Here is a 56,185-nt window from a genome sequence, read left to right on the forward strand (position 1 = left end):
CGCTCGTCTCGCACGACGGTGTGACCGATGTCGTAGGCTTCGCTTTCGCCCAAATCAGCGTCGGGCAGGTCGTTGGCGAGGTTTTGGGCTCGTGAGAGGTCAAAGCCGCCCGTGTGGAGCAAATCGGTGTCCGCCTTGCCATAGCTCGCGGTGAGCACACGAGCGCCAGGATGCAGGATTTCGAGTGTTTTGCGAACGATGGCCAGATCGGCGGCCGGGACACGCTCAGCCTTGGTGAGCACGATGAGGCTGGCGAACTGCAATTGCTCGACGAGCAGGTTTTCCGCGCTGCGAAGGCCCTGCGCCTCGTTTTGCACGAGTTTGCGCAGCAGCTCCGCGCCGCCGCCGTGATCAGCGACGAGCGAACGGGCATCGAGCAGCGTAATTAAGCTGTGAAGCTCCAGCGAGGCATGCTGGCACACATCTTCGATCAAAGGCCACGGGTGCGTGCTGCCGGAGGTCTCGATGAGCAGGTGGTCGAGGTCGTCCCGCGAGGCCAGCCGGGCCAGCGCCTCGCGAAAAGCCTCGCGGCGAGTGCCGCTGATGCTGCCAGCATAGAGGCTGACGAGCGTGCCCTCCGCCTCGGAGAGCCGCTCAGCCTCGCGAACGAGATCGCCATCCACCTCGAGGTCGCTCACATCATTGACGAGCACACCGAGACGCAGATGCGCCGGTGCCTCCCGCAGCAGCCGACGCAGGAGCGTGGTCTTGCCGGAGCCGAGGAAGCCGCAGAGGATGGTGACGCGCATGACCGAGTCTTGGCTTGCGTTTTTGACTTGTGCAATTTATTTGCACTTAATGAACCCTCACTCCGTAGTGCTCACCGGCCTCGAATCCGCCGGCAAAACCGCCCTGTTCCGCGGTCTCACCGGCCACGCCACGGGTGATGAGGCGAATTTTCGCGGCTCCACCGTGGTCTGCCGCAAATGCCGCCTCGCGGACTGCGGGTGCGAGGTGGTGGACACGCCGGGCATCCGCGTGAATGCGGACGCGCAGACCACGCGTGATGCGCTGGCGGCGATGCAGCATGCGGATGTGGTGCTGATGGTGGCTCGCGGCACGCATGCGGTGAGCGAGGTGGAGACGCTGCTGCGTGAGCTGGACCTCCAGCAAAAGAAGACCGCGCTCGCCATCACCTTTCAGGACAAGGCTCCGCAGCAGATCGAAAGCCTCGCGCAGATCTATCGCGAGCGTCTCGGCATCCCGGTGGTCATCGTGAATGCGCGTGAGTTGGATGCGGAGGGGCGCACGCGGGTGCTCGGAGCCATCCAAAGCGCCGCGCAGGTGAATGTGTTGAGCGAGCAGACGGGTGGACTGCACCACACGACCGTGCAGCCAGAGACCACCCTGTTTGAAAACAAACGCATCGGCCCCTGGTTCTCGCTGCTGAGCATGGCGGCGATGTTTGCCCTGCCGGTGTATGCGGCCTATGCCTTCGCGAGCTGGGCGCAGCCGATCGTGGATGAGCTGGCGATCACGCCGCTGAAGACTGCGGCGCAAAGCTGGCCGCAAATCGCGCAGGTGATGCTCACGGGCAGTTACGGGGCGATCACACTGGGCTGGTATTCCTTCCTGTGGGCCTTTCCGGTGGTGCTGCTCATCAGTGCGAGCGTGGCACTGGCAGAAGAGACGGGATTAAAAGACCGCATCACCGCCGCACTCGATCCGTGGCTGCGCCACATCGGTCTCAGCGGTCGCGATTTGATCCCGGTGCTCAGCGGTTTCGGCTGCAATGTGGTGGCGGTGTTTCAATCACGCTCCTGCTCGAAGTGCAGCCGCGGTGCCTGTGTGTCGATGATCGGTTTTGGCAGTGCATGCAGTTATCAAATCGGCGCTTCATTGAGCCTTTTCGCAGCCGCTGGGCAACCGGGGTTGTTCTTCCCTTATCTCGCGGCTCTCTTCGTCGTCGGTGCGCTGCACACCCGTCTTTGGCATGGGGCACTGGCAAAGGAGGCCGCCTCGCCGCTGCATGAGCGCTCCTTTTTGCAAAAGCCCTCGCTGCGTGCCGTGTGGTGGCGCGTGAAGGCGGCGCTGGGGCAGTTTTTGAAGCAGGCGATGCCCATCTTCATCGTCATCTGCCTCGTCGCGGCCTTGCTGGAGCATTTCGGAGTCATCGCCTGGTTCACGGCGGGCGTGGCTCCGATGCTGGGGCTGTTTCACCTGCCCGGTGAAGCCGCTCCAGGCATCCTTTTTTCCATCCTTCGCAAAGACGGCCTGCTCACACTGAATAGCGGCGATGGTGCGCTCATCACCGCGATGAGTGCCGGACAGATTTTCGTGCTCGTGTGGCTCGCCTCCACTTTCACCGCCTGCCTCGTCACGCTGTGGACCGTGCGCCGCGAGCTGGGTTGGAAGCCCGCCGCGCTCCTCGCTGGCAGGCAGGCGGTGACCTCGCTGGTGAGCGCATGGCTGATCGGCACCGCCTTTCATCTGGCAGAATGATGGATGGCAAAATGATTTCAGAACCCCGGCCCAACTCAAAAAATGATTCTGCCATCCATTGTTTTGCCAACCCTCCGAATGATTCATTCATGAAGCCAACCCACGAAGTTCTCATCATCGGTGCCGGGCCTGCGGGGCTTGGTTGTGCGCTGGCTTTGCAGGCGGCGGGCGTGGAGGACGTGCTCGTCCTCGATCAAAAAAGCATCGGGGCCAGCTTTGAGTCCTGGCCGGAGCAGATGCGACTGCTGACGCCCTCCTTTCACAGCAATGCCTTCGGCTTTGCCGATCTGAACGCCATCTCGCCGGAGACCTCGCCCGCTGATTTTCTCAACACACAGCATCCTTCCGGCAAAGACTACGCACTGTATCTCCGCGCCATCGTGAAGCACTACGAAGTCGCCGTGGAGACCGGCGTGCGTGTCACCGGCCTGCGGCGTGTGCGGGATCATTTCGAGCTGGAGACCGCCCAAGGCCCGAAAGCCGCGAAATTCGTCATTTGGGCCATCGGCGAGTTTTCGCGCCCGGATGACAGCGGCATCGACGGAGCCGATTTTTGCCTTCACAACGGCCGCGTGCGCGATTGGGAGCAAATCGCCGCTGGCGGGCAGCAATTCACCCTCATCGGCGGCTACGAGAGTGGCATCGATGCGGCGATCAATCTCATGCAACTTGGCAAAGACGTGCATCTGCTCTCCCGCGGTCATCCTTGGGACAGCGACGATCCCGATCCCAGCCGAGCCCTCAGTCCTCACACGCGTGACCGGCTGAAAGCAGCCCTGCTCGAAGCTCCCGGCCAGATCCGCTTTTATAAAAATGCCGAGGTGCAGAGCGTGCGTCCGGTCAAAGGCGGCTACGAACTCGCAGTGAAAGACGGCCAGCCCTTCCACAGCCCCTCCGTGCCCATTTTATGCACCGGCTTCCGCAGCGCCCTGGAGCCCATCCGCGACCTCTGGGAGTGGAAAAACGGCAGCGCCATCTTCAGCGAGGAAGCAGATGAATCCACGCTCACGCCCGGCCTCTTTTACAGCGGACCATCCTTGCAGCATCGCGGCATGCTGTTCTGCTTCATCTACAAATACCGTGCTCGTTTTGGCGTCATCGCCCGTGAGATCGCAGGCCGGCTCGGCATCGACATCGGCGATGGACTCGACCTCTGGAAGCAACGCGGCTTTCTCCTCGACGACCTGAAATGCTGCACCGACTGCCAATGCGCCGTCGAAGCCACCGAAGATCAACAACTCAAGCAAGCGGAGGTCATCGAGTATGCTGTGGCAGCGTAAATCCATCCCGGTCGTGTCCCGCAGCGCACCCGCACCACTCACCCGCGGCCACCTGAACGACCTCACCACTGGTCTCGGCCAGCAAATGTTCTTTTGGGGCCGCGATGTGCTCACCGAGGGCAATTTGCTCCTGAAGCACGGCTTTGAAAAACACCGCAGCGAAGGCCTGCAAGGCACCAGTTGCTACTGCAAGCCTTGGGAAGACGGCGTCATCGAGCTGCATGGTGCCTGCGCCGGATGGTATCCGTGCGAGAGCGGCAAATGCGGCTTCCTTTTCATCCGCAATGCCAAGCGCTGCTACGTCCACCACCGCACCGCGCCCGTCATTCCCGGCGAATACGACTTCAAAGAGTTCGACAACAGCAACATCGCCGACCTGACCCGCACCAGCCGCATCTTCACCGCCTGGCTGGCCGAGTATGAAGCCTGGATCGCCAAACAAATGGGCCGCGCCTACCGCGAAGAATGCCACGCGATGTTTTGCAAGCTGCCCACCTCCAAACCCTGGCTGCCACCCGAATCCGCGCGTCACTGGATCAGCACCTTCGCCACCGGATCGGCCGCGCTGCCACGCTCTCGGGCTTTCATCGAGCCCAAGCGGTGAGGCAAGCTCACTTGCGCCGATGGAGGTTCATCCACCGCTTCGCACATTCGCTCTGCTCGCGGGTTTCAAGACAGCACTTCCGCCGGGCACGGATCCACTGCACGGGATCGGCATTCGCCGGGATGAAGCCCGCCTTGGCACACCAAGCCACGATGAACTGCCCCGTCCGGCCGCAACCGGCCACACAGTGCACCACCACGGGCTCGCGAGCGGCGTGATGGGCATCCATCAGCGTCATAAACTGCTCGATTTGCGCATCCGTCGGCACGCCATAGTCCGGCACGTTGATGTGATGATACACAAACTGTTCTGGCACATCGCGACGGTTGTCGAACTCACAGCAGTTCACCACCGCGCGGATGCCATGATCGTCGTAAAGATCGAACACATAAGGATCAGGCCACCACGAGGCCGCGATCACATCCTCCACGATCCACGTGAAGGGCTCGGTGCGTTCAGGCTGGCCTCTCGCAGGCCAATACCAAGGGCGGATCGGTGACGACATGCCGTTTTCTGCACTCACCGCGAGATGATTTCAAGGCTCGCAACGCCTTTGTCAAAGCGGTCTTGGACTCAGGTTCCACAGAACGTCTGATACGACTCCAAGCCAGAAGGTTCGCTGAACTCCGGCCAATCCTGCGAGTGATCAAAGGGTGCCGACAGCGCGGTCATAAGACGCTGGAGGGGATTGAGATCGCCATGCTCTGAGGCGGCGGCGAGCGCTTCCTCGACCTTGTGATTGCGGGGAATGAAGGCCGGATTGCTGCGGCGCATCAGTTCGCGGACTTCGCTGGCGGATTGCGGCTGCCGTTTCAGCCGCTCGGACCAGCGCGCCTGCCATTCCAACGGCTCCAGATGGCCTTGAGTGAGGTCACGAAAGGTGTTGGTGAAATCCGCCTTCGTTTCCTGCATCCATTCGAGCAAGGATTGGATCAACGTCTTGTCCTCACTCTCCTGCGTGAACAAGCCCAGCTTCGCGCGCATGCCGGTGAGCCAGTGGTGCTGAAAACGCTCCTCGAAACCGGAGATCATGCCGTTCGCGATCTCGATGGCTTGCTTTTCATCATCGTGAAACAGCGGCAGCATCGCCTCGGCCAGACGCGCGAGGTTCCACTGAGCGATGCGTGGCTGATTACCATAGGCGTAGCGGCCGTTGCGATCAATCGAGCTGAAGACCGTGGCCGGATCATACGCGTCCATGAATGCACACGGCCCATAGTCGATCGTCTCGCCGCTGAGCGCCATGTTGTCCGTGTTCATCACGCCATGGATGAAGCCGACGTGCATCCACTTCGCGATCAGCGCCGCCTGCCGCTCCATCACAGCCTCAAACAGCGCAGCGTAGCCGCCTTCGACCTCCGGGTAATGCCGCTGCCGCGTGTAGTCTGCGAGCGCTTGCAGGTCCGCCTTCTCTCCGCGTGCCGCCGCATATTCGAACGTGCCCACGCGGATGTGACTGGCCGCCACGCGTGTCAGCACCGCGCCAGGCAGTCCGCCGTCCTGCCGCCAGACTTTTTCACCCGTCGTCACCACCGCCAGGCTGCGCGTCGTCGGAATGCCCAGCGCCTGCATCGCCTCACTGATGAGGTATTCACGCAGCATCGGCCCCAGCGCCGCTCGACCATCCCCACGACGCGAAAACGGCGTCGGCCCCGGTCCTTTGAGCTGGATGTCAAACCGGTCGCCACTCGGCGTGATTTGTTCGCCGAGCAAAATCGCCCGACCATCTCCCAGCATCGCGAAATGCGCGTATTGATGCCCCGCGTAGGCTTGGGCCAGCGGCTCCGCTCCTGGCGGCAGCGCATTGCCCGCAAAGATCGCCGCATCATTCAGTTCGTCCGCGTTAAGGCCCAAAGCCTCTGCTAGCGAGCGATTCAGCACCACCATCTTCGGCTCAGGCACCGGTGTCGGGTCGATCCGCGCATGAAATGCCTTCGGCAGCCGCGCATAGGAGTGATCAAGCCGCCAACCGGCTGGCGAAGAGGGAGGTTCAGGAGAGTCAGGCATGCAGGGAGTGATCACTTACCAGACACATGCGCTACTGCCATCCTGACGGTTGCCAATTTTCATCGCAAACGGCCTGCCTCTGCTTGGCCAGACGACCATTTGATGCAACATGGCGCCGAATGGCCGCAAAACGCCCCCAAAAAGCCACGCGCACCGAGCTTGAATTGAAATCCCTCAACCCAGAGGAAGCCCCCGCCGACCTGCGGCAGATCCAGGCCGTCCTCGGCAAAGTGCAGATCGCCATCGCCGACTACCTCAAGTCCGGCGCACCGCTCAAGATCACGCTCAATCCCGTCGAAATCCTCTCCGCCGTCGAAGCCGCCATCCGCGAGGCCGAAGGCCACCCCAGCCCGTGGCCGGACGGTGCCGACGCCCGCACCTTCTTCATCCACGGCCTCTACGACGACCTCATCCAGCAGCCCAGCAACATCTTCGAGACCAAACGCTTCCCCGACGGCACCGAGCGCTACCTCCCCATCAGCCCCGCCACCTGGAAAGCCTGCCTTGAAAAACTGCGCACCCAGATCGTCGAGGCCGGAATCAAGATCGCAAAGCGAGAGGCGACCAAGCGCAAAGGCTAATTCGCAATCAAGTTGCAGCAACGGGTCGTGGCAGCTATTCATTCCTGTCCCCAGCCACCGCCATGAAAACCATCCTCACAGCTTTTGCGCTGTCTCTCGCCATCGGTCAGGCCGCTCCGCTCAAAGTCGCCTCGCTGCACCCCATCGTGGCCGATCTGGCCCGGCAGGTTGGCGGTGCGAATGTCGAGGTCATCGAAATCCTCAAGCCCGGCGGTGACGTTCATCATTTCGAACCTGCCCCCAAGGACATCGCCGCGATGCGTGGCTCCAAATTGCTGCTCGCCTCGGGCAAGGAACTCGAAACCTACCTCGACAAGCTGCGCGACAGCCTCGGCGCGAGCATCAAGCTCGTCGAAGTCGGTGAAAAAGTCCCCTCCATCCCCTATGCCTGCAATCACGACCATGGCGAGGAAGGCCACAACCATGGGGAATTCGATCCGCACTGGTGGCACAGCGCGGAAAACATGAAACGCGCCGCCCGCATCGTGGCCGACGAATTCGCCGCCGCCGATCCTGCGAACGCCGCCGCCTACGAAGCCGGTGCCAAGGCCGCCTCCAAGCGTTTCGGCGAACTCAAGGTCTGGGCGCAGAAGGAAATCGCCAAGATCTCCCGCAAAGACCGCAAACTCGTCACCGCGCATGCCGCCTTCGGCTACTTCTGCAAGGAGTTCGGCTTTGAACCCATCTCGCTGCTCGGCATCGGACGCAACGATGATGCCGACTCGAAGCACGTCGCTGAAACCATTGCTGAAATCCGCGAGCATGGCATCAAGGCCGTCTTCCCCGAAGATCAGGCCAATCCCAAGGTCCTCGCCGAGATCGCCCGCAGCACTGGCGTGAAGATTGGCGATCCGCTCATCGCCGACGGCACCGCCAAGACAGCCCACACCTTTGAAACGATGCTCGCGCACAACGTCCGCGCCCTCGTGGCCGCTTTGAGCGAAACGAAATAGGCCATGCGTGGATTCCCGCCCATCCAGATCTTCCTGCTCTGCCTCGCGTTCATCGTGCTGGCGGTGCCGCTGAGCCATCTGACCGGGAACACCAGCAACGCCAAGGTCGTCAAAGTCGCCGTCAAAGAAGTGAAAAGCGTGAAGGCCCTGCTGCGCCTGCGTTTCGCACACAAACCAACCACGCTCAGCCTCAAACTGGCCGACAAGGAGCTGATCACGACCGCCAATGCCTCACCGCTCGAACTCGATGCCGTGCTGCCTTCCACTAAAGACGGCGTGGATGTCTTCCTCAGTGCTACCTGGCCGGAGAATACACCTGACACCGCCCTCACGCTCGAAATCGAACCCGACGGACTCGAAGCACGCAGCGAGACACGCTGGTCCGCCGCTGGCAGCCTCGATGAAGTCATCACCTTCTCCTGGAAATGAGCGCCGCAGCCACGCATGACAAAACCAAGGAGCACGTCTGTTGGGGCGGCGGCTGTGAGCACACGCAGCATCACCGGCTCGAAGTCGTCGATCTCAGCATTCAGTATCAGGAGGTGCGTGCGCTCGAAAAAATCAACTTCGCCACCGAATGCGGCCGCAGCATGGCCCTCATCGGCCCCAACGGTGCCGGCAAGAGCACGCTGCTCAAATCGCTCGCCGGACTCATCCCTGGCGACACCGGCAAGATCCTCTGGCGCGGTAAATCGCTCACCCGCAGCAGCCACGAAATCGCCTACCTGCCGCAGCGCGGCGACATCGACTGGAACTTCCCCATCACAGTGCGCGGCCTCGTCGAAATGGGCCGCTACCCGAATCTCGGCTGGTGGCGGCAGTATTCACGTCACGATGCCGACATCGTCGAGCGCGCCCTGACCAGCATGGAACTCCGCGACCTCCAGGATCGCCAGATCAGCGCCCTCTCCGGCGGCCAGCAGCAGCGGGCCTTCATCGCCCGTGCGCTCGCTCAAGAAGCGCATGTCTTGCTGCTCGACGAACCCTTCACCGGCCTCGACAAGCCTGCGCAGGAGAATTTGAGCCGACTCTTCAAAGAACTTACCGCCGAAGGCCGCCTCCTCATCGCCAGCCATCACGACCTGCAAACCGTCACCGGCAATTTCGACGACGTCCTCCTCATCCGCCGCCACCAGATCGCCTTCGGTCCCGTCGCCGACGCCTTCACGCCTGCGAACGTGTCCCGCGCTTACGACCACCAGGATCAAGCATCCAGCAACTAGCTACTAGCATCCAGATGCCCACGATCACCGATTTCTTAGCCGAACCCATCGCCAAACGAGCCTTGCTGGCCTGTTTGCTGATTGGCTTCTCGAACGGCTTCGTCAGCGCCTTCGTCGTGCTGCGGAAATCCGCGCTCAAGATCGGCACCATCTCGCATTCCTTGCTGCCAGGCCTCGCTGTGGCTGTTTTGATCGCCGGACTCTCGCAGTGGAGCGCTCTCTTCGGGGCGATCTTCGCCGCGCTCATCGTCGGCCTCGGCTCCATCTTCCTCTCCCGCACGTCCCGACTCGATCAAGACACCGCCATGGGCGTGCTTTACACCACCGCCTTCGCCGCTGGGCTGCTGATCCTCAAAAACCTCGATGTGCGACAGAAGCTCGATGAATGGCTCTTCGGCAGCATCATCGGCATGGCCGACTCTGACCTGTGGATCGCCTTTGGCATCAGCGCCATCGCCGTCATCACCCTTACCGCCTTGCAGCGCCCGCTGCTCATCTATTTGTTTGAGCCGAACATCGCTGCCAGCCTCGGCGTCCCGGTGCGACTGCTGAACTACGCCACCTTTGCCGTCACCATCCTCGTGCTCGTGTCCTCGCTGCAAGCCGTCGGCTGCATCCTCAGCGTCGGTTTGATGGTCGCTCCCGCCGCCACGATCTACCTGCTCACCAACAACGCCCGCACGCTGTTCTGGGGTGGCGGCCTCCTCGGCGCCCTCGGCTCCGTGATCGCCTTCTTCCTCTCCTATCCGCTCGGCTGGAGTGTCAGCGCCACCATCATCGTCGTCCTCGGAGCCTTCTTTGTGCTCGCTTACATTTTTAGTCCAAAATACGGCCTGTTCAGCAGGCGGAGAGGCGTGGCCTGAGTGATGCGGCGTTGAAGTCTGAAGCCATTCAGCTCTTGTGATGGCCGATAGACCCACATGGCTGCGCCCGTGATACAAAGCCACGTTTTGATCTCCAGGGCCTCCATCTTTTTATATCTCACTCTTGCACTGCCTTTCGCCACGCATGCCGTGGAGGATAAAGAACTCGACGCACTCCAATCCGCCGCGAAAAAGGCCTTCAAGCAAGACGTCGAGAAGTTCGCCGCCAAGTATTGTTTCGAATGCCATGGCAACCGGCGCTCGAAGGCCGGGCTCAATTTCGAGATCGCCATTCGCAAGCCGGGTGATCCAGGCCTTTCTCGCAAGTGGATGGATGCCATCGCGAATGTGCAGGCACACGACATGCCGCCCGAAGACGCGGATCAGCCCTCCGACGATGAGCGGCAGCGCTTTCTCAATGCGCTGGCACAGGTCAAATACCTCAGCGCACGCGATCCGGGACCGTTTGTCATCCGCCGCCTCACCAAGGTCGAGTATGGCAACACGCTCCGCGATTTCCTTGGTGTCGATGCATCCATCGCGAAGGAATTGCCGGATGAAGTGCCCGGCGAGGGCTATCTCAACTCGCTCTCGCCGATGCAGACCGAGCAGTATCTCGGCATCGCGAATACCGCGCTGCAACAAATGCCCGCCGAGGCTCAGAAGCGGCTGTTTGGAGCGAAAGAGGCGGATGTTCGCGATGTCGCGCGAAAAATTGCCCGCACCGCTTATCGCCGACCGCCGACCGAGGACGAACTCAACGTGCTCGTGAAGGTTTTCGAGCTCGGAACGGCCAACAAGCTCGACCGCTCTGCCGCGCTGCGCTTCATGCTGAAGGCCGTGCTTGTCTCGCCGCAGTTCCTGTTCATCACGCCGTCCAAAGACGCGCCCACGGGCGAAAAAATCGTGCCGCTGGATGATTGCCAGCTCGCCAGCCGCCTTTCGTATCTGCTTTGGGCCACCATGCCCGATGCGGAGCTGTCAAAGCTCGCCGACGAAGGCAAGCTGCATGAGCCCGAGGTGCTCAAAGCGCAAACGAAGCGCCTTTTGGCCGACAAACGCTCACGAGCGCTGTTTGATGGCTTCGGTGCTCAGTGGCTCGGAGCGGCCGAATTGAAGGACAAGACCTTCGATGCGGCCAAGTTCCCCGAAATGACGCCTGAACTCCGCTCCGCGATGTATGACGAGGCGCGGCTCTTCTTTGAAAGCATCGTGCGGGAGAACCGCAGCGTGGTCAGCTTCGTGAACAGCGACTACACCTTCCTCAACGGCACGCTCGCCAAGATTTACGGCCTCGAAAAGAAGATCACCGGCCCCGACATGCAAAAAGTGAAGCTCACCGACGCGAATCGTGGCGGCATCCTCGCCATGCCCGGCGTGCTCGCCACCACATCCTTCGCCACGCGCACCAGCGCCGTGAAGCGTGGCGTGTGGGTGCTGGAGCAGGTGCTCGGCCAGCGCGTGCCGCCCGCACCGCCGAATGTGCCGGCTTTGGAAAAGCAGGATCAAAAGAAAGTCGCCAATCTCACGCTGCGCCAGCGCACCGAACTGCACCGCACCAACGCCGTCTGCGCCAACTGCCACAAGCTCCTCGACCCCATCGGCTTCGGTTTGGAGAACTTCGATGCCATCGGTCGCTGGCGTGACAAAGACGAGTCCGGCGGCCCCATCGACGCCGTCGGCGAACTCCCCGGCGGCAAACGCTTCTCCTCGCCGAAGGAACTCAAAGCCCTCATCGCCGCCCGCGAGACCGATTTGACCCGCAACCTCACCGAAAAACTCCTCGCCTACACCCTCTGTCGCCAACTCGAAGGCTACGACCATATCATTGTGGACCAAATGCTCAAGAACATCGCGAATGACGGCCACAAGATGCAAACGCTCATCACCGAGATCGTGACAAGCTACCCGTTTTTGAACCGTAGAGTCAAAGAGTAACCCATTCGTTCCATGTCCTCCCAACTTCTCAACCGCCGCGCCTGCCTCAGAGGCCTCGGAGCCTCGCTGGGGCTGCCTTTGCTCGAAACCATGGGCTGGGCGGAGGCGGTCAAAGGCAAGTCGGGCTACAAGCCGCCGGTGCGGCTCGGGTTCATGTATATGCCGCATGGGGTGATCATGGATCAGTTCTGGCCGAAGACGCCGGAGAGCTTCCGCACGTCGCCGCCGCCCGCGCTGGAGGCGCTGCGGCCGATTTTGGATCAGTGCATGCTGGTGAAGGGTATCTCCGGCGTGCCCATCACGCCGTTTGGCAGTGCTCCGCATGCTTTGGAGCTTTCGACGTGGCTCACGGCCTCGCTGCCGAATGCGGCGAAGCGAAACCAGATCAACATCGCCATCTCGGCGGACCAAATCTTTGCCAACTACTTCGGCGGCCTCACCTCGCTCCCTTCGTTGGAACTGGCGACGATGCCGCAGACGCACAAGGAGAACCAGGAAGGGCTCAACGAAGGCTACTACTCGCATTGCAGCTTCCGCTCGCCCACGCAGGCGATGCCGGCGGAGATCAATCCGCGCAGCGTTTTGAATCGTCTCTTTGGCAAAACGGGCCAGGAAGGCCAAACGACGGCCGCAGACCCGCTCGACCGCCAGATGCTCGATCTCGTCATCGGCGGCGCGAGGGACTTGCGGCGCAAATTGCCGCACGGCGACCAGCAGAAGCTCGATGAATACCTCGACAGCGTGCGCTCCGTCGAGCGCCGTATCGCCGCCATCGAGTATCGGCAGAAAGAAGCCGCGCTCGAAAAAGCCGGAGTCGCTTCCAGCAAGCGCAAGGCCAGTGATTCGCCGCCCATCGAGGTGAAAATCCCCGAGGGAGACAAGCGCAGCGAATACATGCAAGTGATGTGTGACCTCACCGTGCTCGCCTTCCAGACGGACACGACGCGCGTGAGCACCTACATCGGCTCCACGCCGAATGGTGTCTCGTATCCTGAACTCGGCTTCAGCGACACGCATCACGGCCCCACGCATCACAACAACGAGGCCGAGAAGGTCCGCAAAGTCGCCGCCATCACGAAGTTCAACATCGACCAGTATGCCTACATGGTGAAAAAGATGGCCAGCCTCCGCGAAGGCGACGGCACGCTGCTCGACAACTGCATCATGATGTGGGGCAGCGGCCTGGAGGACGGCAACAAGCACACCCGCGAGAATCTCCCCTTCATCCTCGCCGGCAAAGGCGGCGGCTCGCTTAACACCGGTCGCTTCATCGACACCGTCAAAGGCAACCAAGGTGATCTGCTCACGACCTTGCTCACCTGCGCCGGCGTGCCGCTGGATCGGCCCATCGGTATCGCGACGAAGCAGATCACGGAGATGATGAGGGTCTAAGTAGCAAAAACAGCTCTCAAGCGCACAAGATCGGCAGCAGCAGAGACGGTGTCGGCTTCGTTGCCACGGTATGAAACTTCTCCCTCTGCTCGCTGGTGTATTGGCGCTGCATTCATCTGTACTGGTGGGCGGGGAAAGAGCACCCGCTTACGAGCCTGCGCAGTTCTTCCGCACACAGATCCAGCCCATCCTCGAAAAACGCTGCTACAAGTGCCACTCGCATGAGCACGAGCCCGAAGGCGAGCTGTTCTTGGATTCAAAGATCGGTTGGCAAACAGGCGGTGAAAATGGTCCCGCAGTGAAGCCTGGAGATTTGAAGAACAGCCCGCTCATCCAGGCCATTCGCCATCTCGACTCGGACAGCGCCATGCCGCCGAAGAAAAAGCTCCCGCCCGTCGAGATCGCCCTCCTGGAGACTTGGGTGCTGCTCGGAGCACCTGATCCGCGTGAAGCGCCGGCCATGTCCAAGTAGGCGGCATTTTGGCCTGGGTGTTCTGGTATGAATCTTCCACGACACCTTGGACGGCGGAAGGAGGCCGGAAGTTCCAGCTTCGTCAGAGCGTCTTGCTTTTGCATCTCTCAATACACCATTTGCACCGCCATGCTTCGTCTCCTCCTGCTACTGATTGCCACCACCTGCCAGAGCTTCGCACAAACCGTCGTCGACGTCTGGCCTGAGGGTAAAATGCCCGGCCAGGGAGCCAAGGAACCCGAGAGCGAAGTGAAGCGTAAAGACGGCTTCCAGCGCATCACGAACGTCAGCAAGCCCACGCTGACCTTGTTTCAGGCAAAACGTGCCGATGGCTCTGCCTCTCCAGCCATCATCGTCTGCCCCGGGGGCGGCTACAGCTACTGCGTCGTGGACAAGGAAGGCTCCGAGATCGCCGAATGGCTGAATCAGCACGGCATCAGCGCGCTGGTCCTAAAGTATCGCACACCGAACAACCGCGAAGGTGCCTTCCAGGACGTGCAGCGCGCCCTCAGCCTCACTCGCGCCAATGCCGCTGAGTGGAAGATCGATCCGAAGCGCCTCGGCGTCATCGGATTCTCCGCCGGTGGCAACTTGGCGGCCAAAGCCAGCGCTGCGGTGCAATCACCCAGCTACCCCGAGCTCGACGCCATCGACCAGCAAAGCTGTCGCCCCGACTTCGCCATTCTTGTTTATCCAGCTTACCTCGATGACAAAGCGGGCCACGTCGCAAGCGATTTGAACCTCAAAGCCAGCATCCCGCCGACACTCATCGTGCACAGCGAAGACGACAAAACGCATGTCATAGGCAGCAAGGTTTACCACGACGCTTTGAACGCCTCGAAGATCGCCCACGAGTTCAAGCTCTACCCCACCGGCGGCCATGGCTATGGCCTGCGTTGCGAGCGTGATGCAAAAGTTTGGCCTGAAGATGCCTTGCGCTGGTTGCAAGGCATCGATGTGCGCTGAGTGCTTACTTTGCCGGCAGCACCTGCACCGCGTCGAGATGCACGTTCCCCTTCGCGCCTTCGGTGCGGAAGATGACGGCAGATTCCTCACCGGCGTTGAAGCTGAAGACGCCGAGGCTGTGGGCACCTTTGTCGAGCTTGGGCTTCTGGGTTTGATCGACGGAGACGGTCTTTTCACCGTTAGCACCGAGCACGGTCACCGGCACACTCTTGCCGCGATTGGCGTGGGGTTGGAAGAAGATGCGGACTTCGTATTTGCCGGTCTCTTTGACGCTGAAGGCAAAGCGGGCGCTGGCGTTCTTTTCGCTGCCGTAGCTGTAGTAGTCGCCGACGTAGGGCTTCAAACCTTCACCGTGCGCCCATTTGCCGTTCAACTCAGCGTCTTTGTCGTCGATGACGATGCCGTCGAGCTTTTTGGGGTCGATGCTGTCGGAGGAGAGGGCGGTGTCGGGGAGTTTTTTGGCGTTTTTGGGCATGTAGAGGCTGCCTTCGATGGTATCGCGGCGCATCGCGCCGGGCTGGCTCATGAGTTCCTTCAGGATGTCGAGATACTGCTCATACACGCCGCGTGGGCTGGTGTGGTGGCGGACGCAGATCCAGGCGGCTTTGCCGACGACTTCGCCCATCATGCCGCAGGTGCGCATGACGCGGGTGGAGCCAAGCGCGTGGCGCTCGACGCTGATGGTGCGGCCGGCCATGAAGAGGTTGCCGATGTCCTTGCTGTAGAAGCAACGGTAGGGCACGGGGTAACCGTTTTTGCGGTCGGTGTGCTTGCCGAACTCGGCGCGGCTGATGAAGGGATTGTCAGGGAACTTCTTCATGTACTGCTCCTTCGGATAATGCAGGTCCTGGTCCCACGTGGTTGGCACGCAGCCATCAGGATGGATGATGCCTTTCACCATGTCCTCGCCGTTGAGGACTAGGTCGCCGACGATGCGGCGGCTTTCACGCGGTCCGCCGATGTAGGCGAGCCAGGTGAGGTCGTAACTGCCGTATTTCTCGGCCTTCAACGTCTTGAGCGCGGAAACAGCGCCATAGACGGCGCGGAAGTTGTGGTCGCGGATGAGTTCGAGATCGTTGATGGGGTGCTTGTCGAAGCCGCTCTCCCAGAACCACTCGCCGTGGACGTATAGCTCGGGATTCGGCACGGGTGTGTAACCAAGATCGTAACCGGCTTGGTTGGCGGCGTTCTTTTTGCCGACGGGAGCCATTTCCTTCGGTTCGGGAAAGTCTTCCAAGCCCAATGGCAGCGCCCAGGGCGTGGAGGGCCAGGTGACGGGCTTTTTGAGGTTCTTCATGACCCACATGTTGCTCATGCCCATGCGGCCTTTTTCCTCCATCATGAACTCCGCGCCCGCGAGGGCACCCACGCTGCCGTGGCCGGTGCAATCGACGAAGAATTTGCCGACGAAGCGGGTCTCTTTGCCGCTCTTTGTGTCGAGACCGGTGACGCTGCGAATGTTTTTGCCGTCCTTGCCCATTTCCACGCCATAGACATGCGTGTTGAGGAAGAGATCGATGGTCTTCTCAGCCTTCACGACATCTTCCTTGAGCTTGTCATTGAACTCCTGCGGATCGGCGGCGGGGCTGTTGCTGGCGCGGTCGGCCATTTCCTCAATGATCTCGCCGAGGTGCGGATACAGGCCGCGGCGTGTGCCGCCCATGGCCCAGACCTGGATTTCGCTGGAGCCATTGCCACCGAGCACGGGGCGGTTCTGAATGAAGGCCACCTTTAGACCCTGGCGGGCACCGGAAACGGCCGCGCCCATGCCGCTGTAGCCCCCGCCGACGACGACGAGGTCGTATTCGCTGGTCTCAGGAGCCTTCTCCGGCAAACCGAGCATCTTTTTCCGCATGCTGACATCCGGCGTGAAGCTGGTGTCATCGCTCAGCACGATGGCGTCCACGCGACCGTCGAAGCCGGTGAGGTCTTTGAGCGTGATTTTGGCTTTGCCGCTGATTTTGACCGGCCCGGCTTTTTCCCACTGCCAGTCCTTGCCTGTGGCTCCGAACTCATGCTTCAGCATCTCGCCATTCACCGCGATCTGAAAACGCCCCGGTGCTCCCGGAGCATCCCAGGGGCCGACCCAGTTCTTTGTGCGAGCCCAGAGCGTGTATTCGCCGGCTGGCAGTTCGATTTCGGTCTCGGCGTCTTTGACGACTTTGCCCATGCCGTGCGCCATGAGGTAAGGCGAGCCCATGATGTCGATGAACTGCGTGTCGAGGACCCAGCCGCCAGGATTGGCAAAGGATTCGGCTTCGATCCATTTCGGCGCGGCATGCGCGGTAGCAGTGATCGTGAGGAGTGAGGCAAGGAGGGCGGATTTCATGGTTACGGGCCTTTTTAAACGAGAAGATGGCCGGAAAGCAATCACGGGTTATCTGTTACAGTAACAGCCATGCCCGGCCCCACCTTGAACGACATCGCCCGCAAACTGGGCGTCTCGAAGATGACCGTCTCCCGCGCTCTGCGCGACGGGCGGCATGTGGAGAGCGGTTTGAGGCAGAAAATCGTTCAGTTGGCCCGGACGCTTGGTTACAAGCCTGACCCGGAGTTCACAAAGCTGATGACTCAGATCCGTCGTGGACGGCAGATCACGTCCCCTCGCACCCTGGCCTTTGTTTGGGCGGAACGTGACGCGGAGGAGATCGCGAAGTCATCGTGGTCGCAGCAACTCGTGCTGGGGGCGTATCGGCAGGCGCGGAAGCTGGGCTTTGAACTGGAGGAGTTTCACATGGCGGCACGCGGGATGACGGGACGGCGGCTTTCCGGCATTTTGGAGGCGAGAGGCATTCCGGGCTTCATTTTGTCGCCGCTGATTTCCCGCAGCCGCGGGCATGTGACGATGGCATGGGAGAAGTTTTCGAGCGTGGTGATCGGCCTCGGCTATGCGCGTCCGGCGCTGCATCGCGTGCATCACCATCACTATCTCGGCATGATGACGGCGCTGCGCATGCTGCGAAAGCAAGGTCTCAAGCGCGTCGGCTTTTACTGCGGCAGCACGATCAACGAGCGCATGTTCCGCGCATGGTCGGCCAGTTTTCTGGCACATCATCCGATGGCTGAGCCCGGGGACCTGCTGGCGCTGCGCAAAACGCCTTCCAAGGCCGATTTCCATGCCTGGCTGCGCAAAGCGAAGCCGGAAGTCGTGATCGATGGCGGGCATGTCGTCAAAGACTGGCTGGGTGCGCTGCCGAAGGCGCAAAGGCCGCTGCATGTGACGCTGGGCTGGCGTGCGGACAAGCCGGATGTCGCCGGGATCGACCAGCAGGCGGATGTTTTGGGCGAGGCGGCGGTGGACCTGCTCGTGGCGCAGTATCAGCAGAACGAACGCGGCATTCCTGCGAATCCGAAGATCGTGATGACCGAGGGCGTGTGGCGTTCCGCGCAGGATTGAGCTTGTTTTGTGGGGTGTCGCGGCTTTGATCGCGGCCCTGCCATGAAAAAACATCTTCTCTTTGTTGCTCTCGCCCTTGTTGTTTCGATTCCCGCCTTCGCCGAAGACTGGGTTTCGCTGTTTGACGGCAAAACGATGACCGGGTGGACGAATCCGTATGAATGGGGGAAGATCGAAGTCGTGAATGGTGAAATTCACCTCACGGGCGACAAGAAGTTCTTTGTGGTGACCGAGAAGACTTACGGCGACTTCATTTTCGAGGGCGACATCCTGCTGCCGGAAGGCCAGGCGAACAGCGGCTTCATGTTCCGCGCCCACGTGGAGAAGAACAAAGTCTTCGGCTACCAGGCGGAGGTGGACGGCGACGCGAACCGCAAGTGGAGCGGCGGACTCTATGACGAAGGCCGCCGCATGTGGTTCATCAGTCCGATCAAAGGCAACAAGGAAAGCGAGGCCGCCTTCCGCGCACGCGCTGGCGACGCCTTCAAACGCAACGACTGGAACAACTACCGCATCGAATGCCGCGGCAAGAGCCTTAAAATTTTCGTCAACGGCGTGCTCACGACCGATGTGGAGGACGACAAGGACGCCAGCGGTGTGATCGCCATCCAGCATCACGGCGAGAAGGGCCAGACCTACAAGTTCCGCAATCTGCGCATCCAGGAGCTGAAGTAGGCTTTTTGCAAAACCTTCGCTCCGAATTCAGTCGTTCCATGCAGGCTCAGGAGGTCAATCTCCTCCCGCCCCCTTTTTCAAACCTTTCTGTGCTTGGAGCTTGTGACTGGCTGCCCGGCTTTGATAGCTTTGCACCATGCGAGTTCTTCTTCCGACAGTCAGCCTCCTCGCGCTCATTCTTTCGACCTGGAATGCCGCCTCAGGCCAGAACGCAACGCGGCCTGTGATCCTGAACAAAAACCTGCCGCCGCGCAGCGGCACCGTGATCCGGGAGAGACGCGAGATCCGCGTCGATAACGGCCGCTCGAAACAGGTGAACGCAAAGGAGTCCACGGAGGTCACGACGCGCTATGTGCAGCGTCTGAACCTCGTGCGTCGAGTCGCAGGGGCAGGAACGGAGGAGGTCCGCGTGGCCGAGTTCCTCACTGAGTTCGCTCATTTCATGGGGCCCGTGCCGCCGCCGAACGAGCCGTCCTCTTCGCTCACATCCAAAACACTGCGCGTCCGCAAAAGCGGATCGCGCTGGGACTACGATCTCGCGCAGGGCAAGCCCTCGCCGGATGAGCGCCAGACGCTCGATCACCTCGCCTTTACGGCGGGGATGCTGGATGTTTTGTCACTCAGCCTCGGCAATGACGCGCGCATGCCGGGAGACACATGGAAGACGAACATTCCGGCGCCGCGTGGCAAGGCAGCCGGCTTCATCGTGCCGAAGGACATCACCTGTTTCTTCGCCAGCCTTGATGAAAAGCCGGACGGTCCACATGCAGTCATCAACATCACCGGCGGACTGAGCCTTGAGCGTCCCATGGGCTACAACTCGCACATCGAGATCACCTTCGAAGCCATCGTTGACCGCCGCCTCACAGACATGCTCGACGTGGACACGAAGATCAAAGGCTCCTATGTCCTCAAGGGCGAGGCGAACATCGCCGGTGTCGGCAAAACCGCGCTGGACTTCAATTATCCCTTCACCCTCGCCCGCACGCTGAAGATCGAGGACAAGTGACCGCCGCGCCCGCAAAAATTCATCATTCGCCATTCGACATTCGCCATTCTTTCTCCTTCTTCCCCGCCTTAATTCAACCTCACACACACCTCATGCCACGTCCCGTCACCCTCTTCACCGGCCAGTGGGCCGATCTTTCCTGCGACACCATGATCCAGAAGGCCAAGTCCTTCGGTTACGACGGCGTCGAACTCGCCTGCTGGGGCGACCACTTTGAAGTGGACAAGGCCGACCAGGCCTACTGCGATGCCAAGCGCGCCAAATTGAAGGCCGCCGGCATGCAGTGCCACGCCATCTCGACCCACCTCGTCGGCCAGGCCGTGTGCGACTTGATCGACGAACGCCACAAGCAGATCCTCCCGCCCTACATTTACGGCGATGGCAATCCCGAGGGTGTCCGCCAGCGCGCCGCCGAGGAACTCATCAAGACCGCGCATGCCGCGAAGCGTTTCGGCGTCAGCGTCGTCAACGGCTTCACCGGCAGCAGCATCTGGCACCTCGTCTATTCCTTCCCGCCGAACCTCCCCGGCCAGATCGAGAACGGCTACAAGGACTTCGCCAAACGCTTCAAGCCCATTCTAGACGAATTCCAGAAACTCGGCATCCGCTACGCGCTGGAAGTGCATCCCACCGAAATCGCCTTTGACATCGCCAGCGCCGAACGCGCCCTGCAGGCTCTCGACTATCATCCCGCCTTCGGCTTCAACTACGACCCCAGCCACTTCGGCTACCAGGGCGTCGATTACGTGCGGTTCATCTACAAGTTCAGCGACCGCATCTTCCACGTTCACATGAAGGACGTCTCCTGGGGCATCGGCGACGGCACCGTCGGCGTCTTCGGCGGGCACGTCGATTTCCACAAGCCGAGCCGTTATTGGGACTTCAAGTCCGTCGGTCGCGGCAAGATCAATTTCGAACTCATCATCCGCGCCCTCAATGACATCGAGTACGGCGGCCCGCTGAGCGTCGAATGGGAAGACGGTGCGATGGACCGCGAATTCGGTGCCACCGAATCCGCCGCCTACGTCAAGAAGATCGACTTCCCGCCCTCGAAGATCATCTTCGACGCCCAGTTCGCCGAGGCGAGCAAGTAAAGCGATGGGAGCGCGGACACTCCTGTCCGCTTCAGTTTAAGCTTCAACACCCCAGCGGCCCGGAATCACCTTCCGGGCCGTTTTGTTTTCACTCCACCGTCTTCCGAAGCTCCATCACCGTGTTGATGATGTGCTCCTCGGTTTTGTCGCTCCACCTTGTCGGGTGCGTGCCGTAGATCATCGCTCCGCCGCCTTCGTAGCCGCCTTCCTGCCAGATGCGCAGGCTGGGAATGTAGGCCATCACATCGTTGGTGTAACCGCTGACCCAGACGATCGGGTCCTTGATGTCCTTTTTCAGGCGCAGGGAGTAATCCACGACGACTTCGCCGCCGAGTGTGACCCAGGTGAGGTCGTTGCCGAGGCGCAGCACCTGCACTGGATACGGATACGTCGTTGGCAGCGGGCCTTCATCGGCAATGCGCTGCAACACCCGTGTGGCATGCGTAGCTTTCCATTTGTCGGAGGACTTCTGCTCTTCCAGAAGTTGTTCCTTGGTCGGAAGCTTGTCATAGGCCAGCGGGATTTCTCGATACGCGGCGCGGATCGGGCCGGTGAGGCGCTTCATGTTCGTGGTGAGCGCGGCTTCGACGGACGTGGCGAGTGATTTGCCGTGCGTCTGCGCGAGTTCCATCGTGCGGCGTGGATACGGGTTCTGATCGCCGCTGCAGCCATTGGCGAACATTGCCACCGCATCAGGATGTGTTCTCTCAATCTCCTGCTGCGCGTAACCTGCATAGTCGCCGCTGAACTTCTGATGGCCGAGCGTGGTGCAATGACAAGCGTAGCCGAACACGATCGCGATCTCCTTGCCCGCTGCGCTCGTCGCCTTCAAGACAGGCACCGTTTGATCCACCGGCCCGTTAGGATTCGGGAAATTGCTCCAGCCACCCTTGCCATCCGGGGTGCGGCGGTTCATCGAGACCCCGCAGCGGGCGGTGCTGTAGTCGAGATGCGCGGGCACGGACTTCTGAATCGCCTCACCGACAAGCCGCACCAGCGTGTCCTCCAGCTTCGTCGTGTATTCCGCCGCTTCTTTTTCACGCAATGCCACGTCATCCGCCCCATGAATGCGGCTCGTGCGCAACTCCGGGCCGCTGTGGGTGTGCGAGGCGTTGATCGCGAGATTTGCCGGCGCGATGCCAAACTCCTTTTTCACGCGTTCCGCAACCTCGAGCCGCAGATTTCGCGGCACGCCGATCAAATCCATCGTGATGAGTGCAAACTTCGCCCCTGCTTTGTCTTCGATCACCAGCGCTTTCGCGAAAAGATCCAATTCGACTCCTTCCGATGGTTTCGTGCGGGCCGCATAGCCCGCCATCCACATCGGTTTTTCCGGTGTGATCTTCGCCGAGGCTGCTCCTGCCTTCCATGCGGGAGGTTCGGCCACCGGAGCGGCGGCGATGACAAACACAGCGAGGAGAAGCGGCAGCCAGAGTTTCATGACGACTACCAAAGCTGCCAGGCGATCAGTTCTTTATCGCTGCGTGCAAAAACTCGGTTTCCCGCAAAGGCTGGATGCGCCCAGGTCTTGCCGATGATCTGCCAACGTGACTGTTCCTCGCGCTTTTCAGGCGTGAGCGTCACATAGACGAGTTCACCGCTCGCATTCAGCAGCGCGGCGAGGTTATTCGACTCGTCCATCCACACGAGGCTCATCTGCGGATTGCGATCCTTCGGCGTGAGCGTGTTGTCGTCGCTCCAGAGGATCTTGCCGGTTTTGAGCTCAAAGGCCTGCAAACCGCGATTCTTGTCGAGCATGTAAACAACGCCGTCTTTGAAGAGCGGCGATGACATCAGACCGCAGATCTCCGTTTCGTTCTCCCACAGAAGTTCGGCACCTGTTCCCAGCCGGAACGCCTTTGCACCGTGCCAGTAGCCGGAAACCAGCAGGATGCCGTCTTGAAACAGCGGCTGCGCGATGCTGACGCCGTAAGTGATCTTGTAAGGATAGATCCAGTTCACGCTGCCAGTGTCAGGGCTCAGGCTCTGCACATGCTCCGGTCCCCAGGCGATGAGCTGCCGTGCTCCGGCATGGGAAATGATCTCCGGCGTGCAATAACCCGCGCGATCAGGCCCGCCGCGCCACACTTCCTTGCCGCTGCTTTTGTTCAAGGCGATCACGGATCCCTCTTTGGCGCCGACGTGCAGCAAAACGCGATCTCCATCAATCACCGGAGATGCCGCAAAGCCCCATGTGGGAACTTTGGCGCCGCAAGTTTCGACAGTATTGACCTCCCACATCACTTTGCCGGTCGTCGCATCAAGACAAACAACAACACCGGTGGCTCCCAGTGCATAAGCACGCCCTTCGGTGATGTTCACCGAGGTGCGCGGACCGGTGGCATAATCCATGCCGCCGTAGCTCACCTCCCATGCGTGTTTCCAGAGCTCCTGGCCGCTTTCCGCATCGAAACAAAGCACACGCTCGACTTCCGTCGGAGCCTTGAGCCGGTCCATCACATAGACGCGGCCATTGCTCATCGTCACGCCGCCAAACCCCGCTCCGATCTCCGCTTTCCAAAGCTGCAGCGGCTCCTTCTTCGCAAAAACAGCGGGAATGTTCGGCGGATTCCATCGTCCATCGCTGCCTGGACCGCGCCATCGCGGCCAGTCTTGGGCGTGAAGTGTCGAGATGAATGCAAGCAGGCAAAAAACTTTTTTCATGCGTGCTCAATACGCGCAAAGGCATGTCAAGCATCACGCCGGACAAAAGTTTTTCACACGTTGTGTTCCCCTCTTGCCGTGCCTGGAGCACTCGCTAACTCCACGCTTCCCAACCCTCATTCACGATTTTCCAACCATGTCTTCCGCCGCAGAACTGAACATCAACGTCGCCCATGTCGAACGCATCGCCGGAGAGCTGAAGCTCAAGCCGATCCAGGTTGGCGCGACGGCGAAGCTGCTCGCGGATGGCGCGACGGTGCCGTTCATCTCGCGTTACCGCAAAGAGGCGACCGGATCGCTTGATGAAGTGCAGATCCAAAACATTCAGGAGCGTCTCGGCCAGCTCGTGGCGCTGGATGATCGGCGCACAGCCATCGTGAAGTCACTCGAAGAGCGCAAGCTCATGACCGATGTGCTGCGTGCTAAGATCGAGAAGGCGGACACGATGAACGCGCTGGAGGACATCTTTGCCCCATTCCGCCCGAAACGCCGCACGAAGGCCACGATCGCGAAAGAGAAGGGCCTCGAGCCGCTGGCGGACTTCATTGAGCAGAATGTGCTGACCGCCGGAGTCGATCTCGAAGCCGAGGCGGCCAAGTTTGTGAAGCTGGAGGCCGAAACGGACGAGTTGAAGGTCAAAGACGCTGCCGAGGCGCTGGCTGGAGCACGCGACATCATCGCTGAGCGTATCAGTGACACGGCGGAAGTGCGTGCGTCGCTGCGCAAGCTCTTCGCGGAGAGCGGCACGGTGACCTCCAAAGTCATGTTTGGCAAAGAAGAGGATCCAGAAGCGCAGAAGTTCCGCGATTACTTCGACTGGACGGAGCCGCTCAAGTCCATTCCGTCCCATCGCATGCTTGCGATCCGTCGAGGTGAAAAAGAGGGCTTCCTGCTCATGCGCATCCAGCCTTTGGAGGCCGATGCTGTTTCATTGGTCGAGCGTCTGGCGGTGAAGGGCAACAATGCCTGCTCCGCTCAGGTGAAGCAGGCCGCGCAGGATGCCTACAAGCGTTTGCTCAGCTCCAGCATGGAGACGGAGGCCCGGCTTGAATCGAAGAAGAAGGCGGATGCGGAGGCCGTGAAAGTGTTCGCTGACAATCTTCGCGAACTGCTGATGGCCGCGCCGCTCGGACAGAAGCGTACTCTGGGCATCGATCCAGGTTTCCGCACAGGGTGCAAGGTCGTCGTGCTCGACGCCCAGGGCCAGCTTCTCTACAACGATGTCATTTACCTGCTCGGCGACGGCAACAGCCTCGTTCATGCGAAGAATCTGCTGCTCAATCTGATCGAACGTCACAAGATCGAGGCCATCGCCATCGGCAACGGCACCGCGAGCCGCGAGACGGAGATGTTTGTGAAGAAGATCGGTGTTCCCGCCTCGATTCCGGTCATCATGGTGAATGAAAGCGGCGCGTCGATTTACAGCGCCAGCGAGGTGGCCCGCGAGGAGTTCCCGAATCACGATGTCACCGTGCGTGGATCCGTTTCCATCGCCCGCCGCCTCATGGACCCGCTGGCGGAGCTTGTGAAGCTCGATCCCAAATCCATCGGCGTGGGTCAGTATCAGCACGATGTCGATCAGACGATGCTGCAAGGCAGCCTCGACAACGTGGTCATCAGCACGGTGAACGCGGTGGGCGTGGAGCTGAACACAGCGTCGAAGCAGCTTCTCAGCTACGTTTCCGGCCTCAACAGCGCGCACGCGGCGAACATCGTGGCCTTCCGCAACGAGAACGGGGCGTTCAAGAGCCGCAAAGATCTGCTGAAAGTGCCGCGGCTCGGTGAAAAGGCCTTCGAGCAGGCCGCGGGCTTCCTGCGCATCCGTGGCGCGGCGCATCCGCTCGATTCCAGCGCTGTGCACCCTGAGCGGTATCCGCTTGTGGAGAAAATGGCGGCCGATCTAGGCTGCGGCGTGGTCGATTTGATGCAGAAGCCCGAACTGCGCGCGAAAATCGACCTCAAGAAGTATGTCAGCGCTGATGTGGGCCTGCCGACGCTGCAGGACATCATGAACGAGCTTGCGAAGCCGGGGCGTGATCCGCGCAAGCAGTTCGAGGTCTTCAATTTCGCCGAAGGCGTGAATGAGATGAAGGACCTCACTGTCGGCATGAAGCTGCCGGGCATCGTGACGAACGTGACGGCGTTCGGAGCCTTTGTGGACATCGGCGTGCATCAGGATGGCCTCGTGCACGTGAGCCAGCTTGCCGATCATTTCGTGCGTGACGCCGCGGAAGTCGTCAAAGTGGCCCAGCGTGTGACCGTGACGGTCACGGAGGTCGATATTCCGCGCAAACGCATCGCGCTGAGCATGAAGTCGAAGCCTGACTTCGAGAAAAAGCAGGGCGGCGGCGGTCCGCGTCCGGCTGGTGGCGGTCAAGGCGGTGGCCAGCGCAGTTTCGCAGGCGGTGGCAATCGCAGCTCCGGAGGTGGAATGGGTAATCCCTTCGGCGGAGGTGGCGGCGGCGTGGACTGGTTCACCGCGGCGGCGCAGAAGGGGAAGAAGTGACACGCTCAGACGCCATCAGGAGCATCATCAGCCAGGCGAAAATACCGCCAACCGAATGAATTGGCTGAACATGAGGCATGACGAACGCGTCGGAGATTGCGCCCTTGCCACATGGCATGCGCCTTTTACGATCAAGTCTCCATTTTTATGAAATCCGCTCTTCTCGCCACGCTGGCCGCGCCTCTCTTGCTCACGCAATGTGTTGACCCGTATTTCTACGGCACGAACGGCAGGCCTGACCCGTATGCGAATCCGTATCGCCAGGGAATGAGGGAAGAGGGAAACCAGATGAACCAGGCGGCGTATGAGCGAGGCTGGCAGGACGGACAGGCCGATGCGCAGAACCGTCAGAGCCAGAACTACAATCGCTATCGCTCACGCTTCGGCCCGAACACTGAGATGGCCTATCGCGATGGTTACAACCAAGGCCACAGCCAGGCGCGCAGCAGCCTCGGCGGCGGTTATTTGAATCAAGGAGGAGGTTACGGTAATCCTCCGCCACAACAGCCCGCGAATGATCCGACCTACAACCAGGGCTACGATTACGGTCTGCGCGATTTGACTGGCGGACGGCAGCCTGACCCGGCGGCGCATGTGGGGCGTTACGATCCGCGTTATCGTTCCGGTTTTGAGCGCGGTTATTACGACGGCTACAACTCGCGTTCGAGCCAGGGGGCGTCTCCTGGCGGCGGCGGTTTCTGGTTCCGCTGAGCGATTCTTCCGGGTATAGCAAAACGCCACCGGCGGAGAACCGGTGGCGTCTTGATTTCAGAGAGTGGATGAGCCTGAGATTACTCCTGGGCGGCAGCTTCTGGAGCGGCCTCAGCCTTGGGCTTGGCAGGAGCTTTCTTGGCAGCGGGCTTTTTGGCCGGAGCTTTTTTCACGCTCTTGGCATCCGCCTTGGCGCTGCGTGCCTTGCGGGAGATGCCCGCCTTGGCGAGGGCTTTTTTGCGTTCGAGGTACTTTTTACGGCGGCGGCGTTTGATGACTTTGTTGAGTTGCTGACCCATGATGGATTGATCGGTTGTCGTTTTCGGTTTTGAGGGCGGCAAGAGTTCCACCGATCAAGTTTGAATCAAGACCAAATACGGCCTGCGGCCGGTTTCCCGTCCCGAACTGATTCTTTGTGCGTCAGAAGCCGGCATCAGGGCTTTTTCCCCGGGCTTGGGTTCGGAACCAGGATTCTAAGGATCGATTTTCGATTCCTGGCGAGGCTCGGCCTTGTTCTCGGCCTGCTGGGCGGACGGCACCTTGAAGAGCTTTCCGGTGTAGGGGCATTTCACGGTCTGCCCGGGTCCCATGCCGGAGACATCGACGAGCTGGGTTTGGCCGGCGTAGGGGCTGTTGACCATGTTTGCACGGCCGGGAACTGGCGTGCCGAATGGGAGATCGGCGGCGGTTTTAGCGGGTGACGAAGCCGGGCCGCTCGTTTTCGGAGCACTGTCCGGCTGCGGGGCGGTAGTATTGCCAATCTGCGGGGGGCCGGAGGGTTCCTCCAACGGTATGGTCGTGCGTGGTGATGGATGGCTCGATGGTGGACGAGACGGACGCGGATTGTAACTGCCGCTTGAGTGCGTAGATGACGGCGTCTGGTTATAGTAACGATTCTGCGAGTAATAATACGGCGTGCGATCATAGCCCCAGAACGAGGACCAGCTGCTGGAAGGCAGGTGGCTGTAGCGCGGTACGGCGAGACTGTTGCGGGAAGTCGTCGCGTAGCGTGGCATGTGGCGTGAGACGCCGGTGCGGAAGGGAGGGGAAGCGTGCTGCGACTCGTATTGCCAGTAGGTCAGCAGTCCGTGAGTCTGGATGTACTGCCAGGCCTGCCGGGAAGGCATGGAACATTGGGTGAGGAGCAGGCAGGCTGTCAGCAGCATGAACATGCCCATGGTCCGGGGAGAAAGGCAACGTGAAGCGTTCATGATGAGAGCAAATGAAGGTTGTGACGTTGGCGCGGAACACAGGTGCCGCGCGGAGCGCAAAATGCTGACAGGATTGCCCGCAGTGAGCAAGATTTCCGATGAGCAAAATCTCTGCTCAGACCTTTATTTACTGAATTTTCATACCAGCCAGACTGAGTGGGCGGTCACGCGGCCAAGATCGAGCTGCGCTCCTCATCATTCAGGTAGCACGAAGGGTCAGGCGCCCACAAATCACCGGTCATCTGTAGCGCACGCACGCGGAAGCCGCCGCCGCAGACATTGAGGAAGCTGCAGCTCGCACACTTGCCGGTGAGATGCTCCTTGCGGTTGCGCAGCGCGTTGAGCGTGGCGTTGTCGCGGTTGCTCCAGATGTCGCTAAACTTGCGGTCCTTCACATTGCCGAGCGTGAGCTCGTGCCAGAACTGGTCTGGATGCACATTGCCCTGCGTGTCGATGTTGCTGATGCCGGTGCCGCTGCTGTTCGCACCACCGCCGTTCCAATTGAGCAACTCCATGGCACGCTCGGCGCGCTCGGGATTCTCGCGCTTCAGGCGCATGTAGAGATACGGCCCGTCCACTGGTTGATCCACGGTCAAAACCTCGCGCGGCTTGCCGCTGGCGGCCCATTTGGCCGTGCGGTCGAGGATTTTGTCGATGGCTCCACGTGTTTCCTCGTGCGGCACTTCCATCAGTTCAGCACCGCGTCCGCTGTAAACAAGATGGTAAAAACACACGCGCTCGATGTCCTCGCGCTCGATGAAGTCGAGGATGCCTTCGATGTCGGCGATGTTGTGACGCGACAGGGTGAGACGCAGGCCGACCTTCTGGCCGACGGCCTTGCAGTTGCGGAAGGCGGCCACGGCCTTGTCAAAAGCACCCTGCCTGCCGCGGAAGTGATCGTGCGTCGCGCCGAGGCCATCGAGCGAGATGCCGACGTAGGAGAAGCCGATGTTCTTGATGCGCTGCGCCCACTCGGGATTGATGAGGGTGCCATTGGTGGAAAGCGTGAGGCGCAGACCCTTACCGGTGGCGTATTCGGCGAGTTCGAAGAACTTCGGGTGAATCGTAGGCTCACCGCCGGAGAGCAGCAGCGCGGGCACTTTGTAGTCCGCGAGATCGTCCACGACCGCTTGGCATTGCTCCCAGCTCAATTCGCCGGGGTAGTGCTTGGAATCCGAGTCCTGATAACAATGGACGCACTTCAGATTGCAGCGGCGGGTGATGTTCCAGACGACAATCGGGCGGCGTTCGGCCGCAGAAGTCGGAGAGCCGTGACCTCGGCCGTAGCGCAGGTGGTCCATGGGCTGGGCGACGTCACAGTAAAGGCGGGTGAGGTTGATCATGACCCCGTATCAACGCACGAAGGCATATCCGATGCCCCGCCGATTTTGCGCAAGGCATGACCTTGCTTGCCTCACGCCTGCTCGGTCGTCTGAAAGTCGGGATACGCATTGGCCGCGTGCTCGGCGAAGTCGAGCCCGTCGATCTGCTCGTTGTCGGTGGCGCGCAGGCCGACAGTCATGTCCACCAGCTTGAAGATGCCGAAACAGATGACAAAGGCGCTGAGTGTTACCGAGAAAGTTCCGAGTGCCTGCACGCCGAGCTTGTGGGCATCAAAGCCATTTTGATCGAATAGAGCCACACTCAATGTGCCCCACCAGCCGTTGCCCAAATGCACAGGCACCGCGCCGACGGCGTCGTCGATCTTCATGCGCTCCAGCGCGATGGTGGCGACGGTGGTGATGATGCCGGCGATCAAACCGACGATGAAGGCCGAGGCCGGAGAAATGTTGGCGCAACAAGCGGTCACGCCGACCGCACCGCCGAGGGAACCGTTGAGCGTGATGCCCACATCAGGCCGTCCTTGCACGAACCACATCGAAAGCATCGCGGAGAGCGCCGCCGCGGCTGGTGCAATCGTCGTGTTCACGGCGATGCGGCCGATGGTGCCGTTGCCGAGCAAGGTTGAGCCGGCATTGAAGCCGAACCAGCCGAACCACAGGATGAAAACACCAAGCGCGGCCAGTGGAATGTTGTGGCCTGCGATCAGGCGAGGCGTGCCGTCCTTTGCGAAGCGTCCGTGCCTAGCACCGACGACAAGAATGCCCGCCAGCGCGCAGGCACCGCCGCAGCCGTGCACGACCGTCGATCCGGCGAAATCGACAAAGCCCATCGCTTCGAGCCAGCCTTTCTCTCCACCGACACCATACGCTCCGCCAAAGCTGCCCCAGGCCCAGTGACCGCCGAGAGGATAAACTATGGCCGCCAACAGCGCCGCATAGATGAGATAGCCGACGAACTTTGTGCGCTCGGCCATCGCTCCGGAGACGATGGTGCAGGCGGTGCCAGCGAAGACGACCTGGAAGAACCAGAAGGCCCACAGCTTGTCATCTGCCGCGTGATTCGAGAGCCAGAACGAATCTCCACCGATCAAGCCACCCGCGCTGGTGCCGAACATGAGCCCGAAGCCGAGGAACATGAACACGATGGCGCTGATGCAGAAGTCCAGGAAGTTCTTCATGATGATGTTGATGCTGTTCTTCGCGCGTGCGAAGCCCAGCTCCACCATCGCAAAACCGGCTTGCATCACAAAAACGAGGGCACCGGTGATCACCATCCACACCAGGTTCAGATTGAGCTGCACGGTCTCGATGTCCGCCTTCACCGCCGCGTCGGCGGGGGCCGCCGGGACGCTCGCGGCAGCAGGTGGTGCCTCGCTCTTCACCGCTTTCGCCACTTCATTGAGCGTGCCTTGGTTCGTGTCGAGCTTTTGGATGATCGTGTCGAGTTTCGCCTCGATTTTGTTTGTCTCCTGGGCGGAAACGGGGCTGAGCAGGGCAAAACTGGCGAACAGGCAGAGGGAGAGAGATTTCATGAGGGATCAGGCTTGCAGGTGTTCCATCGCGGCATCGAGTTCGACGAGGAGCTGGCGGCGTTTGGAGGTGTTCGGCACGTGCTCGATGACGCTCACGGCCAGTTTGCGCACATCCGAGGCATTGAGGCGGTAAGGATCGGCGATTTGCGCCTCGCTGATGGTGCGCTGGACGAGATTCGCGGCCTGAGCACGGCCCATCACCTTGCCGAGCACGCTTTCGACACACTGCCTCACCGCGCCCCATTGGTTGACCGTGGCTCCGGCCTTGTCGGTGATCTGCGTGAGCGCACGCGGGCTGGTGACGACGAGCTCCTCGATGCCATCGGGAGAGTTTTGCGCGGCAGGCTGCGGAGCGGATGAGGCCGTGCTGAGCGCTGCGGCATGATCGTTCAGCATCACGGAGGCGGCGCTGGCGGCGAGATCGGCGTCGGCCCGTGAGGTGAGGAAAAACAACATCACTGCCTCGTCTTGTGTGACGATGAGCAGCACGCCGCCGTCGAACTCCAGATAGATCTGGCGGATGCTCCGCCGCACCTGTCGGTAGCCATCGAGCATCTGGCTGATGATTTCGCGCAGGTTGTCCGCACGGGTTTCCGAAAAGGGCATCTGGCGGTGGATGGTGTTGCGGCCTTTGAAGAGCATCACGCCCGCGACGCCTTCAAGGCGTTGCAGCGCGGCGGCGGCAGTGATCACGGAGTTCAAACTCATGAAGGAAAATTCGTTCGGGATCAGCGTGCCAGGGACTCACGCACATGCTTGATGGAGCGCCGATGGCTGCTCACGGCTCCATGCCAGCTCCCCGGCTGCTGTGCGGCGCTGATGGAGGTCTGGCCCTCGCGGTCCTCGACGATCGCTAGCTCGAGCCGACGCATGCCGAGGGTCTCGGCCAGCTTGTCGGTGTAGTAGCCGACGTACTTGACCTCTCCGGCAAAACGTTGCGCGGATTCAGCATCGCCGCCAGAAATGGTCTCGCGTCCTTGCACGGACTCCATCTTGATGAGGCCGGGATCGGGTTCCATGGGGACGATGTTGGCAGGCTGTATGGCCGCTGCCTGGCGGGTGGTGGAAATGGGAATGATGCGAGTGGGTTCCATTCGGACACCAGCATTCAGCATCACGCGTGCCAGCTTCCCTTTGCTGATGCTGCAAAACCGTCCCGCTTGGCCGCCTGCTCAGGGCAGCGGCTTTGCCTCCGGCACCACCATCGCAGCTTTTTTTTCCGGCTTCTTCTGGTCTGCCATTTTTTCGGCTGGAGGGAGGCCGTCGATCACCGCGTTCACGCGGGCGCCGTCGGCGGGGAAGGGGATCGGGGTGAGGCAGAGCACATCGCCCTCCTTCGGGGCCTTAGGCGACTTTGCAGAGACGACGATCTGCTTTTCCGTGCCGAAAATCGGCTCCACAAACATGCGCCGGAGAGTTTTCTGCGCTGTGATCAGGATGATCTCATCACCCGCACGCACCGCGGCCCGTGGAATGATGAACACATCCTCCAGAGCATCGCCCTCGATCTCCGCCTCGATGAACTGGCCGATTTTCAGCGGCGGCGCCCCATCCGCCCGTTTTGAGAAGGGATTGTCAATTTGCGCCACGGCGGTGCTCTGGCGTGTCTCGGCATCGAGAGCGCTCTCCACGCGCACGAGGCGTCCTTCCCAGATGACCGTCTTGCCTGCGGCGGTGGTGCGCAGACGGACCTTGGTCGCAGGAGGCGACTCGCTGGCATCACGATAATGTTCCGGCAGCCGCACATGCATGCTCTCGCGTTCTGGCAGCGGCAGGCGCACTTCGACGAAATCCGTGGCGAAGATGCGGCCCAAAGTGGTGCCCGGGCTCACATACTGGCCCACATCCGCCACTTGCTCCAGGACCTGCCCGGCATACGGGGCGCGGATGATCGTGCGCTGAGAGTCGCGTTCCGCTTTCACCACGCGTGCCTCGGCGGCGGCCAGGTCGGCCTTCGCCCGCGCCACCTGCGGAGCGCGGGAAACAAGCTCTCCAGGAGCGCCCTGCCGTCCCAGCGCCTTCCAGTTTTCCAGAGCTTGCTCGGCCTTCGCCTCTTCCTCGGCGAGTGTCACCTTTGCCAGGGCCACGGCCGCCTTGGCCACGACCACCGCTGTTTCATAATCCACCGCATCGAGTTTCACCAGCAACTCGCCTTTTTCAAAAAAGCCGCCCGGCCTGAAGGATGGACTCACCTCCACGATCATGCCCGCCACCTCCGGGACCAGAGTGCTTTGGGTCCGGGGCTGCACCGCGCCCTGCGAGGACACCCGGACCGGGTAGCTCGTCTTCTTCAATGTCATACCCTCCACCGTCACTAGCACGGGACGGGTCTCCATGACCGCCATCTCCGGCTTGTGCGTGACCAACCACCACATCCCCCAGCCGCAGGCGGCGAGGATGAGGAGCGGGAGCAGTGCGCGAAGGGTGCGGGCCATGTCAGGGACTATGAACGCCTGAAAATGCGCATGGATTCACCCCGCGCACGATTTAATCCGCGAAAAGCAGGCTTCAAAGCGGAAGAAGTCATGCCGGGCCAAAAACTTTACGATGAATGACGGACGGGTTCTGCCGCAGGTCGGTGATCGTCACCACCACGATCCGCGTTGGCTGCACGTCATAGAACACGCCATACGGAAAATCGCGCATCAGCATGCGCCGATAGGGATGCGCATAGCGTGCCCCGCTTTCTGGATTCCTTTTCAGCAGACCGAGCACGACATCAAGCTGCTGCATGAACAACACGCCACGTCCTTTCTGATAGTCCTCGCAGCGTTCGTAAGCCTGCTGAATGTCGATGTCCGCCTGGAGCAGCAGAATCAGTTCTTTCATGCGGCCGATCCCAGGATGCGTTGCTTCACCGCTTCCCAAGTGGTGAATTCCTCCGGGTGCTTCTTGAAGTGATCCATCCGCCGGTCCAGCTCGGCCAGGATTTCCCGGGACACCGGAACTTCGGAAGGATGCTCCTCCAGGTCGTTCCAGAGTTCGGACACAAACAGCAGCTTCTCAGACGATGAGAGAGCCCGCACTTCTGGGAATTGCTCAAGAATCATGACGGATGATGGCATGAATGCCTGGGGTGGGCAATGTCCGATCTGGTGCCAGTCGGCTCACAGCTTCGCCAGCGAGTCATCCAGCGCGGCGATCACCGTGCTGATGCTCGCCTCGGATTCGTCGCCCATGTTCGAGACGCGGAAGGTCTTGCCCTTCAGCTTCCCGTAACCGCCGTCGATGATCATGCTGTGGTTCTTCTTCAGCAGGGCGATGAAGGCCGCCACGTCGATGTTCTTGTTGTTGGCGACGCAGGTGAGCGACTTGGAGCGGTAACCCTCCGGCGCGAAGAATTCGAAGCCGTTGCGGCGCACCCACTCGTGCACCATGCCATTGAGCTTGGCGTGACGCGCGTAGCGGTTGTCCACGCCTTCGGCGAAGATCTTGTTGAGCTGATGGCGCAGGCCGTAGATCAGCGAAATGCACGGCGTGGAGGGCGTCATGCTTTTCTCGCCATTCGCCTTGAACTCCAGGAAGTCGAAGTAGTAGCCGCGGTCATTGATCGTCGCCGCACGGGCCATGGCGGCCTCGCTGGCGGTGAACAAGGCGAGGCCCGGGGGCAGCGCGAAGGCCTTCTGGCTGCCCGTGAGCAGCACGTCCAGGCCGAGTTCGTCGAAATTCACCGGCACCGTCGTGAAACCGGACACCGAATCCGTGATGAACATCACATCAGGATACTTCTTCTTCAGCGCCGCGATCTCCGCGATGGGGCTGAGCACGCCGGTGGAGGTTTCGTTGTGGATGAAGGTCACCGCGTCGAATTCACCCGTGGCGAGACGCTTGTCGATCTCCGCCGCCAGGATCGGTTGGCCCCACTCGACCTGATAAGCCTCGGCTTCCTTGCCGCAGCGCTTGGAAACGTCCAGCCACTTGTCAGAGAAGGCGCCGTTGCAGCAGTTCAGCACTTTTTTCTTCACCAGATTGCGGATCGAGCCCTCCATCACGCCCCAAGCGGACGAGGTGCTCAGAAACACCTGCTGCTTCGTGCCAAACAGCGTCTGCAGCATCGGCTGGATCTCGGCATACAGATCCTGGAATCCCTTGCCGCGATGCCCGATCATCGGCTGCGCCATCGCAGCGTAGGTGTCAGGGGAAACTTCGACGGGACCGGGGATGTAAAGTTTGACGTGGGTGCTCATGCGTTTGGGGGAAAGGGGAGGGCGAGTGTAGAAGGCATGTCCGCCCGCGCAAGCCCGAGAAACCATCGTTTCCACCCCAAGATCACTCTACCCGATGCGCGTCTTGACCGGTGTTGCGGAATTTCATAAAACAGCACCATGCGTTTCGTTATCATTTCCCTCCTGGCTCTTTGCATCGGCTTTTGGGCCTATGGCAGCATTCTGAGCGGGGATTCGCAGTCTATCGACTTCACGAAAATGTCCAAAGATGATCATCGAGTCAGTTTCAAGCCTGCGGACAAGCTGACTTTGACCAATCAGGGGCTTGGATGGGACGGAGATGCCAAATCTGAATACGCAGGCTCTTTCACCACGGCCCCGATTGGCACGGGAACGGCGTGGCGGCCCACTTCGGGTGTCACGCTCGTGGGAACGGTTTGTCCTGCTTCGCAGGTGTTCCGATCAGGAGTCTGGCGCGGGCAGCTTTTTGTGCGTTATAGCCCGGACAAGAAGCACTGGTCATCCTGGCAGGTTTTGCAAAACACCTCGGAGCCAAAGCCGGGTGACAAAGGCACCGAGTTTTCAGGCAGACTGCACGTCCCCCAAATCGAACGAAACAGTTATGACGAGCTGATTCAGCAGTATCACAAATTGGATGTGCCTTGGGGAAGTGACGAAGAGGCGGCGGTGAAATGGATCTTGCAGAAACAGCCTGATTTCTTCGCCAAGAACCTGCCATTCATCGGTTACATCCAGTTTCACTTTGAAGGACCGTTCAGGGGCGGTCAGCGCATCACCTCCTTCGACTACCGCATCTCCTGGGGCATCGGAGGATTGCATCTCCCTCCCAAAGATCCCAATGCACGAAAGAATAGCGAAGGTCCATGGCGCTTTGATGCCACGAAGTAGAGCTCACGCCCACCCCAACCACCCCTTGAGCGTCTTCATATCCCGCAGATGCGCTTCGCGGAAGCCCTTGAGCACCGCCGCATCCTTCGGATTGCCTTCGAGATACTCGACGTGCAGTGAAATCGGGCCGCTGTAGCCGGTCTTCATGAGCATCTGGCCATACGCCGGATCCACCTGGCCTTCGCCGAGCGGCACGGTGACGAGCTTGCGCCCATCCCACTTGTAGTCTTTGAAATAAGCCGCGCCGATGTGGTCTTTGACGAGGTTAAACTCCAGCGGCCACGACTTCCCGCCCTCGCAGGTGGCGTGCAGGATGTCGAAGGCGAAGCTGAACTGCTCCGCCGGATACTCCCGCATGATGGAGAAGATGTCCCACACCGGTGCCCCGAAGTAATCCTGCCCGCTGTGATTTTGAAACATCGGCTGGATGCCGATCTCCGCGCACAGAGCCACGAGGTCTTTGATCTTCGGACGAATGGCCTGGAGCTGCTCCCAGATTGGCTGCTTGAGGTCATACTTGAAGTAGTTCATGCGGAAGCGCTTCACGCCCAGCTTCGCCGCCGTGCGCAGTACCTCCTCCGTGCGCTGCTCCGCGTTCACCTCGTTGATGCCGGAGGTCATGATCATCATGTCGAGGTTCTGCTTTTTGAGCGCCTCGACAAACTTCGGCAGTTCATCCACCACCTGCTCCGGCGTGATGTGGCCTGACTTCGGACGAATCGGCGCCTCGATGCCATCCACGCCCATCTCCGCGCCCAGACTGGCGATGTCGTCATAACCCAGGCCGATGAGATGCTTCGTGAAGAAGCAGATCTTGTTTTTCACTTTCGGCGTTTCCGCCAACAACGGAGCGGTAAAAGCCAAAGCGGAGAGGTTGCGGACGAAGGCGCGGCGGGTGTTCATGAGGCAGCTTCAACGTCTCCCCATTCGACATTCTTCATTCGTCATTCGACATTCCGCCCATGCATTCTCTCCAAGGCCAGAACGTGATCATTGTCGGCGGCACCACCGGCCTCGGCCTCTCCGCGGCGAAGAAACTCGTGGCCGCCGGGGCGAACGTCGTCGTCACCAGTCGCACGCAGGCGAATGTGGATGCCGCGCTCGCCGAACTCGGCCCGCAGGCCCGAGGTTTCGCTGCCGATGCCGCCACGCCCGAAGCCGCCGAACGTGCGGTGGCCATGTTTGATCGACTCGACGCCCTCTACCACGTCGCTGGCGGCAGCGGACGCTCGAAAGGCGATGGCCCGCTCCACGAACTCACCGATGACGGCCTCGACTACACCCTCGACCTCAATTTGAAGTCCGTCGTGCTCTCGAATCGCGCCGCCGTGCGGAAATTCATCCAGCAAGGCACCGGCGGCGTCATCCTCAACATGGCCAGTGTGCTCGGTTACTCGCCTTCGCCCAAGTTTTTCGCCTCCCACGCCTACGCCGCCGCGAAGGCCGGCATCATCGGCTTCAGCAAATCCATCGCCGCCTACTACGCGCCGCAAAACATCCGCGTGAACGTCATCGCCCCTGCGCTCGTCGAGACGCCCATGTCCAAACGTGCCGCCACCAACGACGACATCATGACCTTCATCAAAACCAAGCAACCTCTCGACGGCAGCCGCATCGGCCATCCCGAAGACTGCGATGCCGCCGCTCTCATGCTGCTCTCCCCCGATTCCAAATTCATCACCGGCCAAGTCCTCGCCGTCGATGGCGGCTGGAGCGTGAGCGAAGGACAGATCAATCCAGTGATGAGTTAAGGGTCATGAGTTGTTCCAAGCCCCAACCCTTCACCCATAACTTATAACTCATGCCTTTCTCCATCGGCATCGACCTCGGCGGCACGAACATCAAAGCCGCGCTCGTGGACACTCAATCCGCGAAAACCATCGCCACGCTCTCGAATCCCACTCGCGATGGCGAATTCGAAAACAATACGCCACGTTTCGCGCTCACCGTGCGTGAGATCGTTCACGAGTTCGAAGCGCAGGCAGGCCAAAAACTCGCCGTCGGACTCTCCGCACCCGGTTTGGCGAATCCCAACGGCCAATGCATCGACTGGATGCCCGGACGCATGCACGGCCTCGAAAAGTTCGATTGGTCCGTCTTCCTCGAACGCGATTGCCGAGTGCTCAACGACGCCCACGCCGCGCTTCTCGGCGAAGTTTGGGCCGGAGCCGCGAAGAATTGCCGCGATGCCTTCATGCTCACCCTCGGCACCGGTGTTGGTGGTGCGATTTACACAGGCGGGCGACTCCTAACCGGCAAAATCGGCCGCGCCGGTCATCTCGGCCATCTCAGCATCGACTCGAATGCGCCACGCGATGACTTCAACACGCCCGGCAGTCTCGAAGACGCCATCGGCAATCAAACCATCGGCCAACGGGGCGAAGGCTGCTACGCCACCACCCACGCGCTGCTCGATGCTTATGCCGCAGGCGATGCGCACGCTCAAAAAGTCTGGCTCACCTCCGTCCGCCATCTCGCCGCTGCCATTGCGTCCTTGATCAACGTCCTCGATCCCGAACTCATCATCCTCGGCGGCGGCATCGCCACCGGTGCCAAAGACCTTCTCTTCAAACCACTCCAACAAGCCCTCGACGACTTCGAATGGCGTCCCGGCGGCAACCAAGCCCGCCTAGCTCCAGCGATGCTCGGCGATAGCGCCGGATGCCTCGGCTCCGTTTTCAATCTCATGCAGCATCATTGATTTCGACCTGTTTCATTCATCATTCCTCATTCTGAATTCATCATTCCTATGTCTCCCGCCCTCCAATACCTCGAAGCTAGCCAAGCCCTTCTCAATCGCGTCCGTGATCAGCTTCCGCTCATCCAGCAGGCCGCTGACATGTTCGCCAAGACGATCCTCGCCGGACAAATGGTCCACGTCTTCGGCTCCGGCCACAGCCGCATTCTCGTCGAGGAAATGTGGCCGCGTTACGGCTCCTTTCCGGGCTTCAATCCCATCGTCGAGCTCTCGCTGACCTTCCACAACCTCGTCGTCGGAGCCAATGGTCAGCGTCAGGCCATGTTCCTCGAAAACGTCAGCGGCTTCGCCAATCGCATCCTGCGCAACTTCGATCTCATGCCCGGCGACAGCGCCCTCGTCATCTCCAGCGGCGGCTGCAACGTTGTCCCGGTCGAAATGGCCGAGGAGTTTCAAAAGCGCGGCGTCAAAGTCGTCGCCATCATCAGCACCACCCACAGCGAAGCCAGCACCAGCCGTCATCGCGATGGCAAAAAGCTCCAAGACTTCTCCGACATCGTCCTCGACACCGGCGCACCCGTTGGCGATGCTATGGTGAAGATCGAAGGCCTCGAAACACCCGTGGCACCCGGAAGCACCGTTGGCGGCTGTTTGCTCGTCAACGCCATCAAAGCCGAAGTCGCCGACCGTCTCACCAAAGCCGGCCAGCCACCGAAGGTGCTGACCGCTGGTGCCGTCGTCGGGGCTGAAAAAGCCACCGAGCTGTTTGAAGCCGCGTATGACGAGCACGGGCGGCGCATCTCACGCTACTACGCGGGCTTGGGAGCTTGAGGCAGAAATATGAAACTAGCTTTGCATATTTTGGTCTGGCTTCTCCAGCTTGTTGTATTGCTGGTGCTGATCGTGATCCTGCTGTTTTTTGCGTGGTTCGCCATTGAGCTTGTTGAAGACGGTATTTCCAGCGAAGCCATGACATACGAGTATTCTACCCCCGTTGGCGGATGGGATAAGTGGAGGTGGGCTAAATGGATGAACGCAACGCCTGGCCTGTTGCTGGTTGAAGGATTCATCGGCGTTTTGGTTTTTCCACTGCTTGTCATTCTGCGCCGTCTCCTTTATCGGTTCCCAAAGTCTAGCTGACACCCGCATTGCACCTTCCCGCCGCATCGGTTGTCCTTTGCGGCTGATGAGTGGCCCTTCAGCTTTAAGTGGCGTTTCATGACCACACCATGAAATCCCAACCGCTTCGCACCTCCGTCATCGGCAGCTATCCGTTTCCGGGCTGGCTGGAGTTCTCCGCGCAGCATCTCAGCAGCTTCGGCACGGCCGACATCGCCGAAATGCAGGATGATGCGGCGCAGGTGGCCATTCAGGATCAAATCACCGCCGGGCTGGATGTCATCACGGATGGCGAACAGACGCGTTTTGACTTCAACCTCAGCTTCTATGGCTTCATCGAGGGCATCGCGCTCGAACCGGCCAGCCCGAGACGCTTTGGGCCGCCTGCGCATGATCAGCGTGGCAAACACGAGATCGTCGGCGAATTGAAAGCGCCACGCGGACTCGGAGCAGTGGATGAATTTCAGCGTTTGAAGCGTCTCGCGGCTCACACCGGCAAGCGCCTCAAAGTCTCCGTTCCCGGTCCCTACACGCTCAGCGGCCGACTTTCGCCGAATGCGCGGTATGCAGACCGTTATGCCATCACCGAGGCTCTGCTTCCCATCGTTCACCAGGAGATCGCCGATCTCGTCGCGGCGGGGGCGGAGGAAATCTGTGTCGATGAGCCCAGCATGAGCTGCTACGGCTACCGCGAGGACACGAAGCGCTTCGTGGACATCTTCAACCGCACCGTCGCCAGCGGTTACGGCAAGGCCCGCATCAGTACGCACCTCTGCTTCGGCAACTTTAAAGGCCATCCCGTCGGCTGGCGCAAATACGCGCCGCTCTTCCCCGCCTTCCTCGACCTCCACTGCGATGAGGTCCATGTCGAGATGGCCAACCGCGAATACGCCGAGCTGGAGGTCATCAAACCGATGGCTGAGCGCTACGATGTCGCCGTCGGCATCATCGACGTGAAAAGCTACCACATCGAAACGCCCGAGCAGATCGCCGATGCCGTGCGTGCCTGCTTGAAGCATGCCCCCGCCGACAAACTCGTCTTCGCGCCGGATTGCGGCCTCTCCCAAACCGCCCGCTGGGCCGCGAAGAAGAAATTGGCGAACATGGTGGCCGGTGTCGGTCTCGTGAAACGCGAACTGGGCCTGTGATCAGGAAATTTTGACCACGCCGACCGTCGTGTTGTCCTGGCGGTCGTTGTTGATGCGGCGGATGGCGAAGATGATCGCATCGGCGATTTTGTCCGCTGTCGTGTGCTTACCAAAGCTGAGCAGCTCTTCGAGCGCCTTGTGAGTGAGCGTGAAGATGCCGTCGCTCGCGGCGATGATAATGTCACCTTTCTTCAGAGGCATCGGTTCCGGCGGCGCGTCAATCATGGCGAGCGGATGGCCAAGCAGAGCCGCCCGGAGAGTGTGGCGGTCAGGATGGTTTTCGGCCTCCTCTTTTGTGATCTCGCCGCGTTCGGCACGGGCGTCGATGAGCGGGGAAAGACTGTGGTCGTCGTTGAGGCGCTTCAATTCACCATCGCGGAACAAAAAGAGCGGTGAGTCACCCACGCTGATCCATTGCATGGTCTGCGGCGTGACGAGCACGCCGAGCATCGTGGTGCCCATGGGCGGGGCCACGGCAGGCATGCGGCTAGAAATGATGCCAAGGGTTTCATTCGCGGTCTCGACGGCATGCTTCAGCTTCCATGAGGTCGGGCCGTCCTGCTCGTGGTAGGCGCGCACGAAAGCGTTCACGGCGATGTAGCTGGCCACACTACCGCCGGCGTGTGCCCCGAGACCATCACCGACGACGAGCAGCAGCCGCTCTAGGCTGCGCTCCTCCGGTTCGGCAGCATCGGCGAAGGCATAATAGTCCTCCTGATTGTCGCGACGACCGCGATATTGCCTCGCGGCGAAGTCCTGCTCCTGCACGAAGGCGGGCGGCTGCGTCTCAAATAACGGAACTCGGTCGGTTAATACGGTGGTGGCGCTCACTCGGCGGAAAACTGGTAAATCGTGGTGCTTTGAAAGGTCTCGCCCGGGCGCAGGATCACGCTGGGGAATGCCGGTTTGTTCGGGCTGTCGGGATAGTGCTGGGTCTCCAGGCAGAAGCCATGACGCTTTTGGTAAACGTGGCCGCCCTTGCCGTTCACTTCTTTGAGATGATTGCCGGTGTAGAGCTGCACGCCGGGCTCGGTGGTGCGCACGGTCATCACTCGACCGCTGGCGGGATCTTTGGCCGTGGCGGCTAGCTTCATGCCGCTGCCGGCGAGGACGTAGTTATGGTCGTAACCGATGCCTTGCACGAGCGGCTTATAGTCCGCGCCGATGCGCTCGCCGATGGCGTGCGGCGTGGTGAAATCCAGCGGCGTGCCCTTGATGCTCACGATTTCTCCCGTGGTGATCAGATCGTCATCCGTCGCGGTGATTTGATCCGTCGGGATCGTCAGCTCGTGGCCGAGGATGTCACCACTGCCTTCGCCACTCAGATTGAAGTAGGCGTGGTTGGTCAGGTTCACGACCGTTGGTTTGTTCGTGGTGGCCTTGTAGTCGATCCGGAGGCCGTTGTCCTGTGTGAGCGTGTAGCTCACGGTGCATTTCAGCTCCCCAGGGAAGCCTTCCTCGCCATCCGCGCTCGTGTAGCTCAGTTCCACGCCATCCGTGATCTCCTTCGCGTTCCAGAGTTTCTTGTCGAAGCCGAGCTTGCCGCCGTGGATGTGATTCTTGCCAGAATTGGCCGTCACGTGATGCTCCACGCCGTCGATTTTGAACTTTGCGCCGCCGATGCGGTTCGCGTAACGACCGGTGATACAGCCGAAAAACGGATTCTTCGCGAGATAATCCTCCAGCGAGTCAAATCCGAGCACTACATCGGCGAACTGGCCTTTTTTGTCCGCCACCTTCAGCGAGACGATGTAGCCGCCCCAGTTGGTGATTTTTGCTTCCATCCCGTTCGCGTTGCGCAGGGTGAACAGCTTCACTTCCTCGCCCGCCGCCGTTTTGCCCCAGGCGACAGATTCGACGCTGGCGGCTTGTGGCGAACTGGGGATCGACATGAGAAGCAGGAGGATGGCTGGGAGCGCGGAAAAGCGCATGAATTTTGGGGGCAAGTTGGGCCGGGATAGTGGCGGCGGGAAGGGGGCTTCGCAAGGAAGGATTCGGCATGCCGAGGGTCCTGTTTGTGCCGCCTTCAGGCCAAAGAAAATCCTGTTCGTCAGGTTCAGGGCGATTTTTCATGTAACCTCCGCCACCGCAGTCCTCAGGCAACGGGTGGCACTCGCTCCCGGCAAGTGCGAACCCACCTGAAACTCATGAAAAACTGGAAAACCAAATTCTTTGGCGACAACGCTTTTAACTTCTACGGCTGGAATCTTGCCGCCGTGCTCGTTCTGGTCGGCTCCGCCCGCTATGTGCTCGCGGCGGCGCGTGCCGAGTCGGCTGTGGTCATGCAGCGAGATCTGCTGATCGCCATCTACATCGTGCTGCTCGGCTGCTTTGGCTTGCTGCTGCAAAACTACCTTGCCCGGCTGGCCGCGAAGCTGGATGAGAAGACGAAATCCCTCTCTCCAGCCCCCGATCATGAGTGATCCACTTCACGGTCTCGATCCCGCCGGCCTCATGGCCGCCGCGGCCATGCCGACCGATGGCGATGCGGACACGCTGCCGCTCCAGCGGGCCGATCTGCCCACGCAGGCGGAGATCGCCGCCGCGTTTCCCGATCTCGAAATCCTCGGGCTTATCGGGCATGGCGGCATGAGCGCTGTTTTCAAGGCGCGGCAGCCCAAGCTCGACCGCATCGTTGCGCTCAAAGTGCTGCCGAAGTCCCTCGCGGCCACGCCGGGCTTTGCGGAGCGATTCAACCGCGAAGGCCGCGTGCTCGCACGTCTCAGCCATCCGAGCATCGTGACGGTGCATGACTTTGGCGAGAGCGGTGGCTTCGCGTATCTCATAATGGAGTTCGTCGATGGCGTGAATCTCCGCCAGGCCATGCGTGCGGGCCGTTTCACGCCGGAGCAGGCGCTCACGATCATACCTGCTATCTGCGACGCGCTGCAATTCGCCCACGGCCAGGGCGTGCTGCATCGGGACATCAAGCCGGAGAACATTTTGCTCGACTCCACCGGCAAAGTGAAGATCGCCGACTTCGGCATCGCGAAGATCATCGATGACAAAGGCGGCGATGCGATGCTGCTCACGCAAAGTGGCGCGAAACTCGGCACCGCGCCCTACATGGCCCCGGAGCAGATCGAGCAACCCGCCAGCGTCGATCACCGCGCGGACATCTACAGCCTCGGCGTTGTGTTTTACGAGATGCTCACCGGCGAGTTGCCGCTAGGCCGCTTCGCCGCGCCCTCCGAAAAAGCCGCCGTGGGCGGAAACATCGACGAGATCGTGTTTCGAGCCCTCGAGAAAGAGCGCGCGCGTCGGCAGCAGAGCGTGGACGAGTTCAAGACGCAGGTCGAAGGCGCGGGCAGCATGCCCACGCCTCGCCGTGCCCTGAGCCTTGGTGTGCTGTCCGCAGTTTCAGCCATTTGCGCGATCTTCTTTTGCGTGATCTATCGTGTCATGATTGATCATGGAGCGAGTCTCACGACGCATCTCATCCCCATGCTCGTCACCATGGGCGGCCTTCTCCTGTTCGTCGCCGCGTTGCCGTTGTGGCTGCGCCTTGTACCCGTCAATCCGCTCTATGGCGTGCGCCTGCCTTCGATCATGGCCTCAAGCGCCCGCTGGTTCGATGTGAATGCGCATTTTGGGAAGCATCTGTTCGGCTGGTCGCTGCTCGTCATCGGCGCGGGGCTCGCGGGCTTTCATCAACTACCACGCCATCAGGATGCGTATCCTTGGGCGGCCATCACACTCACGCTGGTCGCCGTGGCCGCCTCCGTGGCCGCCACGCTTTGGTGGATTCGCCAGCATCCCGTCAATGCACCGGCGCGGACACGAAACCGGCTCGTTTCCTGGAGCGGGCAGGCCATCGTGGCGGTGGTCATCGCCATGTTCATCCGCTCCTTCATCGCTGGAGCTTATCGCGTGCCTCAAGGTAATGAACCTGGAGTCGCCAAGAACAGCCACTGGTTCGCCTCGCATCTCGACACCGGCTTCGCCACCGGTGACCTGATCATTTTCGAGCACGAGAGCGGCCAGAACTGGATCGCCCGCGTCGTGGCGCGGGAGGACAAAGGCCTGCTGCTGAAACGCGGCGGCAGTCCTGACGAGTTCTTCATGCCGTGGGACAAGATCGTGGGCAAGATGCTGTTTTCGCACTTCACGCCAGATGCGGTGAAGGACACAGGCGTCTCGATGTCTGTGCCGCGGCAACCAGTGGCGGAAGGAACATCAGAAGCTTTGGACAAGGCTCCGGTGCTGCGATTCACGCGGTTGAAACGCAACGGCACCGACTGGCAATGGCCGGTGTACACCGTGGATGGCAAACCCTTGGATGATGAGGAGTCGAAGCGCCTGATTCGTGCGTCCGTCGGCAATGGTGTGGAGTCACAGAACGCGGAGGATTGCTGGCTGGAGCTCTGGTTTGAGCATCCCGACTTTGACCGCCACAGCCAGTTGCGTGTTGAGATCGCCGGCCCGGACGGCCAGCCGCTGAAGGATCGAGACTCCAGCACGGCGGCACCGGGATGGGTCTCGGTGCGTCCCCATCCCGCGCTTTCCAGTTATGTCATCAGCCCTGGCCGTGTCGGCAAACTTCCCGCATCAGTGCAGGTCACGCTGCGTTACAGCATCGGACCGTGGCGGGAGGGCAGCGTGCTGCCCGCAGACTACAACGGCTCCATGACGTTCGGCGAAGACTGCCTCCTCGCGGGATTTGGAGATGATCAATACCACCGCGCCTTTGTGTCCTGGTCGAAAGGTCAGGATGGCTGGATGTATGACGCCACTGCCAGACTAAAGGACGGCACTGAAATCGGCTCCTCCGGCTGGTCGCGCTCGGGTCATCCGGGCAAGAATATCGTGGAGAGCATCTCCTTCCCGGTGCAACTCCGTGAGGTGGAGTCCTTCCGGATTCGCAGCCGCAGGGTGGCCACCATCATCTTTTCCCACGTGGTTGTTCCACCGCTGCCATGACCTCCTCCTTCCATGACACCCGCTGGACGCTCGTCTCACGCTCACGCGGGAGCGACACGCAGGCTGCTGCGGCGTTGAGCGAATTGTGTGAGGCATACTATGCGCCGGTGGTGGCGTTTTTGCGGCGGCAGGGTCGAGAAGAAGATGCGGCGAGGGAGCTGGCGCATGATTTTTTCGCCAGGCTGCTCGCCGGTGGGGCCATCGAAGGGGCGAAGCCAGAGCGTGGCCGGTTTCGCAGCTACCTGCTCGGCGCGTTGAAGCACTTCGCGGCCGATCAGCGGGACAAAACGCTCGCCTCGAAACGCGGCGGCGGCCTTCAGCATGCTGAAATGGATGAGGAGATGCCCGATGTGACAATGGAGATGCCCGATGCCGAGTTTGACCGCCAATGGGCGCTCACCGTGCTTGCGAGGAGCTTGAGGCGTTTGGAGGCGGAAATGGGTGCCGAAGGGAAATCAGGTCATTTTGACGTGCTGAAGCCATGGCTGAGCGTTGAAGGCGATTCGACGCCGCAAAACAGCGCTGCCGAAAAACTCGGCATCAGCGTCGAATCTGTCAAAGTGGCCATCCATCGCTTGCGAAAGCGATTTCGCGAAGCGGTGAAGGCCGAAATTGCCCAGACCGTCAGCGAAGCTGGGAGCGTTCGTGAAGAACTCAACGCGCTGATGAGCGCTTTGCGGGGTTCGTGAGGAGCGCACGCGTATCGCGTGCTGCATTCAGCGTCCCCGCTGAATGCGGACGGAGGGCATGTTTTGACGGGCTCGCAGACGAATCACCAAACGTGAGCTTCATGGACGGTTTCCCGCGAGGCGCGGAAAACGGCACGCGAGGACGCGTGCGCTCCATGTTACGCCGCAGGCGTCGCAGCAGCTTCCGGCTTCTTCTCCTTGTAGGTGCTCTGGATGTAGATCTCGCGCAGCGTCTTGAAGTCGATCTGCGTGGGGCTGTCGGTCATCAAATCGCTGCCCTTGTTGTTCTTCGGGAAGGCGATGACTTCGCGGATGCTGTCTTCGCCGCTCACGAGCATGGCGATGCGGTCGAGACCGAGGGCGAGACCACCGTGTGGAGGAGCACCAAAGCGGAAGGCGTCGAGGATGTGGCCGAACTTGTGCGCCTGCTCCTCTTCATTCACGCCGAGGACGCTGAAGAGCTTGGCTTGCAGGTCTTTTTCGTGGATTCGGATGGAGCCGCCGCCGAGTTCGTAGCCGTTCAAGACGACGTCGTAGGCTTCGGCGCGGACTTTGGCGTACTCGCCCGCTTCCATGAGCGGGATGTCTTCCGTCTTCGGACGCGTGAAAGGATGGTGAACGGCCACCCAGCTTTGCGTTTCGGCATCGTGGGCGAGCAGCGGGAAATCGACGACCCACAGGAAGTTGAAGGCGGTGCTGCCTTTGGTGAGTTCGGTCATGTTGGCGATCTCGACGCGCACGCGGCCGAGGATGTCGCAGGCTTCCTGCCAGGTGCCGGCGTAGAAGAAGATGAGGTCGTTTTCGACGACGCCGAGCTTGGCAATGAGGGCCTTTTGCTCGTCCTCGCTGAAGAACTTCCACAGCGGGGATTTGTATTCGAGAACGCCGTTCGCATCGCGCTCCACTTTGATGAAGGCGAGCTGCTTGACCTTCATGCCAGCCTGCGTGGCGATCTCGTTGAGACGGATCATCTGGCCGGTGGTGATGCCAGCGAAGCCCTTGGCGTTGATGGCACGCACGACACCGCCGTTTTCGATGGTGCTGCGGAAGATCTTGAAGCCGCTGTTGGCGAAGACATCGGCCATATCGACGATTTCATTGCCGTAACGCGTGTCCGGCTTGTCGGAACCGTAGCGGTCCATGGCCTCTTGGTAGGTCATGCGCGGAAAGGGCGACGGGATGTCGCGTCCGGTGCCGGCTTTGAACATGCTGACGAGCAGGCCTTCGACGAGGTTCACGATGTCGTCACGCTGGATGAAGCTGGCTTCGATGTCGATCTGCGTGAATTCCGGCTGGCGGTCGGCGCGAAGGTCTTCGTCGCGGAAGCAGCGGGCGATTTGGAAATAACGCTCCAGACCGGCGACCATCATGAGCTGCTTGTACTGCTGCGGAGCCTGCGGCAGGGCGTAAAACTTGCCGGGGTTCAGACGAGCGGGCACGAGGAAGTCGCGAGCACCTTCGGGAGTCGGATTGCTGAGGATGGGCGTTTCGACCTCGATGAAGCCAGCGCCGTCGAGGTAGTTGCGGGCGGCATTGGTGATCTTGTGACGCGTGCGGATGTTCTTGTTCATGCGCTCGCGGCGCAGGTCGAGGTAGCGGTATTTCATCCGCATGTCCTCGTTGGAGAGCTCGCGGTCGAGCTGGAAGGGCAGCACATCGGCCTTGTTGAGCACCTTGCACTCGGTGGCGACGATTTCGACGTCGCCAGTGGGCAGCTTGGCGTTTTCGGTGCCGGTGAGACGAGCGGCGACCTTGCCGGTGATCTGCAACACGTCCTCGTCACGCAGCGTGTGGCTCATCGCGGCCAGCTCGGCGTTTTCCTCCGGGCGGAAGACAACCTGCGTGAGGCCCTCGCGGTCGCGCAGGTCGATGAAGATGACGCCACCATGGTCGCGGGCCGAATTCACCCAGCCACAGAGCGTGACGTTCTGGCCGATGTGCTCTTTGCGGACGGCGTTGCAGTGGACGGTGCGGTAGGCGTTTGGGATCATGGCGGAAAAAGGGCGCGTAGAGTCGGCATTTTCACGGGATGCGCAAGAGGGAAGGCGGGGGCAAAAAGTGCCTTCAGGGCAAGGTCGGTGAAGGGCGGATCGTTCCCTTCGATCATGTTTTGGAGATCTCTTTTCTTTCTGGGTTGCCTGTCGGCGACTGTGAGTGCTGCGCAAAAGCCCAACGTCGTATTTTTCCTCGTCGATGATCTCGGACAGCGCGATCTCGGCTGCTATGGCAGCACGTTTTACGAGACGCCAAATGTGGACCGGCTGGCGAAGGAGGGCGCGCTGTTCACCAACGGCTACGCGGCTTGTCCAGTGTGCTCCCCGTCGCGTGCGGCGGTGCAGACGGGGCGCTGGCCGCAGCGCACGGGCATCACCGACTACATCGGGGCACCGCTGAAGCCAGAGGCTTGGAAGCGGAACACGGTGCTGCTGCCCGCGCCGTATTCAGACCGTCTCGCACACGAAGAGGTGACGATGGCTGAAATGCTGAAAGGCGCGGGCTATGCGACCTTTTTCGCGGGCAAGTGGCATCTCGGGCCGGAAGGTTTCTGGCCGGAGAACCAGGGCTACGACATCAACATGGGCGGTGTGGACAAGGGCGGGCCGTATGGTCCGGGGAAATACTTCACGCCCTATGCGAATCCGCGTCTGCCTGACGGTCCGCCAGGCGAGCATCTGCCGGACCGCCTGGCGACGGAGACGTGCAAATTCATCGACGAGAACAAGGCGAGGCCGTTTTTCGCCTTCTTCTCGTTTTATGATGTTCACACGCCGCTGCAGGCACGGCCTGATTTGCAGGTGAAGTATGAGGCGAAGCGGAAAAAACTCGGGCTGGAGCCAAAATTCGGCCGCGAGGAGCCGCGTGACGTGCGCCTGGTGCAGGAGCATGCCGTTTATGCCGCGATGGTGGAGGCGATGGATCTCGCCGTGGGCAAAGTTTTGGCGAAACTCGACGAACTCGGCCTCACGAAAGACACGCTGGTCATCTTCACCTCCGACAACGGTGGCCTGAGCACGAGCGAAGGCTCGCCCACGTCGAATCTGCCGCTGCGCGGTGGCAAAGGCTGGCTCTATGAAGGCGGCATCCGCGACGCGGCGATCATCCGCTGGCCTGCGATGGTGAAAGCCGGGGCGGTCGTCGACACGCCGGTGTGCCATGTGGATTACCTGCCGACAATTCTCGCCGCGACGGAGACGCAAAGCACCGCGAAATTCGATGGCGTGAGCCTGCTGCCACTGTTCGAGGGCAAGGAGCTGCCGGAGCGCTCTCTGGCCTGGCATTACCCGCATTATGGCAATCAAGGCGGCGCTCCCGGCGCGGCGATCCGTCGTGGTGACTGGAAACTCATCCATTGGTTCGAGAAACCGGATGCGCCGGAGCTATACCACCTGCGCGATGATTTGAGCGAGACGAAGAATCTCGCCACGCAGGAGCCTGAGCGCGTCAAAGCGATGCTAGCCGAGCTGAAGGCATGGCAGAAGGACGTCGGAGCGATTATGCCGACAAAAAATCCCGCCTACGATCCCGCGAAACCGAATGGCCGCGGCGCTTCCGCTCCGGCGAAGGCCGCAAAGAAGAAAAAGTGATCTCCCTGCCATGAAACACCTGCTTTTCATCCTCTCCGCTCTCTGTCCTCTGCTCTCCGCTTCTGGTGCGCCGCCGAACATCGTCATCATCTACGCCGATGACCTTGGCTACGGCGATCTCGGCTGCTACGGGCATCCGACGATCCGGACGCCAAACATCGACCGCATGGCGGCGGAGGGGATGCGCTTCACGCAGTTCTATTCAGCGGCGGAGGTTTGCACGCCGAGCCGCGCGGCCTTGCTCACCGGTCGTTATCCGATTCGCAACGGCATGTGCCACGATCAGTTCCGCGTGCTGCGCCGTGTCTCCACCGGCGGTCTGCCTCACGAGGAAGTGACGCTGGCCGAGCTTTTGAAGGAAAAAGGCTACACGACCGGCATCGTCGGCAAATGGCATCTCGGCGTGTGGTCGAACGATCCGAAGCATCATCCGATGCAGCACGGATTCGATGTTCACTTCGGCCTGCCGCACTCGAACGACATGGATCCCAGCGCGGACAATCCGAAGCTGGCGAACGCTTTGGCGGATCAGAAGGCCGAATACTGGAATGCGCCGCTGTATCGCGGCATGGAACTGGTCGAAAAACAAGCCGACCAGACCACGCTGACACGGCGCTACACCGAGGAGGCGGTGAAGTTCATCACGACGAACAAGGCCAGGCCGTTTTTTCTCTACTTCCCGCACACTTTTCCGCACACACCGTTGTTTGCGTCAAAGGACTTCAAAGGCAGAAGCCCGCGCGGCCTTTACGGTGATGTGGTGGAGGAACTCGACTGGAGCGTGGGCCGCGTGCTCGACACGCTGCGCGAAACAGGTCTCGCGGAGAACACGGTGGTGTTTTTCAGCAGCGACAACGGCCCCTGGCTCCTCATGGGCGAGACGGGTGGCAGCGCAGGGCTGCTGCGTGAAGGGAAGGGCAGCACCTGGGAGGGCGGCATGCGCGTGCCCGGCATCGCCTGGTGGCCGGGGAAGATCCAGTCGTGGTCCGTCTGCCAGGATGTGGCCTGCACGATGGATTTGTTCACCACCTTCGCGAAGCTCGGCGGGGCGCAGGTGCCGCAGGATCGCGAGATCGACGGGAAAGACATCACTCCGCTGCTGCTTGGCAGCGGAAAGGTGGAGCGTGATGTGTTTTGCTACTACCGCGGCCAGCAGCTCTACGCCGCCCGCCTTGGCCCATGGAAGGCACATTTCATCACGCGCAGTTCCTACGGCCCGGACAAGCCGGTCGCCCATGAGGTGCCAGAGCTCTACAACGTGGATGAAGACCCTTCCGAGGCTCGCAATGTGGCCGACAAGAACCCGGAAGTGATCGCGCAGATCAAGGCCTCTGTCGAAAAACACCGCGCTAGCGTGAAGGAAGCACCGAGCCAGCTCGTCGGCAGCATGGAGGCCCGGTGATCTGCGGGGCAAACTTGACGCCAGGAACAGGAGTGCGCCCACCTGGGAAACCGCTGCCAGGCGGGCTCTGGCTGTGTCGAGCTCACTTCAGTTAAAACTTCGACAAATTGGAGCTGATTTGAGGAAGTCTTAGACAAAAATGAAAACAAACTTTGACGAAACGGTGTTTTGTCGCAGAATGGTGCACGGATAAGTAAATCCCCTCACACCATGACTCCGATCGAAACCACCCCTGAAGTAGATCCGAATGTCGAGACGGACATCCGTCTCTTGAAGCGCATCGCCGAGCGCGATGCGGCGAGCTTTCAAGCCTTCTACAAGAAGTACAGCGGCTTGATTTTTGCCTCGATCTCGAACGTGCTGAACGACCATCATGACACGGAGGACGTGATGCAGGAGGTGCTGGTTCAGGTCTGGAACAAGGCCCACCTCTACGAACCCCGCAAAGGCAAGCCGCTTACTTGGCTGACCACTCTGGCACGCAACCGCGCTATTGACCGCATCCGGTCGAAGCAGCGTCGATCCCGGCTCAACGACGATTTCGAGACTGAGAACAAGAAGGACCAGTTCGAGTTTGAACCGTCAGGTCATGAGAACCTTGTGGACAAGGAACGCGACACCATCCTCCACAACGCGGTTTCGCGCCTCACCGCCGACCAGCGAGAAGCCATCGAACTCACCTATTTCAGCGGCCTCACCCAGGCTGAGGTGGCGGAGAGATTGAACGAGCCGCTTGGCACGATCAAAGCTCGCATACGTCGTGGCGTTAATCGCCTCGAAACGCTGGTGAAGCCGCGTCTCGCCTGATTTTTAACCCCAGAACCTGAGGAGGGGCGGACTTCGGTCCGCCCTTCTATTTTACTCGCGCGCCCGTGAGTCGATGCAGATCGTCACCGGGCCGTCATTGATCAGAGCGACCTTCATGTCTGCTCCGAAGACACCGCGCTCGACCTTCTTGCCCATCTCCGCTTCCAGCATGGTCAAAAACTGCTCGTAGAGAGGAATCGCATGCTCAGGCCGTGCCGCGCGGATGAAACTGGGCCGGTTGCCCTTTTTCGTGCTCGCATGCAGCGTGAACTGGCTCACCACGAGTAGATCTCCGCCGATGTCTTTCACACACAGGTTCATCTTGCCCTCCGCATCGCCAAAGATGCGCATCTGGGTGGCCTTCTGCACTAGCCAGGTGGCGTCTTCGGCGCTGTCCTCATGCTCGATGCCGGCGAGAATGAGCAAGCCCGTGCCGATCTGGCCGGTGATCTGACCATCGACGGTGACGGAGGCTTCGGAGACACGTTGGATGACGAGGCGCATGGTGGAATGACGAAACCAGAATGATGAATGACGAATGGGGGGCGGGTTATTTGCGTTCGATCCAGCGGTAGGCGGTGAGGGAGTTCTTCCAGAAGTATTTCTCGCAGGCCTCGGTGCCTTTGGAGCGGAAGTATTCGTCCACGATTTTGAAGACGACATTGTAGGGCGCGCCTTTGTCGGACACGGGCCAGTTGCTGCCGTAGATGAGGCGGTCGGGGCCGAAGGTTTCCCAGAGATGGTCGAGGATGGGCAAGTAGTAGGCCGTGTCTCGTGGTGCCTGGCCTTCAGCACACTTCACCTGCTCGACGAGCGCGGAGACCTTCATGAAGACGTTCGGCTGCTTGGCAACGGTGCGGATGTTGTCCTTCCACTCCGGTTTCAAAGCCTGCGGATCGCCGGAAGCGCCGAGGTGGTTGATGAGAACGCGCAGATCGGGAATGTCAGCGGCGAGTTTCGCGGCGTGGGGCAGGTAAGCAGGCGCTCCATTCAAATCGAGTTCGAGGCCTTGCTCAGCGAGGAGTTTGGCCCCTGCGAGCACGGAATCGCGTTTCGCTTCATCGAGCAGGAAATTGCCGCTCCAGCGAATGCCACGGAAGATCGGGTTCGCGGCGAAGCGCTTCAAGTTGGCGGCGAATTCGGCTCCCGGATCGAGATGACCGACAAAACCGACGATGGACTTCTCCTTCGCGGCGAGATCGAGAATCCACTGATTGTCTTCCACCAGCGGACTGGCCTCGACAATGACCGTTTCCTTCACGCCATGCGGCGATGCCACGGCAAGCCAGTCAGCAGGCAGCACGGTGCGGTAGAGCTTGGAGCCTTTGCCGGGCCACGGCACACCACCGGGACGCGTGGGATCATAGAAATGCGTGTGCGTGTCGATGATGCGGGTCGCGGGCGGTGCGGCTTGCACGATTTCGGGAAGCAATGCGGCGGCAGCGGTGGTTTGGAGGAACTGGCGGCGGTTCATGGCAAACAAACGTCACACGACCTCAATGTGCTGCGGCAAAAAGGCGAGCGCATGCTCCAACGCCTTTTTCGAGCGGGCGTGAACACGTAGGAGCACATCACCAGCACGCACCTGCGTGCCCGTCTTGGCGATTTGATCGCAGCCGACGGCGAAATCGACGGGGTCGGCAGCTTTGGAGCGACCGGCACCGAGTTCGAGGACGACGTGCCCGATACCGCCCGCGTCCATGCGTTGCAGCACGCCGCTGGCAGGTGATTTGAACTCACCAATGAACGGGGCGCGATGCACGGAGGTGATCTTTTCGAGCGTTTCAACGTTGCCGCCCTGTAGGGCGACCATCTGCTGGAATTTGCGCCACGCATCGCCGCGATGAAGCATCTTCTGTAAATCAACGCGAGGTGAAACGGCCACAGCGGAGGCGAGATCGAGCACGATGTCCTCCAAATCCTGCGGGCCGTCGCCTTGAAGGCAGCGTACGCATTCGGCGACTTCGAGCGCGTTGCCGGCGGATTCGCCGGTGGGCTCGTTCATGGCGCTCAATCGCACGCTGGAGCGCACGCCTAGCGCATTGCCGACGCGGACCATGCTTTGCGCGAGTTCGTGCGCCTGCTCTTCGGTCTTCATGAAGGCTCCGCTGCCGTATTTCACGTCGAGCACGAGGCGGTTGAGGCCTTCGGCGAGTTTTTTGCTCATGATGCTCGCCGTGATGAGCGGGATACTTGGCACGGTGCCGGTGACGTCGCGTAGCGCGTAGAGTTTTTTGTCCGCCGGGCAGATGCCGCTGGTCTGGCCGACCATGACGCAGCCGACTTGGTCGATGACGTTGTGGATTTCGACTTCGTTGAGCTGCGTGCGGAAGCCGGGGATGCTTTCGAGCTTGTCAAGCGTGCCGCCGGTGATGCCGAGGCCGCGGCCGGAGATCATCGGCACCCAGACACCATCGCAGGCGAGCAACGGCGCGAGCACGAGCGAAGTTTTGTCGCCAATGCCACCGGTGCTGTGTTTATCGACGCGGATCGGATCGCTATCGTTCCAGGCGAGCATGGTGCCGCTGTGCAGCATCGCGTCGGTGAGCGCGGCGGTTTCCTCCGGCGTCATGCCGCGGAAGAAAATTGCCATCGCCAGCGAGCTCATCTGATACTCCGGCATGTCCCCGCGCGTGAATGCGGCGATGAGGGTGTGGATTTCCTCATCGCTGAGGACGCCGCCGTCGCGCTTGCGCTCGATGAGGGTGGGGATGTGCATGCGGCATGCTAGGTTCTGCCATGCACCTTTGGCAACAGTGAACGTGCGTTCGTCGTATGATGCTGCCTCATGATCCGTCCTGCCTTCGTGTTTCTATGCGTCTTCGCCGCTTCGCCAGCGGCGGAGATCGATTTCTCGCGGGACATTCAGCCGATCCTCTCGGAAAACTGCTTTCACTGCCACGGTCAGGACGCGAAGGAGCGCAAAGGTGATCTGCGGCTGGATGTGGAGAAGGAGGCCAAGGCTGCCAAGGCCGTCGTGGCGGGCAAGAGTCACGAAAGTTTGCTCATCGAGCGCATTTTTAGCTCGGATCCCGATGAGGTGATGCCGACGCCGAAGAGCAACCGCAAGCTGACGGAGGCGCAGAAGCAACTGCTGAAGCAGTGGATCGACCAAGGCGCAAAGTGGGGCAAACACTGGGCCTTTGAGCGGATCGAGAGGCCGAAGCTGCCAGCGAACGACTCAAAGAATCCGATTGATGCGTTTGTGCGGGCCAAACTGGCGGAGAAGGGCCTGAAGCCGTCTCCACGAGCGGAAACGACGACGCTGATGAGAAGAGTGGCGCTGGATTTGACGGGACTTCCTCCGGCGCCGTCTGATTTGTCTGACGTGTCGGACTGGTCTGACGCAAAATTCCGTTCGTTTGTAGAGAAGCTGCTCGATTCCACGCGGTTTGGAGAACGCTGGGCCTGGGACTGGCTGGATGCGGCACGCTACGCGGACACCAACGGCTACCAGGGCGACCCTGAGCGCACGATGTGGCCGTGGCGCGACTGGGTGGTGAAGGCGATCAATGACAACATGCGCTACGACCAGTTCACGATCTGGCAGCTTGCGGGCGATCTGCTGCCGAACGCGACGCCAGAGCAGAAACTGGCGACCGGATTCAACCGCAACCACATGATCAACGGCGAGGGCGGCCGCATCGCTGAAGAGACGCGTGTCGAAAACGTGATGGACCGCGTCGAGACGACCAGCACGGTGTGGCTGGGGCTGACGATGGGATGCTCGAAGTGCCACGATCACAAATTCGACCCTCTGACCATGCGCGACTACTACGCGCTCTACGATGTCTTCAACCAGACGAGCGAGGACGGCAAAGGCCGCAGCGGGCAGGCAGCACCGGCGATGGATATTTCGACGCCAGCCGAGCTTGAGCGT

54 protein-coding genes (1 of these 54 cut by a window edge) are annotated in these 56,185 nt (G+C 60.7%); 31 read left to right on the forward strand and 23 right to left on the reverse strand.

All coding sequences use genetic code 11. The annotated features are described in order from the left end of the window. On the reverse strand, nt 1-749 hold a 749-nt coding region (locus ACILSE_RS00005), incomplete at its 3' end, for a CobW family GTP-binding protein (RefSeq protein WP_395715277.1). Between the two features lie 49 nt (nt 750-798). On the opposite strand from ACILSE_RS00005, the gene ACILSE_RS00010 reads away from it, so the two are divergent. The 3 genes from ACILSE_RS00010 to ACILSE_RS00020 all read left to right on the forward strand — a co-directional run bounded on the left by ACILSE_RS00010 (nt 799) and on the right by ACILSE_RS00020 (nt 4,326). Then, entirely contained in the window at nt 799-2,442 is a 1,644-nt protein-coding gene (locus ACILSE_RS00010; RefSeq protein WP_395715278.1) for a nucleoside recognition domain-containing protein, read from the forward strand. Between the two features lie 89 nt (nt 2,443-2,531). After that, nucleotides 2,532-3,722, forward strand: a complete 1,191-nt coding sequence (locus ACILSE_RS00015) for an NAD(P)/FAD-dependent oxidoreductase (RefSeq protein WP_395715279.1) — start codon at nt 2,532-2,534, stop codon at nt 3,720-3,722. 13 nt (nt 3,723-3,735) lie between these two features. Continuing rightward, on the forward strand, nt 3,736-4,326 hold the full coding sequence (locus tag ACILSE_RS00020; protein WP_395715280.1) for a hypothetical protein: 591 nt from the start codon (nt 3,736-3,738) through the stop codon (nt 4,324-4,326). Between the two features lie 7 nt (nt 4,327-4,333). On the opposite strand, the gene ACILSE_RS00025 is transcribed toward ACILSE_RS00020, so the two are convergent. Next, nucleotides 4,334-4,831 (reverse strand): protein-tyrosine phosphatase family protein, encoded by a 498-nt coding sequence (locus ACILSE_RS00025; protein WP_395715281.1) that lies wholly within the window; start codon nt 4,829-4,831, stop codon nt 4,334-4,336. A gap of 68 nt (nt 4,832-4,899) precedes the next feature. Further along, nucleotides 4,900-6,333, reverse strand: a complete 1,434-nt coding sequence (locus tag ACILSE_RS00030) for a YdiU family protein (protein ID WP_395715282.1) — start codon at nt 6,331-6,333, stop codon at nt 4,900-4,902. Between the two features lie 119 nt (nt 6,334-6,452). Here ACILSE_RS00030 and ACILSE_RS00035 point away from each other — a divergent pair, with 119 nt between their 5' ends. The 9 genes from ACILSE_RS00035 (at nt 6,453) to ACILSE_RS00075 (ending at nt 14,721) form a co-directional block, all read left to right on the forward strand. After that, entirely contained in the window at nt 6,453-6,914 is a 462-nt protein-coding gene (locus ACILSE_RS00035) for a hypothetical protein (protein WP_395715283.1), read from the forward strand. Nucleotides 6,915-6,976: 62 nt separating this feature from the next. Next, on the forward strand, nt 6,977-7,867 hold the full coding sequence (locus tag ACILSE_RS00040) for a metal ABC transporter substrate-binding protein (protein WP_395715284.1): 891 nt from the start codon (nt 6,977-6,979) through the stop codon (nt 7,865-7,867). A 3-nt stretch (nt 7,868-7,870) separates the two neighbouring features. Further along, a complete protein-coding gene (locus ACILSE_RS00045) occupies nt 7,871-8,296 on the forward strand; it encodes a hypothetical protein (RefSeq protein ID WP_395715285.1) in 426 nt (141 codons plus the stop codon). Further along, a complete protein-coding gene (locus tag ACILSE_RS00050; RefSeq protein ID WP_395715286.1) occupies nt 8,293-9,090 on the forward strand; it encodes a metal ABC transporter ATP-binding protein in 798 nt (265 codons plus the stop codon). Before ACILSE_RS00045 ends, ACILSE_RS00050 begins: the two co-directional genes overlap by 4 nt. 14 nt (nt 9,091-9,104) lie before the next feature. Next, nucleotides 9,105-9,953, forward strand: coding sequence for a metal ABC transporter permease (locus ACILSE_RS00055; RefSeq protein ID WP_395715287.1), 849 nt, complete (start codon nt 9,105-9,107; stop codon nt 9,951-9,953). Nucleotides 9,954-10,010: 57 nt separating this feature from the next. Beyond that, nucleotides 10,011-11,891, forward strand: coding sequence for a DUF1592 domain-containing protein (locus ACILSE_RS00060; RefSeq protein ID WP_395715288.1), 1,881 nt, complete (start codon nt 10,011-10,013; stop codon nt 11,889-11,891). 12 nt (nt 11,892-11,903) lie between these two features. Beyond that, nucleotides 11,904-13,283, forward strand: a complete 1,380-nt coding sequence (locus ACILSE_RS00065) for a DUF1552 domain-containing protein (RefSeq protein WP_395715289.1) — start codon at nt 11,904-11,906, stop codon at nt 13,281-13,283. A gap of 70 nt (nt 13,284-13,353) precedes the next feature. After that, nucleotides 13,354-13,755, forward strand: coding sequence for a c-type cytochrome domain-containing protein (locus ACILSE_RS00070; protein ID WP_395715290.1), 402 nt, complete (start codon nt 13,354-13,356; stop codon nt 13,753-13,755). A gap of 129 nt (nt 13,756-13,884) precedes the next feature. Beyond that, the gene (locus tag ACILSE_RS00075) at nt 13,885-14,721 is read left to right on the forward strand and encodes an alpha/beta hydrolase (RefSeq protein WP_395715291.1); all 837 of its coding nucleotides are present in this window, start codon (nt 13,885-13,887) and stop codon (nt 14,719-14,721) included. Between the two features lie 4 nt (nt 14,722-14,725). Here the strand turns inward: ACILSE_RS00075 and ACILSE_RS00080 are convergent, their stop codons facing one another. Next, entirely contained in the window at nt 14,726-17,050 is a 2,325-nt protein-coding gene (locus ACILSE_RS00080) for an FAD-dependent oxidoreductase (RefSeq protein WP_395715292.1), read from the reverse strand. Nucleotides 17,051-17,119: 69 nt separating this feature from the next. On the opposite strand from ACILSE_RS00080, the gene ACILSE_RS00085 reads away from it, so the two are divergent. The 4 genes from ACILSE_RS00085 to ACILSE_RS00100 all read left to right on the forward strand — a co-directional run bounded on the left by ACILSE_RS00085 (nt 17,120) and on the right by ACILSE_RS00100 (nt 20,896). Beyond that, nucleotides 17,120-18,118 (forward strand): LacI family DNA-binding transcriptional regulator, encoded by a 999-nt coding sequence (locus ACILSE_RS00085; RefSeq protein ID WP_395715293.1) that lies wholly within the window; start codon nt 17,120-17,122, stop codon nt 18,116-18,118. A gap of 42 nt (nt 18,119-18,160) precedes the next feature. Continuing rightward, nucleotides 18,161-18,793 (forward strand): DUF1080 domain-containing protein, encoded by a 633-nt coding sequence (locus ACILSE_RS00090; protein ID WP_395715294.1) that lies wholly within the window; start codon nt 18,161-18,163, stop codon nt 18,791-18,793. Nucleotides 18,794-18,929: 136 nt separating this feature from the next. After that, nucleotides 18,930-19,802, forward strand: coding sequence for a hypothetical protein (locus ACILSE_RS00095; protein WP_395715295.1), 873 nt, complete (start codon nt 18,930-18,932; stop codon nt 19,800-19,802). A 92-nt stretch (nt 19,803-19,894) separates the two neighbouring features. Continuing rightward, a complete protein-coding gene (locus ACILSE_RS00100) occupies nt 19,895-20,896 on the forward strand; it encodes a sugar phosphate isomerase/epimerase family protein (protein ID WP_395715296.1) in 1,002 nt (333 codons plus the stop codon). Nucleotides 20,897-20,984: 88 nt separating this feature from the next. On the opposite strand, the gene ACILSE_RS00105 is transcribed toward ACILSE_RS00100, so the two are convergent. Both ACILSE_RS00105 and ACILSE_RS00110 read right to left on the reverse strand, forming a co-directional pair. Further along, nucleotides 20,985-22,337, reverse strand: coding sequence for a neutral/alkaline non-lysosomal ceramidase N-terminal domain-containing protein (locus ACILSE_RS00105; protein WP_395715297.1), 1,353 nt, complete (start codon nt 22,335-22,337; stop codon nt 20,985-20,987). Nucleotides 22,338-22,342: 5 nt separating this feature from the next. After that, a complete protein-coding gene (locus ACILSE_RS00110; protein ID WP_395715298.1) occupies nt 22,343-23,560 on the reverse strand; it encodes a PQQ-binding-like beta-propeller repeat protein in 1,218 nt (405 codons plus the stop codon). A 136-nt stretch (nt 23,561-23,696) separates the two neighbouring features. On the opposite strand from ACILSE_RS00110, the gene ACILSE_RS00115 reads away from it, so the two are divergent. Both ACILSE_RS00115 and ACILSE_RS00120 read left to right on the forward strand, forming a co-directional pair. Beyond that, nucleotides 23,697-26,066, forward strand: coding sequence for a Tex family protein (locus ACILSE_RS00115; RefSeq protein ID WP_395715299.1), 2,370 nt, complete (start codon nt 23,697-23,699; stop codon nt 26,064-26,066). Between the two features lie 147 nt (nt 26,067-26,213). Beyond that, on the forward strand, nt 26,214-26,777 hold the full coding sequence (locus ACILSE_RS00120) for a hypothetical protein (RefSeq protein ID WP_395715300.1): 564 nt from the start codon (nt 26,214-26,216) through the stop codon (nt 26,775-26,777). An 80-nt stretch (nt 26,778-26,857) separates the two neighbouring features. Here the strand turns inward: ACILSE_RS00120 and ACILSE_RS00125 are convergent, their stop codons facing one another. From ACILSE_RS00125 to ACILSE_RS00170, 10 genes are all read right to left on the reverse strand, one after another. Beyond that, entirely contained in the window at nt 26,858-27,076 is a 219-nt protein-coding gene (locus tag ACILSE_RS00125; RefSeq protein WP_395715301.1) for a hypothetical protein, read from the reverse strand. A gap of 174 nt (nt 27,077-27,250) precedes the next feature. Then, on the reverse strand, nt 27,251-27,988 hold the full coding sequence (locus ACILSE_RS00130; protein WP_395715302.1) for a hypothetical protein: 738 nt from the start codon (nt 27,986-27,988) through the stop codon (nt 27,251-27,253). Between the two features lie 164 nt (nt 27,989-28,152). Then, nucleotides 28,153-29,331, reverse strand: coding sequence for a radical SAM protein (locus tag ACILSE_RS00135; protein ID WP_395715303.1), 1,179 nt, complete (start codon nt 29,329-29,331; stop codon nt 28,153-28,155). Nucleotides 29,332-29,402: 71 nt separating this feature from the next. After that, the gene (locus ACILSE_RS00140; protein ID WP_395715304.1) at nt 29,403-30,863 is read right to left on the reverse strand and encodes an ammonium transporter; all 1,461 of its coding nucleotides are present in this window, start codon (nt 30,861-30,863) and stop codon (nt 29,403-29,405) included. Between the two features lie 6 nt (nt 30,864-30,869). Continuing rightward, nucleotides 30,870-31,571 (reverse strand): hypothetical protein, encoded by a 702-nt coding sequence (locus ACILSE_RS00145; protein WP_395715305.1) that lies wholly within the window; start codon nt 31,569-31,571, stop codon nt 30,870-30,872. A 20-nt stretch (nt 31,572-31,591) separates the two neighbouring features. Further along, nucleotides 31,592-31,957: a hypothetical protein gene (locus tag ACILSE_RS00150; RefSeq protein ID WP_395715306.1), complete on the reverse strand. Its 366-nt coding sequence runs from the start codon at nt 31,955-31,957 to the stop codon at nt 31,592-31,594. A 78-nt stretch (nt 31,958-32,035) separates the two neighbouring features. Further along, a complete protein-coding gene (locus ACILSE_RS00155) occupies nt 32,036-33,298 on the reverse strand; it encodes an efflux RND transporter periplasmic adaptor subunit (RefSeq protein ID WP_395715307.1) in 1,263 nt (420 codons plus the stop codon). 88 nt (nt 33,299-33,386) lie between these two features. Further along, complete coding sequence (locus tag ACILSE_RS00160; RefSeq protein WP_395715308.1) at nt 33,387-33,692, reverse strand: hypothetical protein; 306 nt, start codon at nt 33,690-33,692, stop codon at nt 33,387-33,389. Beyond that, nucleotides 33,689-33,928 carry an addiction module protein gene (locus ACILSE_RS00165; RefSeq protein ID WP_395715309.1) on the reverse strand — a complete coding sequence of 80 codons (240 nt, stop codon included), beginning with the start codon at nt 33,926-33,928 and terminating at the stop codon, nt 33,689-33,691. The genes ACILSE_RS00160 and ACILSE_RS00165 overlap by 4 nt, the downstream gene beginning before the upstream one ends. A 42-nt stretch (nt 33,929-33,970) precedes the next feature. Next, a complete protein-coding gene (locus ACILSE_RS00170) occupies nt 33,971-35,050 on the reverse strand; it encodes a pyridoxal-phosphate-dependent aminotransferase family protein (protein WP_395715310.1) in 1,080 nt (359 codons plus the stop codon). A gap of 138 nt (nt 35,051-35,188) precedes the next feature. On the opposite strand from ACILSE_RS00170, the gene ACILSE_RS00175 reads away from it, so the two are divergent. After that, nucleotides 35,189-35,938 carry a hypothetical protein gene (locus tag ACILSE_RS00175; RefSeq protein WP_395715311.1) on the forward strand — a complete coding sequence of 250 codons (750 nt, stop codon included), beginning with the start codon at nt 35,189-35,191 and terminating at the stop codon, nt 35,936-35,938. A 3-nt stretch (nt 35,939-35,941) separates the two neighbouring features. Here the strand turns inward: ACILSE_RS00175 and ACILSE_RS00180 are convergent, their stop codons facing one another. After that, nucleotides 35,942-36,841, reverse strand: a complete 900-nt coding sequence (locus ACILSE_RS00180; RefSeq protein ID WP_395715312.1) for a sugar phosphate isomerase/epimerase family protein — start codon at nt 36,839-36,841, stop codon at nt 35,942-35,944. Nucleotides 36,842-36,900: 59 nt separating this feature from the next. Between ACILSE_RS00180 and ACILSE_RS00185 the strand changes: the two genes are divergently transcribed. From ACILSE_RS00185 to ACILSE_RS00205, 5 genes are all read left to right on the forward strand, one after another. Further along, nucleotides 36,901-37,689, forward strand: coding sequence for an SDR family NAD(P)-dependent oxidoreductase (locus ACILSE_RS00185; RefSeq protein ID WP_395715313.1), 789 nt, complete (start codon nt 36,901-36,903; stop codon nt 37,687-37,689). Nucleotides 37,690-37,739: 50 nt separating this feature from the next. Next, nucleotides 37,740-38,639 (forward strand): ROK family protein, encoded by a 900-nt coding sequence (locus ACILSE_RS00190; protein WP_395715314.1) that lies wholly within the window; start codon nt 37,740-37,742, stop codon nt 38,637-38,639. A 48-nt stretch (nt 38,640-38,687) separates the two neighbouring features. Further along, nucleotides 38,688-39,467, forward strand: a complete 780-nt coding sequence (locus ACILSE_RS00195; protein ID WP_395715315.1) for a sugar isomerase domain-containing protein — start codon at nt 38,688-38,690, stop codon at nt 39,465-39,467. Nucleotides 39,468-39,476: 9 nt separating this feature from the next. After that, entirely contained in the window at nt 39,477-39,776 is a 300-nt protein-coding gene (locus tag ACILSE_RS00200; RefSeq protein WP_395715316.1) for a hypothetical protein, read from the forward strand. Between the two features lie 89 nt (nt 39,777-39,865). Then, nucleotides 39,866-40,903, forward strand: coding sequence for a methionine synthase (locus ACILSE_RS00205; RefSeq protein WP_395715317.1), 1,038 nt, complete (start codon nt 39,866-39,868; stop codon nt 40,901-40,903). Here ACILSE_RS00205 and ACILSE_RS00210 read toward each other — a convergent pair whose 3' ends face one another. Continuing rightward, nucleotides 40,904-41,734: a PP2C family protein-serine/threonine phosphatase gene (locus tag ACILSE_RS00210; RefSeq protein WP_395715318.1), complete on the reverse strand. Its 831-nt coding sequence runs from the start codon at nt 41,732-41,734 to the stop codon at nt 40,904-40,906. Next, nucleotides 41,731-42,795, reverse strand: coding sequence for an aldose epimerase family protein (locus ACILSE_RS00215; protein ID WP_395715319.1), 1,065 nt, complete (start codon nt 42,793-42,795; stop codon nt 41,731-41,733). Before ACILSE_RS00215 ends, ACILSE_RS00210 begins: the two co-directional genes overlap by 4 nt. A gap of 255 nt (nt 42,796-43,050) precedes the next feature. Here ACILSE_RS00215 and ACILSE_RS00220 point away from each other — a divergent pair, with 255 nt between their 5' ends. The 3 genes from ACILSE_RS00220 to ACILSE_RS00230 are packed head-to-tail and all read left to right on the forward strand — an operon-like array spanning nt 43,051 to nt 46,512. Next, on the forward strand, nt 43,051-43,326 hold the full coding sequence (locus tag ACILSE_RS00220) for a hypothetical protein (protein WP_395715320.1): 276 nt from the start codon (nt 43,051-43,053) through the stop codon (nt 43,324-43,326). Beyond that, nucleotides 43,319-45,823 carry a serine/threonine-protein kinase gene (locus ACILSE_RS00225; RefSeq protein ID WP_395715321.1) on the forward strand — a complete coding sequence of 835 codons (2,505 nt, stop codon included), beginning with the start codon at nt 43,319-43,321 and terminating at the stop codon, nt 45,821-45,823. The genes ACILSE_RS00220 and ACILSE_RS00225 overlap by 8 nt, the downstream gene beginning before the upstream one ends. Continuing rightward, on the forward strand, nt 45,820-46,512 hold the full coding sequence (locus ACILSE_RS00230; RefSeq protein WP_395715322.1) for an RNA polymerase sigma factor: 693 nt from the start codon (nt 45,820-45,822) through the stop codon (nt 46,510-46,512). Before ACILSE_RS00225 ends, ACILSE_RS00230 begins: the two co-directional genes overlap by 4 nt. A 158-nt stretch (nt 46,513-46,670) precedes the next feature. Here the strand turns inward: ACILSE_RS00230 and aspS are convergent, their stop codons facing one another. After that, entirely contained in the window at nt 46,671-48,503 is a 1,833-nt protein-coding gene (gene aspS / locus ACILSE_RS00235; RefSeq protein WP_395715323.1) for an aspartate--tRNA ligase, read from the reverse strand. A 159-nt stretch (nt 48,504-48,662) separates the two neighbouring features. Between aspS and ACILSE_RS00240 the strand changes: the two genes are divergently transcribed. The 3 genes from ACILSE_RS00240 (at nt 48,663) to ACILSE_RS00250 (ending at nt 52,305) form a co-directional block, all read left to right on the forward strand. Further along, nucleotides 48,663-50,096, forward strand: coding sequence for a sulfatase (locus ACILSE_RS00240; RefSeq protein WP_395715324.1), 1,434 nt, complete (start codon nt 48,663-48,665; stop codon nt 50,094-50,096). 10 nt (nt 50,097-50,106) lie between these two features. Beyond that, a complete protein-coding gene (locus ACILSE_RS00245) occupies nt 50,107-51,498 on the forward strand; it encodes a sulfatase (protein ID WP_395715325.1) in 1,392 nt (463 codons plus the stop codon). A gap of 210 nt (nt 51,499-51,708) precedes the next feature. After that, entirely contained in the window at nt 51,709-52,305 is a 597-nt protein-coding gene (locus ACILSE_RS00250) for an RNA polymerase sigma factor (RefSeq protein ID WP_395715326.1), read from the forward strand. A gap of 51 nt (nt 52,306-52,356) precedes the next feature. On the opposite strand, the gene dtd is transcribed toward ACILSE_RS00250, so the two are convergent. Genes dtd through ACILSE_RS00265 form a run of 3 tightly spaced genes read right to left on the reverse strand, consistent with a single transcriptional unit; the run spans nt 52,357 to nt 55,024 of the window. Further along, nucleotides 52,357-52,809: a D-aminoacyl-tRNA deacylase gene (dtd, locus tag ACILSE_RS00255; protein ID WP_395715327.1), complete on the reverse strand. Its 453-nt coding sequence runs from the start codon at nt 52,807-52,809 to the stop codon at nt 52,357-52,359. Between the two features lie 46 nt (nt 52,810-52,855). Continuing rightward, entirely contained in the window at nt 52,856-53,779 is a 924-nt protein-coding gene (locus tag ACILSE_RS00260) for an amidohydrolase family protein (protein ID WP_395715328.1), read from the reverse strand. 12 nt (nt 53,780-53,791) lie between these two features. Further along, complete coding sequence (locus tag ACILSE_RS00265; RefSeq protein WP_395715329.1) at nt 53,792-55,024, reverse strand: thymidine phosphorylase; 1,233 nt, start codon at nt 55,022-55,024, stop codon at nt 53,792-53,794. A gap of 69 nt (nt 55,025-55,093) precedes the next feature. Here ACILSE_RS00265 and ACILSE_RS00270 point away from each other — a divergent pair, with 69 nt between their 5' ends. Next, nucleotides 55,094-56,185: the 5' portion of a PSD1 and planctomycete cytochrome C domain-containing protein gene (locus ACILSE_RS00270; RefSeq protein ID WP_395715330.1), read on the forward strand. Its footprint extends 1,374 nt past the window's final position; only the first 1,092 of its 2,466 coding nucleotides appear in the window; its start codon is at nt 55,094-55,096; the stop codon falls past the right edge of the window.

Origin of the sequence: Prosthecobacter sp. (assembly GCF_044236155.1) — a bacterium.
GTDB lineage: Bacteria > Verrucomicrobiota > Verrucomicrobiia > Verrucomicrobiales > Verrucomicrobiaceae > Prosthecobacter.

Coding starts and splice junctions, on each gene's coding strand:
- ACILSE_RS00010 (WP_395715278.1), top strand. CDS start 799: ATGAACCCTCACTCCGTAGTGCTCACCGGCCTCGAATCCGCCGGCAAA.
- ACILSE_RS00015 (WP_395715279.1), top strand. CDS start 2,532: ATGAAGCCAACCCACGAAGTTCTCATCATCGGTGCCGGGCCTGCGGGG.
- ACILSE_RS00025 (WP_395715281.1), bottom strand. CDS start 4,831: ATGTCGTCACCGATCCGCCCTTGGTATTGGCCTGCGAGAGGCCAGCCT.
- ACILSE_RS00030 (WP_395715282.1), bottom strand. CDS start 6,333: ATGCCTGACTCTCCTGAACCTCCCTCTTCGCCAGCCGGTTGGCGGCTT.
- ACILSE_RS00035 (WP_395715283.1), top strand. CDS start 6,453: ATGGCCGCAAAACGCCCCCAAAAAGCCACGCGCACCGAGCTTGAATTG.
- ACILSE_RS00040 (WP_395715284.1), top strand. CDS start 6,977: ATGAAAACCATCCTCACAGCTTTTGCGCTGTCTCTCGCCATCGGTCAG.
- ACILSE_RS00045 (WP_395715285.1), top strand. CDS start 7,871: ATGCGTGGATTCCCGCCCATCCAGATCTTCCTGCTCTGCCTCGCGTTC.
- ACILSE_RS00050 (WP_395715286.1), top strand. CDS start 8,293: ATGAGCGCCGCAGCCACGCATGACAAAACCAAGGAGCACGTCTGTTGG.
- ACILSE_RS00055 (WP_395715287.1), top strand. CDS start 9,105: ATGCCCACGATCACCGATTTCTTAGCCGAACCCATCGCCAAACGAGCC.
- ACILSE_RS00060 (WP_395715288.1), top strand. CDS start 10,011: ATGGCTGCGCCCGTGATACAAAGCCACGTTTTGATCTCCAGGGCCTCC.
- ACILSE_RS00065 (WP_395715289.1), top strand. CDS start 11,904: ATGTCCTCCCAACTTCTCAACCGCCGCGCCTGCCTCAGAGGCCTCGGA.
- ACILSE_RS00070 (WP_395715290.1), top strand. CDS start 13,354: ATGAAACTTCTCCCTCTGCTCGCTGGTGTATTGGCGCTGCATTCATCT.
- ACILSE_RS00075 (WP_395715291.1), top strand. CDS start 13,885: ATGCTTCGTCTCCTCCTGCTACTGATTGCCACCACCTGCCAGAGCTTC.
- ACILSE_RS00080 (WP_395715292.1), bottom strand. CDS start 17,050: ATGAAATCCGCCCTCCTTGCCTCACTCCTCACGATCACTGCTACCGCG.
- ACILSE_RS00085 (WP_395715293.1), top strand. CDS start 17,120: ATGCCCGGCCCCACCTTGAACGACATCGCCCGCAAACTGGGCGTCTCG.
- ACILSE_RS00090 (WP_395715294.1), top strand. CDS start 18,161: ATGAAAAAACATCTTCTCTTTGTTGCTCTCGCCCTTGTTGTTTCGATT.
- ACILSE_RS00095 (WP_395715295.1), top strand. CDS start 18,930: ATGCGAGTTCTTCTTCCGACAGTCAGCCTCCTCGCGCTCATTCTTTCG.
- ACILSE_RS00100 (WP_395715296.1), top strand. CDS start 19,895: ATGCCACGTCCCGTCACCCTCTTCACCGGCCAGTGGGCCGATCTTTCC.
- ACILSE_RS00105 (WP_395715297.1), bottom strand. CDS start 22,337: ATGAAACTCTGGCTGCCGCTTCTCCTCGCTGTGTTTGTCATCGCCGCC.
- ACILSE_RS00110 (WP_395715298.1), bottom strand. CDS start 23,560: ATGAAAAAAGTTTTTTGCCTGCTTGCATTCATCTCGACACTTCACGCC.
- ACILSE_RS00115 (WP_395715299.1), top strand. CDS start 23,697: ATGTCTTCCGCCGCAGAACTGAACATCAACGTCGCCCATGTCGAACGC.
- ACILSE_RS00120 (WP_395715300.1), top strand. CDS start 26,214: ATGAAATCCGCTCTTCTCGCCACGCTGGCCGCGCCTCTCTTGCTCACG.
- ACILSE_RS00125 (WP_395715301.1), bottom strand. CDS start 27,076: ATGGGTCAGCAACTCAACAAAGTCATCAAACGCCGCCGCCGTAAAAAG.
- ACILSE_RS00130 (WP_395715302.1), bottom strand. CDS start 27,988: ATGAACGCTTCACGTTGCCTTTCTCCCCGGACCATGGGCATGTTCATG.
- ACILSE_RS00135 (WP_395715303.1), bottom strand. CDS start 29,331: ATGATCAACCTCACCCGCCTTTACTGTGACGTCGCCCAGCCCATGGAC.
- ACILSE_RS00140 (WP_395715304.1), bottom strand. CDS start 30,863: ATGAAATCTCTCTCCCTCTGCCTGTTCGCCAGTTTTGCCCTGCTCAGC.
- ACILSE_RS00145 (WP_395715305.1), bottom strand. CDS start 31,571: ATGAGTTTGAACTCCGTGATCACTGCCGCCGCCGCGCTGCAACGCCTT.
- ACILSE_RS00150 (WP_395715306.1), bottom strand. CDS start 31,957: ATGGAACCCACTCGCATCATTCCCATTTCCACCACCCGCCAGGCAGCG.
- ACILSE_RS00155 (WP_395715307.1), bottom strand. CDS start 33,298: ATGGCCCGCACCCTTCGCGCACTGCTCCCGCTCCTCATCCTCGCCGCC.
- ACILSE_RS00160 (WP_395715308.1), bottom strand. CDS start 33,692: ATGAAAGAACTGATTCTGCTGCTCCAGGCGGACATCGACATTCAGCAG.
- ACILSE_RS00165 (WP_395715309.1), bottom strand. CDS start 33,928: ATGCCATCATCCGTCATGATTCTTGAGCAATTCCCAGAAGTGCGGGCT.
- ACILSE_RS00170 (WP_395715310.1), bottom strand. CDS start 35,050: ATGAGCACCCACGTCAAACTTTACATCCCCGGTCCCGTCGAAGTTTCC.
- ACILSE_RS00175 (WP_395715311.1), top strand. CDS start 35,189: ATGCGTTTCGTTATCATTTCCCTCCTGGCTCTTTGCATCGGCTTTTGG.
- ACILSE_RS00180 (WP_395715312.1), bottom strand. CDS start 36,841: ATGAACACCCGCCGCGCCTTCGTCCGCAACCTCTCCGCTTTGGCTTTT.
- ACILSE_RS00185 (WP_395715313.1), top strand. CDS start 36,901: ATGCATTCTCTCCAAGGCCAGAACGTGATCATTGTCGGCGGCACCACC.
- ACILSE_RS00190 (WP_395715314.1), top strand. CDS start 37,740: ATGCCTTTCTCCATCGGCATCGACCTCGGCGGCACGAACATCAAAGCC.
- ACILSE_RS00195 (WP_395715315.1), top strand. CDS start 38,688: ATGTCTCCCGCCCTCCAATACCTCGAAGCTAGCCAAGCCCTTCTCAAT.
- ACILSE_RS00200 (WP_395715316.1), top strand. CDS start 39,477: ATGAAACTAGCTTTGCATATTTTGGTCTGGCTTCTCCAGCTTGTTGTA.
- ACILSE_RS00205 (WP_395715317.1), top strand. CDS start 39,866: ATGAAATCCCAACCGCTTCGCACCTCCGTCATCGGCAGCTATCCGTTT.
- ACILSE_RS00215 (WP_395715319.1), bottom strand. CDS start 42,795: ATGTCGATCCCCAGTTCGCCACAAGCCGCCAGCGTCGAATCTGTCGCC.
- ACILSE_RS00220 (WP_395715320.1), top strand. CDS start 43,051: ATGAAAAACTGGAAAACCAAATTCTTTGGCGACAACGCTTTTAACTTC.
- ACILSE_RS00225 (WP_395715321.1), top strand. CDS start 43,319: ATGAGTGATCCACTTCACGGTCTCGATCCCGCCGGCCTCATGGCCGCC.
- ACILSE_RS00230 (WP_395715322.1), top strand. CDS start 45,820: ATGACCTCCTCCTTCCATGACACCCGCTGGACGCTCGTCTCACGCTCA.
- aspS (WP_395715323.1), bottom strand. CDS start 48,503: ATGATCCCAAACGCCTACCGCACCGTCCACTGCAACGCCGTCCGCAAA.
- ACILSE_RS00245 (WP_395715325.1), top strand. CDS start 50,107: ATGAAACACCTGCTTTTCATCCTCTCCGCTCTCTGTCCTCTGCTCTCC.
- ACILSE_RS00250 (WP_395715326.1), top strand. CDS start 51,709: ATGACTCCGATCGAAACCACCCCTGAAGTAGATCCGAATGTCGAGACG.
- dtd (WP_395715327.1), bottom strand. CDS start 52,809: ATGCGCCTCGTCATCCAACGTGTCTCCGAAGCCTCCGTCACCGTCGAT.
- ACILSE_RS00260 (WP_395715328.1), bottom strand. CDS start 53,779: ATGAACCGCCGCCAGTTCCTCCAAACCACCGCTGCCGCCGCATTGCTT.
- ACILSE_RS00265 (WP_395715329.1), bottom strand. CDS start 55,024: ATGCACATCCCCACCCTCATCGAGCGCAAGCGCGACGGCGGCGTCCTC.